The sequence below is a fragment of the Novosphingobium jiangmenense genome (assembly GCF_015694345.1).
Classification (GTDB): Bacteria; Pseudomonadota; Alphaproteobacteria; order Sphingomonadales; family Sphingomonadaceae; genus Novosphingobium; species Novosphingobium jiangmenense.
The window spans coordinates 1-53734 of sequence record NZ_JADQDC010000005.1; the positions used below are offsets into that span (position 1 = coordinate 1).

Sequence of the window (53734 nt, forward strand, 5' to 3'; positions counted from 1 at the left end):
ATGCCATCCTCGCCAACTACAACAACACGCCCAGAAAATGCCTCGGCTTCAAAACTCCAGCCGAAACATTCAACCCGTTGCACTTCGGATGTGAATCCACACCCGGGTCAAGCCCGGGGTGACGGTGGATTATGAGATGTTGCAGGGAGAACGACCAATGCGGTTCGACAACAAGTGCGTGGCGATCCTCGGCGGCAACGCCGGGATCGGCCTCGCCGCCGCGCGGATGTTTGCTGCCGAGGGCGCGAAGCTCGCCATCACCGGGCGCAACGCCGAAACCTTGCGCGCGGTAGCCGAAGAGCTTGATGCCCTGTGCATCCGCGCCGACATCGGCGATCTTGGCCAGACCGAAGCGGCACTGACCGAGATAGAGGAAGCGCTGGGCGGGATCGACGTGCTGTTCGTCAACGCCGGGGTCGGCGGCTTTGCCATGGTGCCCGATGTCACGCCCGAGTTCTGGGACCAGATCCACACCGTCAACCTGCGCGGCGCGTTCTTCGCCATCCAGAAAGCCCTGCCGCTCATGCGCGACGGTGGCTCCATCGTCATCACCGGCTCGATCGGATCGACCGCCGCGGTGCCCGGCAACGTCGCCTATGCCGCCGCCAAGGCGGGCCTGCGCGCGATGGCGCGGATCGTCGGCAAGGAACTGATTCCACGCCGCATCCGCGTGAACATGGTCAGCCCCGGCCCCACCGACACCGAAATCTTCAAGCGCGATGCCACGCCTGAGGAGATCCAGGGCATGCGCGAGATGCTCTCGGCGGTCGTTCCGATCGGCCGCATGGGCACGGCAGAGGAAGTTGCGCGCGCCGTGCTGTTCCTCGCCAGCGCGGAAGCCAGCTTCATCAACGGCGTGGATCTCAGCGTCGATGGCGGCTGCATCGAGCTTGGCTAAATTATGTGCTGATTATTGCGTCGGCCCCGCGTCAGCCGCCGCCTTCAGCGTGGTGCCTGTGCGATCAGGCAAGGTCCAGATGATCAGGTTCACCACCATGATCCCGGCGAGCGTCAGCATCAGCACCGGCCGCTTGCGCTCGCCCCGACGGAGCAGGAACACCGCACCGCCCACCAAGGCGATGGCGGCAAGCATCATCAGTGAAAGCGCAGCATCAAGCATGCGCGCCCGTTAGCGGCTGAACAGGCCCTTGGCCATACCGGCGAGGTCATCGAGCGGATTGCCATCGCCGTCCTTGTCGAGGAAGGCGGATACCTTGCTCAACGCGTCGGGGTTCTGGCCCAGCGCCGAGGCGAAGCTGGCCAGCGCACCCTCGCCGCCGAGATGACCGACGATCTCCTGCAGCTTCGACGCATCGAGCCCGGAATTGGCCGCCGCCGTCTCGATCGTATCGCCCTTCGACTGATGCCCCGCAGCCAGCGCCGCAATGGCGTTCTCGGCCATGTCGGGATCGATGCCGACTTTCGCCGCGAGGTTCTTCACATCGACGTTGCCGGCCACCTGGCCAAGGATCGAATCGAACAGGCTCATCACATTTCCCCTTCTCTGCCGAGCGCAGGGTATCAGTTGCCGGTCAGACTTCCAGAGCGTGAATTTCCGCCCGCCGCCTGTCGCCATCGCGCCGCACCAGCAGCGCCGAATACTCCGGCACCTCGATCCACGTCGCGAAATCGCGGGTCAGAGGCTCGGACGCAACGATCACGCTGTCGGCATCGATCGCGCCGCCGGTCAGCTTCCATTCGCCCTCGTGCAGGCCATAATCTCGCCCGCAGGTGTACCACATCGAGAGATACTCCGAGCTGCCCTGCAGGGCGCCAGCATCGAAGTGCCCGAAGTCGAAAGTGAAGCGCACCGCCGCAAGGTTGGTGCCATCGCAGAACATCAGGTTGGTAGAGCTAGACCGCGTAATCCCATGCCGCGCCCGCGCCTCGCGCAGCACGCCCAAGGCATGGCGGATCGCGGCAAGGATCGCGTCCGGCTCGTTGATCCCCGCAGGGTCGGGCAGTGCCGATACGACCAGCGCATAAATCCATTCGCTGTCGGTCGATCCTTGGATCTGCTTGGCGAACTCGGGCCGGATATGCGGCGCAAGATCGAAGCGCATGTCGCGAAAACCGGCCAGATCGCCGTTGTGCGCCATCGACAGCGGCACGCCATCGAAACGAAACGGATGGCAGTTCTGCTCGTTGATCTGCACCGTGGAGTTGTAGGGCACGCCGCGAATGTGGGCGAGCAGTGCGGATGAGCGCAGCTTTCCGGCAAGCGCCTTCAGGTTCCGGTCGAACAGCGCCACTTGCGTAGTGCGATAGCGGAAAGGCACGTTGGGCGCGTGGCTCGCTTCGTCCCACGCCGCCATGCCGAAGCCTGCCAGGTTCAGCATCTGCAGCATCTGCGCGCCGATGGTCTGGTTGAGCAGCGAGGAATCCGGCGCATAGAGCAGGTCGTCGAGCAGGACCGGCGTGCCGAGATAGCTCAGGATGCGGCACATCAGCCAAGCTCCCCTGCATGATTGAACCGCGCCAGCGACAGCGAGCGACCGAGGTGCCGATTGGCCTTGCGCTGATCCTGCACCAGTTGCCGCCCGAACGCTGCGTGGAGCGCGGGCAGCCACGGCGGCGCCTCGGTTTCCAGCGCTGAAAGCGTCCCCGCCGGAAGATGCACCATCCGCGCTTCCTCCGCCGCCGTCACCAGCAGCGGCTGCGGCCCGCCATCGCTGTGGCCGGTCAGACCGACGAAGCAGCCGGGTCCGAACACGAAGACCTGTTCGGCCATCGCCCCGCGCGGCACCGCCGCCCGCACCGCGCCGCGCAGGACGAGGTATAGGCCGTCCTGACTGTCGCCCGGGGCAGCCACGGTCGCCCCCCGCCGCGCTTCCAGCAGCACACCCGCTCCCACGACGTCCTCGATGCCCTTCAGCCGCGCCAACCCGCGCGCAAGCACGCCCGCCTCGGAACGCGAAGGAACCGGCGGTGGGCCGGCATGCAATTGGCGCAATGCGTGGGGATCGAAGTGTCCCTCCGCCACGATCCGCTCAAGCGTCTGCCGTGTCCGCGCGGCAACGAGACGGCGCAGCGCATGGCCAAGTCGTATTGCCCAGTCCGAACCATCGGCCAGCAGAGCGCGAAACCGCCGGCCGGAGATGACCAGACCGCGCGTATCCTCCACCGCTCTGACCCGCGCGGAACGCGGACCATCGTCGAGCAAGGCGAACTCGCCCACGACCTCGCCCGGCCGGATCGCCGAAATCACCGCATTGTCGTCCCCCGGAATGCGCGCGGCTATTTCCAGCAGGCCCGCTTCGACCAGATAGAGCGCATCGGCATGGTCGCCCTGCCGGAACAGCACCTCACCCGCGCCGACCGCGAACGGCGAGGCATTGCCGAGCAGCGCCGCCCAAGCCTCGCGATCGAACCCGGCAAGCTGCGCCGGTGCCTGCGCCATCTCTCCCATCCGCAGAGATTGCGCTTGGCTCGCCGCCTCGTCAATCGGCCTCGGCGAGCGCCTGCAACTGGTCCGCGCAGGCATTCCAGCCCGCTTCGAAGCCCATCTCGGCGTGTTGCTGCATCGCCTCCTCGGTCCAGTGTCGCGCACTGGCGGTGTAGCGCGTGCCATCGCCCTCCGGCGCCACTTTCCAGATGCCGATCATGAACGGACCAGAAGGCTCGAAGTCATGCGTCACCGCATCGGTGGTGATGAACCGCCGCCCTTCATCCCACGCGAGGAACACGCCCTCCTGCGGCATCTCTTCGCCATTCGGGCCGTGCATGACCATCGCCGCGCGGCCGCCGGGGCGGCGGTCCTGCTCGACAATGGTGACGTACCACGGCTTGGGGCACCACCATTCCTCCTGACGGTTGGCCAGGACGTCCCAGACTTTCGCGGGGCTGGCGGCGATGAAGCGGCTGATCGAAAGCTCGTGCATCACGCATCTCCCCGCGCAGCAGCTTCGATCGCGGCATGGTCGATCTTGTACATGGTCATCATCGCCGTGAACACGCGGGCGCGCACTTCGGGATCGGGGTGGGCCATTCCCTCGGTCAGAACACGCGGGGTGATCTGCCAGCTGAGGCCCCACTTGTCCTTGCACCAGCCACACGCGCTCTCTGCCCCGCCATTGCCGACGATGGCATTCCAATAACGGTCGGTCTCCTCTTGCGTGTCGGTCGCCACCTGGAACGAGAACGCCTCGCTGTGCGGGAACTGAGGCCCGCCGTTGAGGCCCATGCAGGGCGTGCCGAGAATCGTGAACTCGACCGTCAGCACGGTGCCGGCAGACCCGCCGGGGAAGTCGGTCGGCGCACGATGGACCGACCTGACCTCGCTGTCGGGGAAGGTCGCGGCGTAGAAGTTTGCCGCCTCCTCGGCATCGCCGTTGTACCACAGGCACAGCGTGAGCGGAGGGACGCTCACGACTGCATCTCCGCGATCAGCTTCATGTCGATGGCCTTCGCCTCGCCATAGGCCGGTCGTGCCCGCACCCGGTCGAGATAGGCGGTGAACTCAGGCCGCTCGGGCAGGGACTTGAAACCCACCCCCCAATCGACGTGGCTGCCGACATAGACGTCCGCCATGGTGAACCGGTCGCCACAGACATAGGCGTTCTGGGCCAAATGCCCGGCAAGCGCATCCACCGTGCGGTCATAGCTGCCGAATCCTGCCATGCCCTGCTGGCGCGGCTCCTTGGGATCGAAGCCGAGACTGCGCGCCGTTACCGCCTGCTCCACCGGCCCCGCCGCAAAGAACGTCCAGCGCAGATAGGCCGCCCGCTCATGGTCCTGCGGGCCAAGGCCGGCCTCCGGAAAGACCTCGGCCAGATAGAGGCAGATGGCGGCGCATTCGGTGACCACGTGATCGCCGTCATCGGCATGGTGGACGATAGTCGGCACCTTACCCATCGGATTGGCGGCAAGGAACGCTTCCGGCTTCGCCTGCCAATCGACCAGCACGGTATCGTAGCCCGCACCCACCTCGTGCAGGGCCCAGCGCGCGATCTGCCCGCGCGACATGGGGTTCGTGTAGAACGTGAATTTCGACATCGGCCGACTCTCCCCGCAAATCGTACCGCACCCGTTCGCGCGGCCGGTTTGATAGCGGGAAGGTCGGCCTCTCGTGGGGGCCGTGGCAAGCCCCATGCGGCGAAGCGAGTGCCGGAAGCCCAGAACCGCTCCCGGCGAGCCGTCACATCGCCATGATGCGCTGCGCTATCGGCTCTTCCTGCGCCGCAACTGCCGCCCATGCCTGACGCGCCGTCACGCGGGCGTACCATGCTGCCGTCTTGGGCCGCGCCGCTGCATCGACGCCGTGGCCGACATAGGCCAGCGTTCGGAAGGTCGAAGCGACGGCAATGTCGCCAAGGCTGAAGGTCTCGCCCAGCAGCCAGCCCTCGTCGGGCACGGCTGATTCGAGCCAGTCGATCCAGCGCGGCAGTTCGGCCTCGCCCTGCAGGGCAATCGCCTCGTCCCCGCCGGTCTTGAGCAGCTTCGGCCCGACCAGCCGGTTGAACAATATCTTCAGCCCCGAAGCGCCCAGCACCGTATCGGCGAACTCGTCCCAGAAAACCGCCTTGCCGCGCAGCTTGGCGTCGTCCGGGATCAGGCGCGGCTCGGGGTACTGGGCATCGAGGTACATTGCGATCGCCGTCGAATCGGCCAGTTGGAAGCCGTCGTCATCGATCGCCGGAATCTTGCCCAACGGGCTGCAGGCGAGGAATTCGGGATCGGTGCTGCCCGGCCCGCCGCGCGCCAGATCGAAGGAAATGCCCTTTTCCGTAAGGACAACCGCCACCTTGCGCACGAACGGCGAAAGCATCGCGCCGTAGAGCTTCATCGAAATTCTCCCATTCTAACGGACAGGTTCCGTGAAACCTTATTGCAGCGCCGCGCCCGCCCGTATAGGCGAGGCAGCGATGAGCGAACTTCCGAACAGCCATGCGACGACGCTGCTCGCCGCGCCCGACACCGAAATCGATGTCCGCGAGACCTTCGGCATCGACATCGACATGAAGGTCCCTGCGTTCAGCCGCGCCGACGAACGCGTGCCCGATCGCGACGATACCTACGTGTTCGATCCGGACACCACTCTCGCGATCCTTGCAGGCTTTGCCTACAACCGCCGCGTGATGGTCCAGGGCTATCACGGCACCGGCAAGTCGACCCACATCGAACAGGTTGCCGCACGCCTCAACTGGCCGTGCATCCGCATCAACCTCGATGCCCACATCAGCCGCATCGACCTCGTCGGCCGTGATGCCATCGTGCTGCGCGACGGGTTGCAGGTCACCGAGTTCCGCGAAGGCCTGCTGCCCTGGGCGCTGCAGACGCCGACCGCGCTGGTGTTCGACGAATACGACGCTGGCCGTCCCGACGTGATGTTCGTGATCCAGCGCGTGCTGGAAACCGAAGGCAAGCTCACGCTGCTAGACCAGAACCGCGTGATCCGCCCGAACAAGCACTTCCGCCTCTTCGCCACCGCCAACACGGTGGGCCTCGGCGACACTTCGGGCCTCTATCACGGCACGCAGGCGATCAACCAGGGCCAGATGGACCGCTGGAACCTCGTCGTCGCACTGAACTACCTGGCCGAATCGACCGAAGTCGAAATCGTCAGCAAGAAGGTGCCGACGCTGGACCCCAAGATCGTCACCGACATGGTCCGCGTTGCCAACCTGACGCGTCAGGGCTTCATCAATGGCGACATCTCCACCGTGATGAGCCCGCGCACCGTGATCAGCTGGGCGCAGAACAGCCAGATCTTCAACGACGTCGGCTTCGCGTTCCGCCTCTCGTTCCTCAACAAGTGCGACGAAACCGAACGCGTTCTGGTGGCCGAATACTATCAGCGCGTCTTCGGCAAGGACTTACCCGAGAGCGTGGCGCACCGGGGCTGATCCTGCTTCTCTCTCCCCTTCAGGGGAGAGATACGAAGGCTTGGCAGCTTGCCTGCCTAGCCGCAGTTAAGAGGGGCCGCCACGCGCTGCCCCCTCTCCCAACCCTCTCCCCTGAAGGGGAGAGGGCTTTGATCGTCACCCGTTCGGCGTGATCAGGTACTTCTCGCCCGTGCGCCGCGCGTTGTAGTCCAGCGCAGCCTCGCGGGTCAGCGCCTGATCAAGCGTCACCCGCGCCTTGTAGTTGCTGGCGAAAGTCGTGGTCAGTTCCGCCATCACGCGGCGGCGCATCTTGTCGACCACCTCGGCGCCCAGCTTGCCCATCCACGGCGTGAGCAGCCAGCCCGAAACGTCCCAGCTGAAGCCGAAATTGCGCGTCAGCACTGTGGGCGACAGATCCAGCGCGCCATAGATGAAGGCGTGCTTGGGGCTGTTCGACCCGTAGCGGCTGTAGGCCGCGCCCGAATTGGCCACCTGCTCCATCACGGTCAGGATCTGGCTGACCAGCTTGCCCCCGCCAATGGCATCGAACGCCATCGTCGCCTTGGTTGCACTCATGGCAGCAGCGAGATCGTCAAGGAACGAGTCCTTCGAACTGTCGACCACGTGTTCCGCGCCGATGCCCTTGAGGATCGCCACCTGTGCATTGTTGCGGACGATGTTGACCAGCGGAATGCCATCGGCCTGGCAGATCTTCACCAGCATCTGCCCGAGGTTCGATGCCGCCGCGGTGTGGACAAGCGCGTTGTGGCCAAGGTGACGCATGGTCTCGGTAAAGCTTAGCGCCGTCAGCGGATTGACGAAGGCCGATGCCCCCTGCTCCGCCGTCACGCCATCGGCGAGTTCGAGGCACATCGCCGCGTCGGCCACCGCCAGCGTCGAATACATGCCGCCGGGGAAGCACGTCACGCGCTTGCCCAGCAGCGCCTGCGCTTCCGGCGCATCGCCTGCCGCGACGACCGTGCCCGCCCCCTCGTTGCCCACAGGCATCGCCGCACCATGGCGCGCGGCCATCGCGCGCACCGCCGGATCGGGCATCCGCGCCACGATCTTGCCGGGCGAGAACTCGGCATTTGTGATGTCGGCAGGGCCGAACAGCAGGCCAAGGTCCGATGGGTTGATCGGCGTCGCCTCGACCTTGATCACCACCTGCCGCCCCTCGGGCGCGGGCAGGGTGAAGTCTTCAAGGCTGACGGTCAGGGTGCCGTCGGGATCGAGCTGCGAGACGATGCGCTGGCCTTGAAGATCGGTCATTTTTCACTCTCCGGGATATGTTGCGGAGACGAAGTATAGACCTTCGGCGGGCGCGTTAAGTCCTAATTTGCTACGGTCTTTTGCTGCGAGCGCCTCGGCCACCTGTCCCACCTGCCACTGCCCTTGCCCCACCAGCGCAAGGCATCCGACCATCGAGCGCACCTGATGGTGCAGGAAGCTGCGCGCCGCCGCCTCTATGATCACCCGGTCGCCCTCGCGCCGCACGTCGAGCCGGTCGAGCGTCTTGAGCGGACTGGCCGACTGGCAGTGCACCGAACGGAACGTCGTGAAATCGTGGTGGCCAACCAGCGCCTGCGCCGCCTCGTGCATCGCATCGGTATCAAGCGGCTTGGCAATGCGCCACGCCTGCCCCAGTTCCAGCGTCAGTGGCGCGCGGCGGTTGATGATGCGGTATTCGTAGGATCGCCCTATGCACGAAAACCGCGCGTGCCAGTCGTCATCGACCTCGATGCAATCGAGCACCGCAACCGGATGCTCCGCCAGCCGCAACCGCGCGTTGAGGGCCTCCATCATGCGAAACGGATCGAACTCGCGAGAGAGGTCAAAGTGCGCCCGCATCCCCAGCGCATGTACGCCGGTATCGGTCCGCCCCGCGGCGTTGAGCACCACGGCCTCGCCCGTAACGGACTCGACCGCCTCCTCCACCGCCTGCTGCACGCTCGGCCCATGCGCCTGACGCTGGAAGCCCATGTAGGGCCCGCCGTTCCATTCGAGAGTGAGCGCAAACCGCATCAGCCCAGCCGCGTACCCGCCGCAATCGCCCGCCCGCGCAGGAGCGAGGCCGTATCCATCGCCGGACGGCCTGCGCGCTGTATCGACGTCGGCCTGATCGCTCCCATATCGCAGGCAATGGTGAGCGCATCATCGACGATCACGCCAGCATCGCCGGAAACGTCGACCACTTCCGCCGCCAGCACCCGATACCGCTCCCCCTCAAGCTCGAAGAACGCGCCCGGCGCAGGGGCAAACGCTCTCACCTGCCGCTCGACCTCCACAGCATCGCGCGCAAAGTCCAAGCGGCTCTCCGCCTTGTCGATCTTGTGGGCATACGTGACGCCCTCCTCCGGCTGCACCACCGGCGGATAGGCCGCAAGGTCCGCCAGCACCCGCACCATCAGGTCTGCGCCCTTCTCGGCAAGCTCGGCAGTCAACTCCCCCGCCGTCTTGCCATCGACCGGCGTTTCCACTTTCGCCAGCATCGGCCCGGTATCCAGCCCGCGCTCCATCTGCATGATGGTGACGCCGGTCGTCTCGTCCCCAGCGAGGATCGCCCGCTGCACCGGCGCCGCCCCCCGCCAGCGCGGCAGGATCGAACCGTGGACGTTGAGGCACCCGAGCCGCGGCGCATCGAGCACCGCCTGCGGCAGGATCAGCCCATAGGCCGCAACCACCGCCACATCGGCCTCCAGCGCGGCAAGAGCCGCCTGCTCCTCGGCACCCTTCAGCGAAACCGGCGTACGCACTTCAATGCCATGCGCCTCCGCCGCGAGGTGTACCGGCGAGGGCTGCAGCTTCTTGCCCCGCCCGGCCGGACGCGGCGGCTGGCTATAGGCGGCGACCACCTCGTGCCCCGCTGCCACGAGCGCTTCCAGCGTCGGCACCGCGAAATCGGGCGTCCCCATGAAGATGATGCGCATAAGCTGTCTGCAAGGCCTTCCGTTTGTCGCCCCCGGCCCTATCTGTGCTGCCATGGCATCGCAAGAGATCGAGGCACTTTCCGGCGCATTGGCGCGCCTTCCCGGGCTTGGCCCCCGCTCGGCCCGCCGCGCGGTGCTGTGGCTGATCAAGCGGCGCGAGACCGCGCTGCCCCAGCTGCTCAAGGCCCTGACCCAGGTTCAGGAACTGCTGGTCGAATGCGAAGTCTGCGGCAACGTGGATACCACCAACCCTTGCGGCATCTGCACCGACCCGCGCCGTGATGCCCGCTCGATCTGCGTGGTCGAGGAAGTGGCCGACCTCTGGGCGCTGGACCGCGCCCGCCTGTTCACCGGCAAGTACCACGTGCTCGGCGGCAGGCTCTCGGCTCTGGAAGGCGTCCGCCCCGAAGACCTGACCATCGGCCAGTTGCTCACCCGCGTCGGCCAGGGCGGCATCGACGAAGTCGTCCTCGCCATGAACGCCACCCTCGAAGGCCAGACAACAGCCCACTACATCGCCGAACGGCTGGAAGACGCCCCGGTCCGCGTAACGCAACTCGCACACGGCCTGCCCGTCGGCGGCGAACTCGACTATCTGGACGAGGGCACCTTGGCACAGGCGCTGCGGGCACGGCGACCGGTGGCCTGATCGCCGATCACACTGATCGCAACGCTGTTCTTGCGACTCCGGCCCACATTCCTTATCTGCGCCCCATGGCCATCCGCGAAATCATCGAAGTCCCCGACCCGCGCCTCAAGCAGGTCTCTGTCCCCGTCGAAAAGTTCGACGACGAGCTCAAGACGCTGGTCGAAGACATGTTCGAAACGATGTACGATGCCCCCGGCATTGGCCTCGCCGCGATTCAGGTGGGCGTGCCGCTGCGCGTGCTGGTGATCGACCTGCAGCCCGACGATCCGGATGCCGAACCCGTCGCCTGCGATCACGATGGTCACCACCATCACCACCAGCCGACGAAAAAGGAACCGCGGGTGTTCATCAACCCCGAGATCCTCGATCCTTCGGAAGAGCACAGCCTCTATCAGGAAGGCTGCCTCTCGGTGCCCGAGATCTATGCCGAGGTCGAACGCCCCGCCCGCATTCGCGCGCGCTGGCAGGACCTTGAGGGGAACACCCATGAAGAGGACATGGATGGCCTGATGGCCACCTGCCTCCAGCACGAGATGGACCACCTCGAAGGCGTGCTCTTCATCGACCACCTGTCGCGCCTCAAGCGCAACATGGCGCTCAAGAAGCTCGAAAAGCTGCGCAAGGTCGCCTGACACGATGAGGCCGCGCGCTCTGGGTTCACTCAGGCGGCCTCATGCACCTCACGATCCAGATCTTCCAGCGCCGTACGGCAATCGTCGGCGCACTCGCGGCACATCTGCGCGCAACGGCGGCAATGGGCGTGGTCATGCTTGGCGCATTCCGCCTCGCAGATCTCGCAAGCCTTGATGCACACCGCGAGCTGCGCCCGGATCAGTTCGCGGTTCGAACCCGTCCGCCGCATCGCGATCCGGCTCGTCGCCGCGCAGACGTCCGAGCAATCGAGGCAGGTGCGGATGCACTGGTCCATGTCCATCGCCTCGGCCAGGCAGGCATCGGCGCAAGAATTGCAGATCGCCGAGCAATAGACGGCATGCTTCACCGCCAGCCCCAGCGACGCGTTGTAGCTGTCACCCACCTGCGGGTGTTCCGAAATCATCTTCTCGATCGACATGAGCGCTCTCCTGCTGTCCTGCTTGTGACCCAGCGCACCGACAGCCTTGTCGTTCCGCGCTCTGCCTTGTCTGTGGACCAGCCGGTCCCGGCAGGTTGCGAAGCGTGAACTCTGGCGTTAAGTTCACATTTCGTTCCTTTTGGAGAAGTTCGTGGATTCTGCCCTGTTCGTCGTTGTTGCTCTGGTCGCCGGTCTGGTCATCGGCTGGTTCCTCGGTTCGCGCCCGGTGGCCGAATGGCGCGCGCGGCATGACAGCCGCGATGCCGAGGCCAAGGCTCACGAAGGAACGGTCAAGGCGATGACGGTCGACCTTGCCGCCACGGCAGAACGCGCCAAGGCGCTGGAATCCAGCCTCGTCGAACTGCAGGACGTCCGCCGCCAGCGCGATGAACTCGCCCCCGCCCTCGCCGCCGCGCAACAGCGCGCCGCCGATGCCGATCAGGTCCGCACCGAACTTGCGCAAGTCCGCGCCGAGCGCGAGGCCTTGCGCGCTGACCTCGAACGCATGAAGGCCGATGCCGAGAACTTCGCCGAACAGAAGCGCCTGCTGATCGAGGCGCAGGAAGCGCTGCGCAAGGAATTCGAGAACGCCGGCAACAAGGTGCTGGAAAAGGCGCAGGAAGCCTTCCTCAACCGCGCCCAGGCCCGCTTCGAGGAAAGCGAAAAGACCAGCGCCGAACGCCTGAAGTCCCTCCTCGCCCCGGTCGACCAGCGGCTGAAGAGCTACGAGGAGCAGGTGCAGAGCCTCGAAAAGCAGCGGGTGGATTCGTTCGGCCAGCTCACCGGCCTGATCCAGTCGATGCGCGATGGTCAGGAAGCCGTGCGCGCCGCCGCCGCGCAACTCGGCAACTCTTTGCGCAACGGGCCGAAGACCCGCGGTCGGTGGGGCGAACTGCAGTTGCGCAACGTGCTGGAACAGTGCGGCCTGTCCGAACACACCGATTTCATCACCGAGCATTCGGTCGATACCGACGAAGGCCGCCTGCGCCCCGATGCGATCGTGCGCGTGCCCGGCAACAAGTTGCTGGTGATCGACGCCAAGGTTTCGCTCAACGCCTATCAGGATGCGTTCGAGGCCGAGGACGATGACACCCGCAAGATCGCGCTGAACGCCCACGTCCAGTCGATGCGCAACCACATCCAGACGCTGGGCGCCAAGTCCTACCAGTCGCAGTTCGAGGAAGCGCCCGATTACGTGCTGATGTTCGTCCCCGGCGAACACTTCATCGCCGCAGCGCTCGAGCGTGACCCTTCGCTTTGGGACTTCGCCTTCGAACGCCGCGTGCTTCTCGCCAGCCCCACCAACCTCGTCGCCATCGCCCGCACCGTCGCGCAAGTCTGGCGTCAGGACGGCCTGGCCCGCGAAGCGCGCGAGATCGGCAAGATGGGCGGCGAACTTTACGACCGTCTCGCCGTCGCCGCCGAACACCTCAAGCGGGTCGGCAACGGGCTCGACAGTGCGGTGAGCAACTACAACAAGTTCGTCGGCAGCTTCGAACGCAACGTGCTGTCCGCAGGCCGCCGCCTGAAGGACAAGCACATCGAGATCGGCAAGCGTGAACTGGAGGAGGTCCCCCTCGTCGAATCCGCGCCGCGCTACGCCGATGCGGAAACTCCGGCGCTGGCAGCGATTGCCAGTGACGCAGGAGACGTCGCGGCAGAATGACAGGCAGGCTCAGCCCTCTCCTCATCGCCACAGCCGCACTTGCGGCTCTGACGGGGTGCGAGAGTGGGACTGAGCCGCATGCATCACCGAGCGCAAAGGCATCATCGGCAGTCGCGCCTTCGCCCGCGCCAAGTTCAGAAGCAGCCAGCGCACCTGAACCTGAGGCAAGCCAAGTCGCACCCCCTGCCCCTGCTGCATCGCCGGAAGCGCGCTACGCCCCACAGGACGACTGCTCAAAACAACCCGGCTGGCCTGCATTCCGCAAGGCTCTGGTCTCCTCGATCAAGGCTCGCGACGCGCAAGCTCTGTCCAAGCTCGCGGCCCCCGACATCGCGCTCGATTACGGCGGCGGCAATGGCCCCGCCGAACTGGTCAAGCGCCTCGACGATCCCGAAACGAAGCTGTGGCAGGAGCTCGACGCGATCCTGCCGCTCGGCTGCGCCGTGCAGGGTGGCCTTACCGCCATGCCCTGGGTGTTCTGGAACGTGCCCGAGAACATCGACAGCTACAGCGCGATGCTGGTGTTGGGTGACGATACCGCGATGCTCGACACGGTCGGCGGCAAGACGGTCGAAAACGCGGGCTGGACCATCGTTGGCATTGATCCGATGGACTTCGATACCGATGCCAAGGCCATCCGCGTCACTGCGCACGATGGAACCAAGGGCTGGATCGAGACCCGCAAGCTTCGCAGCCTGCTCGACTATCGCCTGATTGCCGAGCCCAAGGACGGCACCTGGCAGATCACCGCCTTCATCGCGGGCGACTGATCAACCCGCAGCCAGTTCCAGGTCGAGCGCATGGCCGCCCGACACCAGCCGCATCGTCCGCCCGCGCCGTTCGATCTCGGGTGCCGCCGAAAGCAGCGCGTTGACCGCCTCTTCCTGCTGCCACACCGGTCCATCGCAGAACATCCGCGTGGCCATCAACGGACCCGCAATCAGCCGCACGCCATCGACGCGATAATCACCACCGATGCCGTTGCAGCCGACGTTGGCGCTCAGCCGCTCGTCCTCGAACTTCAGCGAAGCCCTTTCCGGCACGACCGGCGCGGCACCGTCCACGCGCAGGATCGTCCAGTTCGTTCCGGCGAGCCCGGCACTGCCCGAAGGCGCGGTGGCACAACCCGCCAAGAGCGAGGCAGAAACCGCAATCAGGGCAAGAGTCGAGCGCATGACGCCACCCTGCGCCCGCGCGACTGAGCGTGCGATTAACCGGTTGGTACGTGGTTATTGAGGCAGGCTGGCAAGCACTTCGTAAGCCAGCACCGCGCCGGCCACAGCCGCGTTGAGGCTGTCAGCGCGCCCCTTCATCGGCATGGTCACGCGCAAGTCGCAGGCCATCTCGTAGTCCTCCGGCAGCCCGCGCGATTCGTTGCCGACCATCACGAAGCACGGGCTGGCGTAGGGCGCCCCGCGATAGGGCACCGCCTCGCGCAAGCTGGCTGCCACCAACTGCCCCTCGCCCTCGCGAAGCCATGCGATAAACTCATCCCACCGCGCCTGCGCCAACCGCTCGGTAAAGATCGCGCCCATGCTCGCCCGCACCGCCTCGACCGAGAACGGATCGACGCAATCGTCGATCAGGATCAGCCCGCCCGCGCCCACCGCATCGGCCGTTCGCAGCATCGTGCCAAGATTCCCGGGATCGCGCATCGCATGCGCCACCAGCCAGATCGGCGCGGCATTGCGGTCAACCAGCCGGATCGACGTATCCCACTCGGCAAACACCCCGGCCACGGCCTGCGGGTTCTCCTTGCCGGTCACCTTGGCGAGAATATCGAGCGGCAGTTCGATCACCTCACCCCCGGCGCGGGCGACTTCCGCCTCAAGCTCGTCGAGCAACGGATGCCCCTCGCGGCCTTGCGCCATCAGCAGGATTTCCGGCAGTCGCCCGCCCTCGCGCGCGTCGGTCAGCAGGCGCAGCCCCTCGGCGAGGAACTTGCGCTCGCGCCGCCGGTGCTTCTTCTCGCGCAGGGAGCGGACGAACTTTACCGTCGGGTTGGAATAGCCGGTGATGATCTTGCGGGTCATGCCGCTCCCTTGCGGCAGTGCGGCCATCGCGGCAAGCGAATCAATCCTCGCCGAAGCCGTCCTTGATCAGGCCGGTCAGCTTCATCAGGATCGCGTCGGCCTCACCCTCGGGTCCGGCTACGGTGACATCCACGGTATCGCCCTTGGCCGCGCCCAGCATCATCAGGCCGAGGATCGAAGCCCCGGCCGCATCGGTGCCATCCTTGGAAACCGTCACGTCAAACCCCGTCGGCAGCTTGGCAACCGCGTTGACGAACTTGGCGCTGGCCCGCGCATGGAGGCCGCGCTGGTTGACGATCGTCACCGTCTCGCGGGTGACGTAACCCTGTTCTGCCATCTCATGCATCCTGTCCCAGGAACTCCGAAGCGATCGTTATGTAGTTCCGTCCCGCATCGCGCGCGGCGGCTGTCGCTTCCTTCACGCCCATGCAATTGCGAGCCTTGGCCAGACGGATCAGCATGGGCAGGTTGATCCCGGCAATCACTTCGATGCGGCCCGCCTGCATCAGCGAGATCGCGAGGTTCGAGGGCGTACCGCCGAACAGGTCGGTCAGGATGATCACGCCTGCGCCGCTGTCGACGCGCTTGATCGCGTCGGCGATTTCCTTGCGGCGCTTCTCCATGTCATCGTTGGGGCCGATGCAGACACCGATTACGTCGCTTTGCCGTCCGACGACATGCTCCATGGCATGGATGAACTCGTCGGCGAGAGCGCCGTGGGTAACCAGAATGAGACCGATCATGAAAAGGGCAGGCTCCGAAGTGCGGCCGGGCAATCTGCATCGCTGGCGATGAACGCGAGCTTGGCAGGATTGCAGGGCGCGCAAGACGACTGGGAATCAAAACGCATGGCTTCCAGTGCTGCCCCACCCATCCTTGTTTTCCCCCGCTGTCTCAAGCTTTCCGACCTTCAAGCAGATCGGCCGCGCGCGACGCGAGGTTGCGATGCAGCAATGTGGGTGAAAAACCTGCCGCGCGCAAGGCAGAAGCGATCTGTTCGGCCATGAACACCGAGCGATGCTTGCCCCCGGTGCAGCCGAACGCCACATGGACATAGGCCTTGCCCTGCTGCCCATACCGCGGAAGCAGCAGCAGCAGCAGATCGCGAATCCGCTCGAAAGCCTCGGCAAAGGCGGGATCCTGCCGGATGTAGTCCCCCACCGCCGCGTCCTGCCCGGTCTGCGGTCGCAGCTCGTCCACCCAGTGCGGATTGGCCAGGAAGCGCATGTCGAACACCAGATCCGCGAGCGGCGGCGTCCCGCGCGAAAAGCCGAAGCTGCTGATCGTCAGCGTCGGCGCCGCTGCGGTTACCTCGCCGAACTGGTCGCGAATCGCCTGCTGCAGGTCGTTCGAGGTGAAGCTCGTGGTCGAGATCACCACGTCGGCCCAGCGCCGCAGCGGCTCGAGCAGTTCGCGCTCGGCCGAGATCCCGGTCGAGGCCGGCTTGTCCTCGCTCATCGGGTGGCGGCGGCGCGTCTCGTTGTAGCGCCGCTCCAGTTCGGCCCCACCGCAATCGAGGAACAAGGTCGTGACCTCGACATCCTTGCGCTGGCCCAGTTTCTTGACCAGCTGGATCGTCTTGCCCGGATCGAACCCGCGCGTGCGCGTGTCAAAGCCGATCGCCATCGGCGCGCCCGATTCCATCCGGGCCGAGCCTGGCTCGGTCTCCAGCAACCGGTCAAGCAGGCGGATCGGGAAGTTGTCGATCGCCTCCCAGCCGAGGTCCTCCAGCGTGCGCAGCGCGGTCGTCTTGCCCGCGCCGAGCAGGCCGGTGACAAGGAGAATGCGCTGCGGTTGCGAGTCTTGCGCCATCGGACGCCTGCTTTGCGCCTTTGCCGCCCGCTTGGAAAGTCCGCAAAAGGGACCTGTCCCCAATCAGGAAAACGTCAATCCATAGCGGGAAAGCGCAAGTTCTGCGCGCAAAGCCAGCACCGGTGACTCCGGCCAGAGCGCCACCGAGGGCAGCATCACCCCTTCGACTTCATGATCCTGCGCCTGCTCGATGAAGCGCGGCGCTCCTGCATCCAGCCGCACGAGCAAGGCAACCGGAACCGGCGGCGAAACCGGAAAGTCCAGAATGCCAAGGTTGCGCACTTCCAGCTTGCCGGACGTATTGGGATGCGCCGCTGCGACAAGGCGCCCCCCCTGAGCCTCCACCATGACCCCGTCATCGCCCACCAGCACTGCGCCACGATCGATCAGCGCGAGTGCAAGGCTTGACTTGCCGCTGCCCGGCGCCCCGTCGATCAGCACTCCCCGCCCGCCGATCGCCACGCAGGTCAGCTGCACCGCCCGGCTCACTCCGCCTCCTCCTCTACCGCCAGCGGAATGCTCAGCAGAAACCACGCCCCGGCCTGCCCGTCGGGCCGGTCATGGATCGTCAGCGTCCCGTCATGCGCCTCGGCAATCGTCCGGGCGATGGCGAGTCCCAGCCCGCTGTGCGCGCCAAAGGCCTCCTCGGCAGGCCGCACCGAATGGAAGCGTTCGAACACCTTCTCGCGCTCGGCCACCGGCACGCCCGGCCCCTGATCGCTCACCGCGATATGCGCAGCATCGCCATCACCCCAGACCTTCACGTCCACGCTGCCCCCCGCGGGCGAGAACGACACCGCATTGTCGAGCAGGTTCTCGAGCACCCGCTCCAGTCGGGCGCCGTCACCCGGCACGACGGTATCCCCGCCCATGCGCTCGATCCGGATCGGCACAGTCGCGCTCGCCCGAACATCGCGCGCGCCCACCACCTGCGAGGCGAGCGAGGCGAGATCCACTTCCACGAACGTCGCACGGCTCAGCTCCGCATCAATTCGGCTGGCATCGGCAATCTCGGTAATCAGCCGGTCGATCCGCTGCACGTCATGCGCGGCGATGTCCGAGAGCTGGCGGCGCAGCGCCGGAACATCAACCCGCTCCATCGTCTCCAGCGCGCTCGAAAGCGACGCGAGCGGGTTCTTGAGCTCGTGCGCCACATCCGCTGCAAAGCTTTCCACTGCGTCGATCCGCTGGCGCAGCGCCGTGGTCATGTCCGAAACCGCGCGGGCCAGCAGGCCGATCTCGTCGCCGCGATCAGGCAGGCGCGGCACCACCACCTCGCGCTCGCGTCCCAGCCGCACCCGCACCGCCGCCCGCACCAGCGCCCGCAGAGGCTGGACGATGGTCCGCGCCAGAAAGAGCGAAAGCTGCACCGACAGCAGCAGCGCGATGCCGATGATGATCACCAGCGTCTGCCGTGCATCGCGCACCGATTGCGTCACGTCCAGCGCATTGCGCAAGGTCAGCAGCACTTCGCCCTTGTCGCCGACCGGGGTCGCGGCCGTAATCACCGGCGTGCGATCCGGGGCATAGCGCAGGAACACCTCTGTCCGCCCGGACTGCCGCGCCGCCTTGATCTCAGGCCAGCTCCCCGCAGGTCGTTCGGAGGTATCGCTGTATGGCTCCACCGTCGGGGCATTGACGATGAAGTCCACCCCCCGGTCGAGCAGGCGCGCCGCCTTCTGGTACCACGGCTCCGTCTCGGGATTGATCAGCGCGAACGAAGGCGGCGCCAGCGCAAAGCTGTCGGCCAGCAACTGGCTGTCGCGATCATAGAGCCGCAACCGCAGCACCTGGTCCGTACCGATCCGCGCCAGCAGTTCCTTGCGCTGCGCCATCCGGGCATCAGCAAGAGCATCCGCCGCGATCTCTGCTTCAGCCCGCGCCAGCTTGAAGCGCTCCTCGATCAGCTGGGTGCGATAGCTGTCGAGGTAGAAGAAGCCGCCCGCCAGCAAGGCCAGCGCGATCACGTTGACGAACAGGATGCGCGTAGTCAGCGAAACGCCGCGAATGCGCCACAAGGCGCGCAAACGGCGACGTCGCGCGCCCGGCAGGGCAGAATCGTCAGTCCTCGGCAAAACTGTAGCCTGCGCCGTAAAGCGTCTCGATCGCCCCGAACTCGCCATCAACCGCGCGGAACTTGCGGCGCAGGCGCTTGATATGACTGTCGATGGTGCGATCATCCACGAACACGTCGTCGTGATAGGCCGCATCCATCAGCTGGTTGCGCGTCTTCACCACGCCCGGCCGTATCGCCAGTGCCTCGAGGATCAGGAATTCGGTCACCGTCAGCGAAACCGGCTCGCCATCCCAGGTCACCGCATGGCGCGCAGGATCCATGACCAGCCTTCCGCGCCGGATCGGCTCAGGCAAAGGTTCGCTGTCCGCCTCCTGCTCGGCCGCCTCACGCCGCACGATTTCGCTGCGCCGCAAAATGGCCTTTATCCGCGCAACGAGCAGTCGCTGGCTGAACGGTTTGGCGATGTAGTCGTCCGCCCCCATCGACAGGCCAAGCGCCTCGTCGGCCTCGTCGTCCTTGCTGGTCAGGAAGATCACCGGCAGATCGCTTTTCTCGCGAATGCGGCGCAGCAGTTCCAGCCCGTCCATGCGCGGCATCTTGATGTCGCACACCGCCAGATCGGGCGGATTGTCGAGCAATGCCTTCAGCGCGGCATCGCCATCGTTGTAGAGCCGCGTGGCAAAGCCTTCTGTCTGCAGCGCGATCGAAACAGTTGTTAGGATGTTCCGGTCGTCGTCGACCAGCGCGATCGTGCGCGGGGCATCATCGACGTCGGCGCGTGGCGATTGCGGCGTGAGCATGGTTTCCAGCGATACCGATGCCGCGCAAACCTTGCAACTTGAAGCGAAAATCGCGCTGCATCGCAGCATTTCCCAGTTGCACACCATGCAACTTACCGCGCAAAAAACTTCATTGTCGCGTGTCATTTGACGCAGCAAAGGCAGGTGACTATGCGCAGGTCGAGAATCAGCGCATTCGTATTCGCAATCCGTGCGTCAGCGGGCAAATGTCTGCCCGAAGCGCCACCAACGGGAGGCCAGAAGTGTCCGATACCAGCCTGAACGTGTCCCTCGCCAGCCAGGGTTATCCCGAACCGGCAGAGCTGTTCGCCAACCTCGGCACCGCGCCTCTGGTCGAGCATGCCGTGCGCAACGGCGAAGGCCTGCTCTGCGTCGATGGTCCGCTGGTGGTCGAAACCGGCAAGCACACCGGTCGCTCGGCCAAGGACAAGTTCATCGTCCGCGATGCCGAGACCGAGAACACCGTGTGGTGGGGCAAGACCAACGTCGCGATGACGCCCGAGCACTTCGCCGCGCTCAAGGCCGATTTCATCAAGGCGCTGGGCGAGAAGGACCGCCTCTACGTGGCTGACCTGTTCGGCGGCTCGCAGCCCGAACACCGCGTCAACGTTCGCGTGATCAACGAATTCGCCTGGCACAACCTGTTCATCCGCACCCTGCTGGTCCGCCCGACCAGCGATGAACTTGCCTCGTTCGTGCCTGAATACACCATCATCGACCTGCCCAGCTTCCGCGCCGATCCGGAGCGCCACGGCAGCCGCAGCGAAACCGTGATCGCGGTCAACTTCACCGAGAAGCTGATCCTGATCGGCGGCACCGCCTATGCCGGCGAAATGAAGAAGTCGGTCTTCGGCATTCTCAACTACCTGCTGCCGGTCAAGGGCGTCATGCCGATGCACTGCTCGGCCAACGTCGGCCCCGATGGCAAGACCGCCGTGTTCTTCGGCCTGTCGGGCACCGGCAAGACCACGCTCTCGGCCGATGCTTCGCGCACCCTGATCGGCGATGACGAGCATGGCTGGTCGGACACTGCCGTGTTCAACTTCGAAGGTGGCTGCTACGCCAAGATGATCCGCCTTTCGGCCGAAGCCGAACCGGAAATCTTCGCCACTACCAAGCGCTTCGGCACCGTGCTCGAAAACGTGGTGATCGATCCCGAAACCCGGACGATCGACCTCGACGACAACCGCCTCGCCGAGAACAGCCGCGGTTCCTACCCGATCGACTTCATTCCGAACTGCTCGGAGAAGAACCTCGGTCCGGTTCCGGCAAACCTGATCTTCCTCACCGCCGATGCCTATGGCGTCCTGCCTCCGATCGCGCGTCTCACGCCCGATCAGGCGATGTACCACTTCCTGTCGGGCTACACCGCCCGCGTCGCCGGTACCGAAATCGGCGTGACCGAGCCGGAAGCCACGTTCAGCACCTGCTTCGGCGCGCCGTTCATGCCGCGTCACCCGTCGGTCTATGGCAACCTGCTCAAGGAGCGCATTGCCAAGGGCGGCGTGAAGTGCTGGCTGGTCAACACCGGCTGGTCGGGCGGCAAGGCCACGCAGGAAGGCATCAAGCGCATGCCGATCAAGGCGACCCGCGCCCTGCTCAACGCCGCGCTCGATGGCAGCCTCAACAACGCCACCTTCAAGAAGGACGCGAACTTCGGTTTCGAAGTTCCGGTCGAAGTGCCCGGCGTCGACACCAAGCTGCTCGATCCGCGCGGTGCCTGGGCCGATGGCGAGGAATACGACAAGACCGCGCAGGAACTGGTGCGCAAGTTCGTCGACAACTTCCAGCAGTTTGCCGACCACGTCGACCAGTCGGTCCGCGACGCGGCCCCTGTCGCCGCCTGATCGCGGCCACATAGCTGAAAACGCTGCGGGGCTCCTTCGGGAGCCCCGTTTCGTTTCGGGTGTCAGTCCAGATCGACGTAGTGGCCGTGGACCCAGCCGGTCTTGCTCGGCTTGCCCGCGGCATCAAGCGCCGTCACCTCGATCCACGATCCGTTTGCCCCGATCGGCATGACCTTGCTTCCGTCCGCCAGCAGCTGGACCACCGCAAAGTTGGTGCCGGGGCCGCTGCGCAGGTTCAGCCCACCCGGCGAGCGCACCACGCCCACGTTCGGTCCGTTGTCGTCCCGCCCGCCAAGCGCACGCTGGCGGAAGCGCACCATATCGAACGCCGGACCGGGGTCGGACTTGCGCACCGGGGCAATGTCGTCATGGCCGACGATCTCGGCAATCGGGTAGACCTCGCGCAGCGCCCGTACCAAGGCGACCACGGCATCGAACTGTGCCTCCGGATAGGCCTCCCAGCCGATCGGCGTACGCGAGCCATCGGGATTGCCATTGCGATGCACGGCCATGACGACGTTGTCGATCTTCTGCCCTGCCGCATTGGTCCAGCCGCTGGTGCCCCCACGCAGCGCGCCCCAGTTGGCGATCTCGATGCCGATCGAATGCTTGTTCAGCCCCTCGATACCACGCCAACTGGACTTGCCCGCGTGCCAAGCGACCTCGTTGAAGTTCACGCACTGGATGATCGATCCGTCGCGATCGACCACGACGTGCGCCGAGGAATTGGTGTTGTCCTTGCTCGCGAACCAGTTCGCCGACGAAGCCGCCGATCCGCCAGCCGTGAAATGGATCACCACGATCTTCGGCGGCGCCGGGAAGGCACCTCCCGTGTTGCGCGATTTGATCTGCCTTACCGGATTCGAATTGTCGTTAAGGATTCCGTTCCTGATGACGTAAGCCATGTCCCGCCCTCCATGAGCCTGTTGACCCGAGCAGGATACGTGGAATTACGTGGAAGTCTGTGTGAGACATCACCAGAATGGGGTCATGCAAACAGCGCGCTGCCCTTGAGCAGGTTGTAGGCCTCGACCACTTCCTGCAGCCGCCCCTCGAAAGTGCGATCCCCGCCATTGCGATCCGGGTGGTACTTGCGGACCAGTTCGGAATAGCTCTGCCGCAATTGCCGCCGGTCGGCATCATAGGCCAGATGCAGGGCGTCATAAGCCTTGCGCTCGTCCGGACTGATCCCGCGCCGCGCCGCGTCAGCCGCCTTCTGGTGATCCGCCCGCCGCGCCTTGGCCCGCTGCGCAATCGCCTCCAATGGATCGGCAAAGTCCGCCCAGCGCGGCGCCTGATCGATCCCCGCATCGGGCCGGAACGCCCGCGTCTCGCGCTCCCACCCGGCAATCGGCGATTGCGCCTTGAGAATTTCCTCGGGCGTCATTCCCGCGAAAAAGTCATAGCCGGAATTGAACTGCCGCACGTGTTCAAGACAGAACCAGCGATAATCCCCCGGCCCGTCAAACCCCGAAGAGCGCACGCCCGGCGCACGAAATTCGCCCGGCTCGTCGCAACCGGGGGCATTGCACACGCGCCCTGTGCCCTGGACGCGGCCGTGGAACTTGTCATTACGCATTTGCGCCCCACATGGCGATGCAGCCACAGGAAGGGAAGACATGACGGGACCAGTTGCACAGGAAATCGAACGACTCCTGACCGAAGCCCTTAGTCCCACGCACCTCGCGGTGATCAACGACAGCGCCTCGCACTCGGGCCACATGGGCGACGATGGCACCGGCGAATCCCACTTCACGGTAGAGATCGAGAGCGCCGCCTTTACCGGCCAGTCCCGCCTAAATCGCCAGCGCATGGTCAACAAGGCGCTGGGCGACCTCCCCGGCCAGCGCGTCCACGCCCTCGCCATCAAGGCAAAAGCCCCTGGTGAGTAACCGCCGGACAAGGCGCGCCGCCCGCATCCTCCTGCTCGACGAGCACGACCGCCTCCTCCTCATCCGCTTCGCCCCCAAGGACCGCCGCCCGTTCTGGTGCGGCGTCGGCGGCGAATGCGATCCGGGCGAGGACTTCGCGCTCGCCGCTGTCCGCGAACTCTACGAGGAAACCGGCCTTGTCGTGGAGCACTGCGGCCCCGAAGTCGCGCGCCGCGCCGACGATTACCTCACCCTTGAAGGCGAACCGATCACCTCGGACGAACGCTTCTTCCGCGTCCGCACGACGAGCTTCACGCCGGACACCTCCGGCCACACCGCGATCGAGCGCGAACTTATCAAGGAATTTCGCTGGTTTACCCGCGCAGAACTGGCAAACTGGCATGAGCCGCTGTTCCCGGTGAACCTGCTCGAACTGCTCGATCTTGAGGCGCCAGCATGACCGATCCCGTCATTCAGACGATCACCCCCGTCGCCCACGATCTCGGCGCGTTCGAGGTCCGCCGCGCCATCCCCTCGCGGCAACGCACCATGGTCGGCCCGTTCATCTTCGTCGACCAGTTCGGCCCCGCGCACTTGCCCGCCGGCACCGCGATGGACGTGCGCCCCCACCCGCACATCAACCTCGCCACCGTCACCTGGCTTTTCGAAGGCGCGATCGACCACCGCGACAGCCTCGGCTCCTTCGCCACGATCCGCCCGGGACAGGTCAACCTGATGACCGCAGGCAGCGGCATCGTCCATTCCGAACGCTCGCCCGAGACCGAGCGCCCCGGCGGCCCTCACCTCTACGGCATGCAGACCTGGCTCGCCCTGCCCGACGGCAAGGAAGAGATCGCCCCCGCCTTCGAACAGGTCACCGCCCTGCCGCTGGTCGAGGACGTCTGCGTCAGCGCCCGCGTCATCATGGGCACCCTCTGGGGCCAGAGCGCGCCGACCACCCAGCACGCCGCCACGATCTACGCAGAGATCCTGCTGGCGCCGGGCGGCACCCTGCCCATCGACGCCGAGGCCGACGAACGCGCCGTCATGCTCGTCGGCGGCGAGGCACAGATCGACGGCCACCCGCTCGCCCTCTACGACCTCGTCGTCCTCGCCCCCGGCGCGGTCCTCAAACTGCAATCGGAAACCGGCGGCCGCGTCATGCTCATGGGCGGCGAGGCCTTCGCCACCAAGCGCCATGTCTGGTGGAACTTCGTCAGCTCCAGCCGCGACCGCATCAATCAGGCCAAGGCCGACTGGGAACAAGGCCGCTTCCCCAAGGTGCCGGGCGACGAGGAAGAATTCATCCCCCTGCCGAAGGTTGCGACGACCGTCAGCTATCCCTGATGCCCTGCTTCAAGCAGCCAACCACTCAGCCTTGAGCGTGCCGCTATGCCCCTCCGGCGCCAGTGCCTCGCGCAGCGCCTCGAGCATCGGCGGCAGCGCCTGCGTGAAGGCATACGGCGGGTTCACGATGAACAGCCCGGCGCCGTTGTAGATGCCCGGCTGGTCGGCATCGTAGAGCCAGTGCTCAACGTTCAGCAGCTTGGGAATGCCCAGCCGGCGCAGCTTTTCCTTCCAGTGGACATGCGCAGAGCGGTCCTTCAGCGGATACCAGATCACCGTCACGCCATGCGCCCATTTGCGGTGAGCAGCGGCGAGCGTCTTCGTGATCCGCGCCCGCTCGTCGGTCTGCTCATAGGGCGGATCGACCACCACCAGCCCGCGCGGCGTGCGCGGCGGCACCATCGCCAGCCACAGCTCATAGGCGTCGCGCTCATGCACGGCAGCAGGCGTTCCCCGCATCGCGCCGCGCAGGGCATAGGCGTCCTCGGGGTGCTTCTCGTTGAGGATCAGCAGGTCCTGCGGGCGCAGCAGCTGCGCCAGAAACCGGGGTGAGCCGGGATAGAGCAACGGCTCCTCTGCTTCATTCAACGCCCGCACCGCCGCGCGGTACTCGTCCAGCAAAGGGTTCGCGTCAGCAAAGGCCCGCACCACGCCCTGCATCGCCTCGCCCGTGCGCTGTGCCTGATCGCCGCGCAGGTCGTAGAGCCCGCACCCGGCATGGGTATCGATCAGCGTCAGCGCGCTGTCCTTGAGCTGCAAGGCTCGCACCAGCGCGATCAGCAGCGCGTGCTTCACCACATCGGCGCTGTTGCCCGCATGGAACGAATGGCGATAATTCATGGCGATCAAAAAATCCGCGGCAACCGATCCCGCGCCCCTACAGAGTCGGGCGCAAACCTTCAAAGCACTTCTGCGCCAAGCCCCCTTCCCTCTCCCGCAAAAGCCTGACACGATGCCTTTAATGGGTCGGTTAAGACTCACCTGAAGGAGAGCAGGATGGCATTTGCAGGGCAGGTTGTGTGGATTACCGGTGCGTCTTCGGGGATCGGTGCGGCACTGGCGCGGGCACTGGCGGCGCAAGGCGCAAAGCTGGTGCTTTCCGGGCGCAACGAAGCGGCTCTGGCAGAAGTGGCACAGGCCTGCGGCGATGCCCTCGTTCTGCCCTTCGAGGCGACCGACTACGGCGCTGCCGCCACTGCCGCCGACAAGGCCTGGAACTGGCAGGGCCACATCGACATGCTGGTCAACAATGCCGGCATCTCGCAGCGCTCTCTCGCGGTGGACACCGCGTTCCCGGTGTACGAACGCATCGTCGCTGTCGATCTGCTCGCCCCCATCGCGCTGACGCAAGCGCTGCTGCCGCGCATGGCGGAGCGCAAGTCCGGGCGGATCGTCATGGTCTCGAGCATTGCCGGCAAGGTCGGCTCGCCCATGCGCACCGGCTACAGCGCCGCCAAGTTCGGGCTGTTCGGCTATTCCGACGCCTTGCGCGCCGAAGTCGCCGGGCTCGGCATCAAGGTCCACGTCATCGCCCCCGGCTCGATTCGCACCGATGTCTCGCGCAATTCGATCACCGCCGACGGATCGCGCCGCGGCGTCAGCGATGCCGTGATCGAGCGCGGGCTCGACCCTGATGTCGCCGCGCGCCAGATGCTTGATGCCATTGCGGCAGACGAGCGCGAGATCATCATGGGCGAAGGCATGGAGAAGGAAATCGGCGAATTGCGCCGCACCCCCGATGCCCTGCACGATCGCATGGCCGAGGTGGTCGCCGCAGGCTATGCCCAAAAGATGAACGAGGGAGCACCGGAATGACCGACCTTCAGCGCATAAAGCTCGCCAGCGGCATCGAACTCGATGTCCTCGACGTCGGCCCCAGGGACGCGCCGACGCTCATCTTCCTCCACGGCTTCCCCGAAAGCCACCGCACCTGGCGCCACCAGATCGTGCACCTCTCCTCGCGCTTCCGCTGCATCGCGCCCGATCAGCGCGGCTATCGCGGTTCGTCCAAGCCGGAAGGCGTGGAGAACTACACGCCCGACAAGCTGATCGGCGACGTGTTCCAGCTGGCCGATGCGCTGGGCGTCCAGCAGTTCACGATCCTCGGCCACGACTGGGGCGGCGCGATTGCCTGGGGCGTTGCGCTGCTTGGCCAGGGCACGCGCGTGACGCGCGCCGTCATCGCCAATGCCCCGCACCCGGTGATCTTCCCCCGCCTGCTCTGGACCGACCGCCAGCAGCGCGAGGCGAGCCAGTACATGCGCGCCTTCCGCGATACTGCCAACGACGCGATGGTGCGCGAACACGGCCTCGGCGCGCTGCTGATGAAGGCGCTCAACTGGGAACGCTCGCCGGTGATGGAAGAGGAAGAGCGCGCCGCACTGTTCAAGGACTGGTCGAACCCCGATGCCGCCATCGCCATGCTCAACTGGTATCGCGCCAGCCCGATGGCCGTCCCGCCGATGGACGCCCCCTTCGAACTGCCCGCAGGCTATCAGGACGCCCCGGTCCCGCCGCTCCAGATCCCCACGCTGGTAATCTGGGCGATGGACGACATGGCGCTGCCGCCCTGCAACCTCGATGGCATGGACAGGCTTGTCACCAACCTCACCGTGGAGCCGGTCCACGATTGCGGGCATTTCGTGCCATGGGAAGCACCCGACGCGGTCAACGCCGCGCTGGACAAATTCATCCGCTGACGGCTCGTCATTGCGAGGAGGCGAAGCTGACGAAGCAATCCAGAGCGTCGCGCAATCCGCTCTGGATTGCTTCGCTCCGCTCACAATGACGAAGAACACTTAACCTAACTGGGTTGGAACCACTCGACCCACGCACCATGGGCATGGGCGGTGCCAAGCACCTGCGGCTCAGCCGCGCCCGGCCAGTAACGCACACTCAACTCGTGGCGAAAGGTCTGGCGGTTGGTCTCGAGCATGACCCATGCCAGCCGCCGCGTTGCATCTGCCTTCGCCCCCGCCTCAGCCATCAGCGCCTCGATCCGCATACGAGTTTCGGGCGGCAGGTATTGCCAGACGATGGAATGGAACACGACCCGCGTGGTGTCATCGTCCTGAGGCGCGGCCAGCCGCTCGGCCACGAAGTCGCCCGCATCCATCTGCGCCACATCGGGAGCCCGCTGCGCCGCCAGCGCAATCGCCGCATCGATCCGCCCGATCCGCTCGGTCACCTCGGCCCAGACATAGGACTTCAGCCGCAGCGCCGCTTCCGGATCGGCAAGGTTCACCGGCGCACGGTCGCAGCCTCTGATCCCGACGATCTCGACATCGGCCTGAGGCGGCGGAGGCCCGCGCCACTTGGGCACGATCCGCATCGGCGATTCCTCCGGCCCGGCGGTCGTCCCGCCAAGGTCGAAGAAGAACCGCTCCATCATCGTGTTGACGCCCGCGCTCGCCCCAAGCTCGTTCAGCTCGAAGCGCGGCCCCAGCCGCTGCGACAGCCACAGCAGTGCCGCCATGATCGAGGCCGACCGACCAGCCTCGTTGGTCTGCGGCGGCCCCTCGAGCCACGGCAGCAATTCGGCATCATGCTCCCGCGTCACCGCCACCACCAGCGCATCGACCTCGGCCTGAACGGTCACCTCGCCGCGATAGACCGGGGCCAGACGCGCATCTTTCCCCGTCAGCACAAGGTTGTGATGCCCGCCCGCGAGCCGGAGTGGCAGCGCGTCCTCCAGCGGCTTGCCCGGCCAGACAGCGATTCGCCTGCCAACCTCGGTAGCGCCATCCAGCAACCGCAATTGCGCCCGCACCACCCGTCCGGTGCAGGGTGCGCCGTTGTTCGTGGCGTGGTCTGCCTGCCATTCTATGGCCTTTGCGACCTCTTCGATCTCCATGATCGGGTTCATTCGGTTGCCCTTTGCGCCGTGCTGCCATAAGGGCGGCGGGTTATGTCCACCGCCGCACCGCTCGTTTTCGCCCTGCCCAAGGGCCGCATCCTCGACGAGGCCCTGCCTCTGCTCGAGAAGGCCGGGATCGTGCCCGAGGCCGATTTCTTTAACAAGGCCTCGCGCGCCCTCTCCTTCGCCACGAACCGCGACGACGTGAAGATCATCCGCGTCCGCGCTTTCGACGTGGCGACCTTCGTGGCGCATGGGGCGGCGCATGCGGGCATCGTCGGCTCGGACGTGATCGACGAATTCGACTACGCGGACCTCTACGCACCGGTCGATCTCGACATCGGCCACTGCCGCCTGTCCGTCGCCGAACCGGTAGAGTTGGTGGAGAGTCATGCCTCTGCCCGCGAGAGTCATGCCAGAGTTGCCACCAAGTACCCCAACCTGACGCGCCGCCACTTCGAGAAGCTCGGCGTGCAGGCCGAGGTGGTAAAACTCAATGGCGCCATGGAGTTGGCCCCCTCGCTGGGCCTTGCCAGCCGCATTGTCGACCTCGTTTCGACCGGCCGCACGCTCAAGGAGAACGGTCTGGTCGAAACCAGCCAGATCCTGCCAGTCTCGGCCCGCCTGATCGTCAACCGCGCTGCGCTGAAGACCGACAGCGCCCGCCTCGGCGCGCTGGTCGACGCCTTCCGCGAAATGGTTGCCGCAAGGAAGGCCGCCTGATGCTGCGCCTGAAATCCAGCGATCCGGGCTTTGCCAAGGCCTTCGCCCGCCTCGTCAAGGACCGCCGCGAGAGCGACGAGAACGTTGCGCGCGACGTGCAGACGATCATCGACGACGTGCGCCTGCGCGGTGACGAAGCGCTCGCCGAATACACCGCCAAGTTCGACGGCCACACCCCCGCCGACGAAGATTGGCGAGTGTCGCCAGAGGCTTGCCGCGAAGCTTTCGACGCACTCAAGCCCGATCTGCGCGCCGCGCTCGAACTCGCCGCACAGCGCATCCGCGATTACCACCGCGCCCAGCTGCCGGAAAACCGCGACTATACCGACGCCAGCGGCATGCGCCTCGGTGCGCGGTGGAGCGCCGTCAATGGTGCCGGACTCTACGTCCCCGGCGGCCGCGCGGCCTATCCATCCTCGCTGCTGATGAATGCGATCCCCGCCAAGGTCGCAGGCGTTCAGCGCCTCGTCGTCGTCACCCCGACGCCCAAGGGCGAAGCCAATCCGCTGGTCCTCGCCGCCGCCCACCTTGCCGGCGCTGACGAGGTCTGGCGCGTTGGCGGAGCGCAGGCGGTGGCCGCGCTTGCCTATGGCACCGCCCGCATCAAGCCGGTCGACGTCATCACCGGCCCCGGCAATGCCTGGGTGGCCGAAGCAAAGCGCCAGCTGTTCGGCGTGGTCGGCATCGACATGGTCGCCGGCCCCTCGGAAATCCTCGTGATTGCCGATGCAAAGAACGACCCGCAGTGGATCGCGGCCGACCTGCTCAGCCAGGCCGAACACGATCCGGTGGCGCAATCAATCCTGATCACCGATGATGCCGCCTTTGCCGATCAGGTGGCGGACATGGTCGGCGTCGAGATTGCCATGTTGCCCACCGCCAAGGTCGCCAAGGCCAGCTGGGACGATTACGGCGTGATCATCGTCGTGGACTCGCTCAACGAAGCGCCCGCGCTGGCCAATGCGCTGGCCGCCGAACACGTCGAGATCGCCACCGACGATCCCCAAACCCTGTTCGACCAGATCCGCCATGCCGGCTCGGTCTTCCTTGGCCGCATGACCCCCGAAGCCGTCGGTGACTATGTCGCCGGGCCGAACCACGTCCTGCCCACCGGGCGCCGCGCGCGCTTTTCCTCGGGCCTTTCCGTTCTGGATTTCATGAAACGCACCAGCTTTATCGAGGCGACTGACGCCGCGCTAGCCGCCGTCGGTCCTGCCGCCATCGCCCTTGCCGAGGCCGAGGGCCTTGCTGCCCATGCCCGCTCCATTGAAGTGAGGCTCGGCCTGTGAACGCGATCTCGGGCAAGGCCCGCGCCGCCTCGCGCCTCGCCGCCGTGCAGGCGCTTTACCAGGTGGACATGGAGAAGACCGCGCTGCACCTGCTGCTGGACGAGTTCCACCAGCACCGGCTGGGCGCGGAAATCGAGGACGTCGAATACCTCAAGGCCGACGTTGCCTTCTTCGACGATGTGGTGAAGGGCGTCGATGCCCGCCGCAACGAGATCGACCTGCTGCTCTCGGCCAAGCTCGCCAAGGGCTGGTCGCTTGCCCGCCTCGACAAGACCATGCTGCAGATCCTGCGCGCCGGTTCCTACGAACTCTTGGCGCGCAAGGACGTGCCGGTAGCGACGGTCATTACCGAGTATGTCGATGTAGCCCACGCCTTCTTCGAAGAGCGCGAGGCCAAGTTTGTCAACGGCGTGCTCGATGCGGTGGCCAAGGACGTACGGTAAGACAGCCAAACTTCGTCATCCCCGCGCAGGCGGGGATCCAGAGAGAAAAGCGCCAGAGTGGATTCCCGCCTGCGCGGGAATGACGAAGGTGTTGAGCCTACAACCGCTCCGCATGCCAGCGGATGTGGTCTTCCATGAAGGTCGAGATGAAGTTGTAGCTGTGGTCGTAACCCGGCTGCAGCCGCAGCGTCAGGTCCACGCCCGCCGCCTTGCAGGCAGCATCCAGCAGTTCGGGGCGCAGTTGCTCGGCAAGGAAGCCGTCGGCATCGCCCTGATCGACCAGCACCGCGCCCGCCGGACGCTTGCCATCCTCGATCAACGCCACCGCATCGTGCCTGCGCCAAGCCGCGCGATCATCGCCGAGATAGCCGCCCAAGGCCTTGTGTCCCCAGGGCACCTGGCCCGGCGCGACGATCGGCGCGAAGGCCGATAGCGACTTGAACTTCTCCGGATAGGTCAGCCCCAGCGTCAGCGCGCCATGGCCGCCCATCGAATGGCCGGTGATGCCCATACGATCCAGATCGACAGGGAAGTGCGCGCCCAGCAGGGCAGGCAGTTCCTCGGCGATGTAGTCCCACATGCGGTAGTGCTGGGCAAAGGGCTCCTGCGTGGCGTTCACATAGAAGCCTGCGCCAAGGCCGAAATCGTAGGCCCCTTCCGCGTCGTCAGCCACGCCCTCGCCACGCGGCGAGCTGTCGGGCGCAACGAAGACGATGCCGAGTTCGGCACAAGCCTTGCGGTACTCGCCCTTGTCGGTGACGTTGGCGTGGGTGCAGGTCAGCCCGGAAAGGTAGACCAGCACCGGCAACTTTGCGCCTTCCGCCGCCTGAGGGGGCAGGAAGACCGAAAAGGTCATTCCCGTCCCCGTCGCGGCGGACTCATGCTTGTAGACGCCAAGCGTTCCGCCATGCGCCTTCGAAGTCGAGACCGTTTCGAGTGACATCAGGCAATGATGTCCAGCGCGCAGAGCTTGTTGCCGGCGGGATCGCGCAGATAGGCGAGATAGTAGGGCGAGCCTTCACGCGGCCCCGGGGGGTCTTCGCAAGCCGTGCCGCCCGCAGCGACGCCAGCGGCGTGCCAGGCGTTGGCCTGTTCCGGATTCATGCGGAAACCGATGGTGCCGCCATTCGCGCCGCAGGCCGGTTCGCCATTGATCGGCTTGGTCACGATGAACAGCCCGCCATTGTGCTGGTAGATCAGGCGCCCCTTGGGGTCGGTGATCGCTTCCGGGCCGCCGAACGCGGCGAAGGTGGCATCGTAGAACTTCTTGGCGGCGTCGATATCGTCGGCGCCAACCATGACATGGCTGAACATAGCTCTCTCCCGTTGACAGGTTGCAGCGGGAAGAGAGCTAAGCCAATGGCTTGCGCGGTCAAGCGTCCGGACGGGAATTCTTTGTTGCCAATTGGCCTCAGGCCACAGGGTCGAGCAGGCCAAGCAGCGCCACCGCACCGACCACGCCCAGGCCGACCGCAAGCTCGAGCAGCAGCGACACGCGCAAGCGCGCCACCGCGCCGGGCTCACCGCGTTCCAGCGACGGCACGAGCCGCCAGCGATTGCCTGCCGCAAGGCCCAGCATCAGCGCGAACAGCGCCAGCTTGACGGCCAGCACGGTAAACCAGCGCGCCTCGAGCAGCATCGGCCATCCCGCGATCGACAGCGTATTGAGCAGGCCAGTCAGCACGAGAACTGCGACAACGACGCTGCCGGTTCGGGCAAAGCGGGAAAGCGCGGCGATGTCAGGGCCGGTGCGTGACAGCGACGACGCGCCGAACATGGCCAGCGCGCCAAGCCAGACGGCGGCGGCGATCAGGTGGAACACATCGGCAGCGCGATGGATCGGCATCTCGCTCGCCCCGGCGTGCCCGGTCCATGCCATGGAACAGAGCGCCACGGCTCCGCCCAGGGCCAGCACCGGCAGGCGCAGACGGCGCAGGGGCAGGAGGCTGGCAAGGATGACAGCGAACAGAGCGGTGAGGCGCCATTCCATCACGCGCCCCAGCGGGGTCTGGGCAAGAACCACTTCGGCCGTGGCCTGATCGAGCTGATCGAGCCCGATCCCGGCCATGGTGGCAATGCTCTCCAACGCCCACCACGCCGAGGCGGCCGCTGCTGCGATTGCCAGCAGGACAAGGCCGAGGCGAGCGCGCAGCGTCAGGACCTGCCCCGCCGCCAGAGCGTGCAGCGGCAATCCCGCAACGAGCAACAGCGCAATATAGGCCGCCGCCCGGGCCGCGATCAGGCCAGTCGTTTCCATGCCCCTCAGGCCGGGTCAGCGCACGGTAAAGGCGTATTGCCCTTCGATGCGGTGCTGGTCGGCGGCAACGGCGTGCCACTTGAGGTTGTAGCTGCCCGCCGGAAGGGCGCGGGGCAGGGTCACGGTCAGGACCTTGCCGGCAGCGGCGGTCTTGAAGCCCTTGATCGGCATCGGCGCGTGGTTGGCCATGCCGGGCATGCCGGTCATCACCAGTTCGATGCCCGAGAGCGGGCCGACGAGCTCTTCCGAGAAGGTCAGGGTCAGAGTGGTCGGCTTGGCCACCGCGGTGTTGGGCGCCGGGTTCGACGAAAGGAGCTTGGGATGGGCAAAGGCTGCGCCGGGCAGGGCCAGCATGGCAAGGGCGGGGGCAGCAAGGAGCGCAAGACGGCGCATGGGAAGTCCTTTCGGGTTGGGATCTGCCTGACATTACGCAGGTCTCCCGACAATCCCTCGCCCATAGCGCAAAATTTGTGTTGAGGGATTCGGCTTGAGCGCGCGTAATGGAAATTGCGTGGAAAAAGGAACCCAGCCAGCGATGGCCGATATCGACGAAGTCTTGGGCGCTCTTGCAGCGAAGGAGGTGCCCGCCTCGCTCACCACCATCGATGATGGCGTGATGCGTGGCCTTGCCGAGCGGCGCGAGAGCGTGACGGCACGGCGCGGCATGGTCATGGCCGTGGCGATTGCTGCGGTCGTCGGGATCGTCGGGTCGATCGCGCCGTCTGCCCCGGCGCAGGCAGAGCCGCTGTTCGGTGTGCCCTCGGGCGCACCCTCGCACTTGCTGGCAGACTGATGGGCGCGGCCTTGCGCTATGTCGTGGTGGCCGTGGTCTCTGCCGCCGTCGCCCTTGCCGCCAGCCACTTTGCGCGCGGCTTCATGCCGATGCAGCACGGCAGCGAGCTCCACCAGTTGATGCACGAGCGGCTCGATCTGTCGGCGGAGCAGAAGCAAGAGATCGACCGGCTCGAGGCGGATTTTGCGGGCAAGCGCCGCAATCTGGACGAACGGCTGCGCGCTTCGAACGCAGACCTTGCCCGCGCGATCGAGAGCGAGCACCAGATCGGCCCCAAGGTGACCGGCGCGGTCGATGCTTCGCACATGGCGATGGGTGAGCTGCAGAAGGCGACGCTGGCCCATGTCTTTGCGATGCGGGCGGTGCTGACGCCCGAGCAGCAGGTGATCTTCGACCGCGAGATCGCCCGCGCCCTGACCGCGCCCGACCACCGCTGAACCGGTGGCGGGGGGCGAAGCTCCGGAGGACAGCGATCCCCATCTGGTCGCGCGCGCGCTGGCCGGGCAGCAGACCGCCTACGCTGCGCTGATGGCGCGCCATCGCGAGGTGGTGTTCCGGCTCGCCCGTCACCACACCGGCGACGAAGGCGAAGCGCTCGACGTGACGCAGGAAGCGTTCATCGCAGCCTTCGCCTCGCTGGCCAGGTTCGACTCCGCCCGCCCGTTTCGCGCCTGGCTGATGCGCATTGCCGTCAACAAGTGCCGCGACTGGGCGCGGCGGCGCGCGGTGCGGCGGCTGTTCCGCATGGCGCGGCCCCTTGAGGACGCCTTCGACGTTGCCGATCAGGGCCTCGACCCTGAAGCCGAAGCGATCTCGCGACGCGAACTGGCCCGCGTCTCGGCCGCCATTGCCGCGCTTCCGGCCAATCTCAAGGACCCGCTGATCCTGTGCCGCCTTGAAGGGATGAGCATGGCCGAGGCCGCCGACGTGCTCGGCCTTACCGAAAAGGCGGTGGAGACTCGAATCTATCGCGCACGGCAAAAATTGTCGGAAATGCTTGAGGGATAACCCGTCTTCCTGCGTAATTGCGGGTAATGACCGACATGCTCCATCTCAACCGCCGCAACCTGCTTCTCGGAGCCGGTGCTCTTGCCGCAATGCCGCTTGTCCCTGCCTGGGCGCAATCGGGACACGGCGGACACACGATGAAGGCCGGGGCCATGGCCGGGCGCAACAGCGGCGGCGTGCTTTCGGGCGAGAGCATCGCCCTGTCGATAGGCGCGGCGAAGTTTGCGGTGGGCGATCGATCGGCCCCAGCCGTCGCGGTCAACGGCTCGATCCCGGCCCCGCTCATCCGCCTGCGCGAAGGGCAGAAGGTGCGCATTGCCGTTACCAACACGCTGGCCGAACAGAGTTCGATCCACTGGCACGGGGTGCTCGTGCCGTTCCAGATGGATGGCGTGCCCGGCCTGTCCTTCCCCGGCATCGATCCGGGCGAGACCTTCACCTACGAGTTCCCGGTCGTGCACTCGGGCACCTTCTGGTACCATTCGCACTCCGGCATGCAGGAGGCGGTCGGCCTCTACGGCCCGATCGTGATCGACCCCGCCGAGCCTGATACCGCCGCCCCGTTCGACCGCGAATACGTGCTGATGCTGTCGGACTGGAGCCCGATCAACCCGCACGAGCAGTTGCGCAAGCTCAAGGCCATGGGCGGCTACTTCAACTGGCAGCGCCAGACCGTCGGCGGGTTGCTCAAGGGCCGTGACCAGAGCCTCAAGGACCGGCTCGAATGGGCCAAGATGCGCATGGACGCGACCGACATCTCCGACGTCACCGGCGCAACCTATTCCTTCGTCATCAACGGGCACGACACCGCCGCCAACTGGACCGCGCTGTTCCGCCCCGGTGAGCGGGTCAAGCTGCGGATCATCAACGCCTCGGCAATGACAAACTTCAACTTCCGCATCCCTGGCCTACCGATGACTATCGTAGCTGCCGATGGCTGCAACGTGCAGCCGGTCGAGACCGACGAGTTCCAGATCGCGATTGCCGAGGCCTACGACGTGATCGTGCAGCCGACCGAGGCCGCGCCCTTTGGCATCATCGCCGAGGCGATCGACCGCTCTGGCCTGGTCCGCGCCACGCTCGCCCCGCAGATCGGCATGGCCGGTGCCATTCCTGCCCGCCGTGCCCGCCCGGTCCTCACCATGCGTGACATGGGCATGGACATGAGCGGCATGGACATGGGCGACGGTGGTGAGATCGACCTGTCCAAGCCGGCCAACGAGAGCATGGCCGGTCATTCGATGAAGATGCGCGATCTCTCTCTCGCTCCCGGCGTGAAGCCGGGGCCGGGGGTCGCCACGATCTCGCCGATGCCGGCAGATCGCCTCGGGGACAAGCCAACAGGGCTCGAGGACGTCGATCACCGCGTGCTGACTTACGCCGATCTGCGCTCACGCGATGCGAACCCAGACCCTCGCACGCCCTCGCGCCAGATCGATGTGAACCTCACCGCCAACATGGAGCGCTACATGTGGTCCATCGATGGCGAGACCATCTCCGACGGCGCCAAGCCGATCCCGTTCCGCAAGGGCGAGCGGGTGCGGGTGAACCTGATCAACCACACGATGATGCCCCACCCGATCCACCTGCACGGCCATTTCTTCGAACTGGTCACGGGCGAGCCGGGAAATCGACCGCGCAAGCACACCGTCAACGTCCTGCCCGGCGGCAAGGCCAGCTTCGACCTCACCGCCGATGCCGAGGGCGACTGGGCGTTCCATTGCCACATGCTGCTGCACATGCATGCGGGGATGATGCGCGTTGTCACGGTGCGAGCCACGGGAGACGCGGCATGAAGCGCCTGCTGCTCGCAGGGGCCGCGCTGATCGCCACGCCCGCTCTCGCGCAGGAAGCGCAGGATCCGCACGCTGGCCATGACATGAGCCAGATGCAGGGCCAAATGGACCATTCCGGCCATGACATGGGGGCGATGGAAGGCATGGACCACTCCATGCACCAGCAGTCCGCACCCGATGCGCCTGCCGAAGCCGCGCCGATGGACCACTCCGCCCACGCAGGCCACACCATGCCGGCCGTGTCCGACAGTGAAGTCGGCAACGCCGCCCCTCCGCCTGTCCCGACCGACCATCCGGCCGATGCCTACTGGGACAAGCAGCGCATGGCGCAGGCCCGCGCCGATCTGTCCAAGGAAGGGCGCTTCTTCGGCAATGCCCTGATCCTTGACCGCCTCGAATATCGCCCCCGCAATGGCAAGGACGGCTACGCCTGGCAGGCCATGGGCTGGATCGGCGGCGACATCGATCGCCTCGCCGTGGAAACCGAAGGCGATGGCGCATTCGGCGAACCGCTCGAAACCGGCGAGGTGCGCGCGGCATGGCGCCACGCGCTCGATCCGTGGTGGAACTTCGAACTCGGCGTGCGGCAGGACTTCGGCAGCGGCCCCGACCGCACTTATGGCGTGATCGGCATCGAAGGCCTTGCCCCCTACTGGTTCGAAGTCGGCGCGCATGCCTTCGTATCGAACAAGGGTGACGTGCATTTCCGGCTCGAGGCCGAACACGACATGCGCCTGACCCAGCGCCTGATCCTGCAACCGTCCGTCGAGATCGACGCCTCGGCGCAGGATGTGCCCGAACTCGGCATCGGCGCGGGCTTCGAGAAGATCGAGCTGGGCGCGCGCCTCCGCTACGAATTCGCCCGCGAGTTCGCGCCCTATGTCGGCGTGCACTGGGAGCGCAAGCTGGGCGAAACCGCCCGTCTGGCGCGGCTCGACGGCGAAAACCCGTCGCAGGTCAGCGCGGTTGTCGGCCTGCGGATGTGGTTTTGAGGATCACCTGATCCTCAGACCAGCCAATGCTTTGCCAAAGCGACGTGCAGCCGCACCCCGGTTTCCATCACGGCGTCATTGAAATCGTAATGCGGATTGTGGAGCGGGGCCGCGTGATCCTGCGTGCCTTGGCCAAGCCAGATATAGGCGCCGGGACGCTGCTGGAGCATGTAGGAGAAGTCTTCTGACGTCGGCGCCGGATCGGGGGCGAGTTCGGCCCGCGCCACGCTCGCGGCAACTTCCAGAGCGTCTGCAGCGGCAAACGGGTCGTTGATCGTGGCAGGGTAGTAACGGTCGTAATCGAGCGCTGCCTGCACCCCGAAGCTGGCCTCGGTCCCCTTCAGCATCGCCCGCATCCGCTCCTCGATGCGGTCCTGCACGACTGGATCGAAGGTGCGCACCGTACCGCCGATCATGACTTCGGCCGGAATCACGTTGTGCGCATGGCCGCCATGAATCTCGGTGATCGACAGGACGGCATTGGCCGATGACGGCACCGCCCGCGCCACGATGGTGTTGAGCTGCTGCACCAGACTGGCGGCGGCAAGGATCGCATCCGGGCTGTCCTGCGGGATCGCGGCGTGGCCGCCCTTGCCGGTCAGCGTGATGCGGAACTTGTCGGCCGCGCCCATGATCGGGCCGGGGCGCGTGCTGATCGTTCCGGCCGGCAGGCCCGGCCAGTTGTGCAGGGCATAGACGCGGTCGCAGGGGAAGCGTTCGAACAGTCCTTCTTCGATCATCACCCGCGCGCCGCCCTGCCCTTCCTCGGCAGGCTGGAAGATCAGGTGAAGCGTTCCGGCGAAATCAGGGTCCGCAGCCAAGACGCGCGCGGCGCCGAGCAGCATGGCAACATGGCCATCGTGGCCGCAGCCGTGGAAGGTGCCGGGCGTCGTGCTGGCCCAGGGCAGGTTGGTCTGCTCGTCGATCGGCAGCGCGTCCATGTCGGCGCGCAGGCCCAAGGTACGGATGCCTTCGCGCTTGCCCTTGAGCACGCCGACGAGGCCGGTCGTACCGATTTGCTCATGCACTTCGATGCCAAGGGCGCGCAGTTCGGCGGCGATGCGCGCGGCGGTGCGGTGTTCGCAGAAACCGAGTTCGGGGTGGGCATGGATGTCGCGGCGAAGGGCAACGAGATCGGGCAGAAGGTCGGCCAGATCAGGCCTCAAGGAATCAGGCATGCGTTTGTCCGAACAGGTTCTGGATCGGGAAGTGGTGCTTGATGAAGGGCGATTTGATCACGACGTAGCTGAAGTACTTCTCGATGCCGTAGTCGCTTTCCAGCATGCCTTCGATGATCGACTGGTAATGCGAAACCCCGCGCGCCACGAACTTCAGCAGATAGTCATATCCGCCCGAAACGAGATGGCATTCGACGATCTCGTCGATCTTGACGATGCGGCTTTCGAAGCGGCTGAAATCGCCCCGGCGATGCTCGCTGAGCGTGACCTCAGTGAATACGGTGAGGAATTCGCCGAGCTTGTTGAGGTTCACGTGGGCGCCGTAGCCGGTGATGTACCCAGCCTTCTCCAGCCGCTTCACGCGGGTCAGGCATGGGCTCGGCGAGAGGCCGACCGCATCGGCCAGTTCCACGTTGGTGATCCGCCCCTCCTGCTGGAGCTTGGCGAGGATCTTGAGGTCAATCCTGTCGAGCTTGGGTCCGGGCAGCATGGCGGTTCCCCCTCAGGCCGTCTGCAGCGCGACGGTCGCGCGGATGTCGGGCTGGTCGAGCAGCTGGTCGAGCGAGCGTTCGACCCGCTCGAAGATCATGTCCATTTCCTCGAGCGTGCAGCACAGCGCCGGTGCAAAGCCGAGCACGGCATTGGCAAAGCAGCGCACGATCACGCCGTTGCCATAGGTCAGCTTCGAAAGCCGTCCGCCAATGTCCAGCGAGGCATCGAACACCGCCTTGGTTGCCTTGTTCGGCGTCAGTTCAATCGCGCCGAGCAACCCGCGCCAACGCACGTCGCCCACCAGCGGGTGCGCCTTGATACGCTCCATGTGTTCCGCAAAACGCTCGCCGGTCTTGCGACCATTTTCCAGCAATCCGCCTTCGCGATAAAGGCGCAGCACTTCAAGTGCCACGGCAGCGGCGACGGGGTGGCCGGAATAGGTCTGGCCGTGGCCGATCGGCAAGGCAGCCGGAGCGGCATCGGCGATGGTCTGGTAGACATGATCGGCCATGAACATCGCGCCCATCGGCACGTAGCCTGCGGTCAACCCCTTGGCCGTCGTCATGAAATCGGGCGAGACGCCTTCATCGAGGCAGGCGAATAGCGGGCCGGTGCGGCCGAACCCGGTGATCACCTCGTCAACCAGCATCAGGATGCCGAGCCGCGTGCAGGCCTCGCGCAGCGCTTTCAGCCAGCCGCGCGGCGGGACGATCACGCCGCCCGAGCCCTGAATCGGCTCGCAGCAGAACGCCGCGACGTTGTCTGCGCCGAGTTCGGCAACCTTGGCTTCGAGCGCAGCGACGGTAGAGGCGATCACGGCCGCATCGTCGTCCCCTTGCGGGTGGCGGTACTGGTAGGGCGAGGCGATGTGGTGCTGCCATGGGCGCGGCAGATCGAAGTTGCGGTGGAAATTGCCCAGCGCGGTCAGCCCGGCACCAAGGCTGCTCGAACCGTGGTAACCCCATTCCAGCGCAATGAAGTGCTTCTTGGAAGGCTTCCCCGCCGCGTTCCAGTAATGCACGATGTAGCGGATCGCGCTGTCGACCGCGTCCGACCCGCCTTGCGTGAAGAACACGTGGTCCAGCCCTTCGGGCGCCGCCGCAGTCAGTTCGCCAGCAAGCCGGATCACCGGTTCGCTGGCGAAGTGGAAGTAGCCGGTGGCGTAAGGCAGCTTGCGCATCTGCTCGGCCGCCGCTTCGACGATCGAGTCCTGCCCGTATCCGACGTTGACGCACCACAGCCCGGCGAAGGCATCGAGCAGACGGTTGCCGTCGGCGTCGGTCAGCCACATGCCCTTGCCGGATTCGAGCACGATTGCGCCATGCTGCTCATGCCCCCGGAACGACGTGACCGAATGGATCAGGTGATCGCGGTCGATATCGATCAGGGAACGGTTGGAAAGGGCAGATGCAGGGGAGGTCATCGCAGGCTCGTCCATTGGGGAACAATGGAGCGAGCCTATGCCGCTAGCAAGAGCGGGATAGTTCGAAAGCGGTGCGTGAGAGGCGCTTTGCAGGCCTTGATGGCGCAGGGCGCAGCATTTTATGCCGCACCCCGTCCGGACCTCAGCCGAGCGCTTCGGCGATGGCCTTCCCGCAGTCCTCGGTGCCTGCCGCGCCCTTGAGATCGCGGGTGCGGGCAGACGGTGTGGCGAGGACCTGCTCCACCGCGCGCATGATCGCTGCCGCAGCTTCCGCTTCGCCGAGATGTTCGAGCATCATCGCCGCCGACCAGATCTGACCGACCGGATTGGCGATGCCTTGCCCGGCGATGTCCGGCGCCGAGCCATGCACCGGCTCGAACAGCGAGGGATGCGTGCCTTCCGGGTTGATGTTGCCCGATGGTGCCACGCCGATCGTGCCGGTGCAGGCAGGGCCAAGGTCGGACAGGATATCGCCGAACAGGTTCGAGCCGACCACCACGTCGAAGCGATCCGGGTTGAGCACGAACTGCGCGGTCAGGATGTCGATGTGGTACTTGTCGTGGGTGACGTCGGGATACTCCGCGCCGATCGCCTCCACGCGCTGGTCCCAGTAGGGCATGGTGATGGCAATGCCATTCGACTTGGTGGCGCTGGTCAGGTGCTTGCGCTCGCGCTTCTGCGCCAGATCGAAAGCATAGCGCAGCACACGGTCGACGCCGATGCGGGTCATCACCGTCTCCTGGATCACCACCTCGCGCTCGGTGTTCGGGAACATGATGCCGCCGACCGAAGAGTATTCGCCCTCGGTGTTCTCGCGCACCACCCAGAAGTCGATGTCGCCCGGTTCGCGGCCCGCCAGCGGGCAGGGCACGCCCGGCATCAGCCGCACTGGACGCAAGTTGACGTACTGGTCGTATTCGCGCCGGAACTGCAGGAGCGAGCCCCACAGCGAGACGTGATCGGGCACGGTATCCGGCCAGCCCACCGCGCCGAAGAAGATCGCATCGGGGCGGCCGATCTCTTCCTTCCAGTTCTCGGGCATCATCCTGCCGTGGCGCGCATAGTAGTCGCAGCAGGCGAAATCGTGCCACTTCTGCTCGATCTCGAAGCCGAACAGCGCAGCGGCCCTTTCCAGCACGCGCATGCCTTCGGGCATGACTTCCTTGCCGATGCCGTCGCCGGGAATGACCGCGATGGTGTGCTTGCGGGTGTTACTTGTCATGGTTGCCCCCGACGTGTTCAGATCTTCAGGCCGCCGATGTGGAAGGCCTTGGTTTCCAGATATTCCTCGATGCCTTGCGTGCCGCCTTCGCGGCCCAGGCCCGATTGCTTCATCCCGCCGAACGGTGCCATTTCCATCGCGATGGAGCCGGTGTTGAGCGCGACCATGCCCGCCTCCAGCGCCTCAGCCACGCGGAATGCGCGGTCCAGCCCTGACGTGTAGAAATAGCTGGCGAGGCCGTAGTCGGTGTCATTGGCCAGCGCGATGGCCTCGTCCTCGGTCTCGAAGCGGAACAGCGGAGCGACCGGGCCGAAGGTCTCCTCGGAAGCAAGGCGCATGTCCGGAGTGGCCTCTGCGATCACCACCGGCCGCGCAAAGTTGCCGCCTTGCGCGCCCTTGCCCGAGAACAGCACCTTGCCGCCCTTGGCCAGCGCATCCTCGATGTGGGCCGAAACCTTGTCCACCGCCGCACGATTGATCAGCGGCCCGGTCGTGGCACCGGTGTCCATCCCGTTGCCGACATTGAGCGCCTCGACCGCCGCGCCGAGGCGGGCAGCGAACGCATCGTAAATCGGCGCGTGAACGAGAATGCGGTTGGCGCAGACGCAGGTCTGCCCGGCATTGCGGAACTTGCTCGCCATCGTCGCCTTGACCGCCAGATCGAGGTCGGCATCGTCGAACACGATCAGCGGCGCATTGCCGCCGAGTTCCAGGCTCAATCGCTTGATCGTGTCCGCGCTCTGCCGCATCAGCAGCGAGCCGACGCGGGTGGAACCGGTGAACGAAAGCTTGCGCACCACCGGACTGGCCGTGATCGCTGCGCCGATCGCCTGCGGCATGCCGGTCAGGAGGTTGATCGTGCCTTTCGGAAAGCCTGCGCGGATCGCCAGCTCGATCAGGGCGAGCGCGGTGAACGGCGTCATTTCCGAGGGCTTGATCACCACCGGGCACCCCGCCGCAAGAGCTGGCGCGCACTTGCGGGTGATCATCGCCGCGGGGAAGTTCCACGGCGTGATCGCCGCCGATACGCCGACCGGCTCGGTCAGCACGATGATCCGCCGGTCCCGCTCGGGCGAGGCGACGTTGCGTGCGCCGACCCGGCGGCCCTCCTCGGCAAACCACTTGATGAAGGTCGCGGCGTAGCGGATCTCGCCCTGCGCCTCGGCCAGAGGCTTGCCCTGTTCGGCGGTCATGATCCGGGCAAGGTCATCGAGATTGGCCAGCACCAAGGCGTGCCACGCCTCGAGCAGCACTGCGCGCTCGCCCGCCGTGCGCCGCCGCCAGTCCGCCCATGATGCCTGCGCCGCCGCAATCGCCGCCTCGGCTTCGGCCGCTCCGCAATCGGGCACAGTGCCGATCACCTCGCCCGTCGCAGGATTGGTTACCTCAAGGGCAGGAAGGCCAGCGGAAATCCACTGGCCATCGATCAGCGCGGCCTGCCGCAGCAGGGTGGGATCATTGAGGTTCAGCATGTTCAACCCAGCGCCTGTGCGGCAATTGCAAAAGTCCTGATGTCGTCATCGACGACGGGCGCGGGCCCCAGCGCCATCACGGTCACCCGCCCTACTTCGGGCAGCCCAAGCTCCTCGAGCCAAGGCCCCAGCCCGCAGCTTTCGGAAATGTCGAGCCGGCAGAAGCTGCCCGATTGCGTGCCCAGCCAGTGGGCAATGAGCGCCTTGGCCCCGGTGAGGTCCGGCGCGATCACCGGCGCAATCGCCCAGCCGCGCCCGAAGCGGCGCAGCACGGCAAAGCCGGTCTGCTCATGCTCGCGGCACAGCACGACCGTGCTGCCCTCGGCCTGGAAGGCATCGAGCACGGCTTTGCGATCCATGCCCGAGGCCTTGGCATAGAGCGCCTCCAGCGCCTCGCCATCGGCCGCACCCATCGGCCGCACACGCTCGCCGGAACGCAGTTCGACGAGCGGCTGCGCCGGAGCGACGGCCTGGTGCTGACACACCACGCCCAGTTCCTCGAAACCCAGTTTGCGATAGAGCGGCAGGCCTTCCGCCGTGGCGTTGAGGATGACCGTCCGCCCCGTCAGGCGCTCAAGCATCGCATCCATCAGCTTGCGCCCCAGCCCCTTGCCCTGCATCGCGTTGGTCACGATCACGAGACCGAGGGTCGCAAAGCTTTCGCCGAACTTCCAGCCCATGATCGTGCCGACGACCTTGCCGTCAACTTCGGCAACCACGCCCTCGCCGATGGACAGGAACAGCGCGATATCCTCCTCGCGATGCGGCCACTGCTGCTCGATGCACAGTTCGGCGGCGGCGTGGACATCCTCGCCGGTCATTGCGCGCATGACGATCTGCGTCGCGTCCTGAACTGCCATAGGATGCTCCCGGAACAAGCGTGTGAGAGGGCGCGCAAGACGCCGCGGTGATGCTTCGGGTCTAACCAGCGGCGATCAACATGAGGTGCCGGTTTTCCATTTTATTCGGAACATTATCGCGCCGCCTGCCACGCCTTTGCCGCGCCGATTGCGGAAGCGACGGCATAGACTGCCGCATCCCCGCCACTGCCGGAAATCCGCAATGTCCCTGTTCGACCCCGAAGCCATCCGCCCTGCCCTTGCCGCCAATTTCATCGGTGGCCAGGCAGTGGTCGGACGCGGCCAGAGCTTCATGGTGCTGCGCCCTTCGGACGGGGGAGTGCTCGGCGAACTGCGCTCGGCCGACGCGGATCAACTGGCCGAGGCGGTGGAAAATGCCGCGCTTGCCCAGAAGGCCAGCGGCTGGGCCACGATGGAACCGCGCGGGCGCATGCGCCTGCTGCGCCGCTGGGCTGACCTGATCGAGGGAGACTCCGCAACGCTCGCTCCGCTGGAAGCCGCAGGATCGAGCCGCACCCTGCCCGAAGTCCTCGCCTGGGACCTGCCCTACACCGCCGAATGCATCCGCTTCTTCGCCGAGTTTGCCGACAAGCACGGCGGCGAGATCGCCGCGACCACGCCCGACAAGCTCGGCTTCACCCTCACCGAACCCTATGGCGTGGTCGGCGCCATCGCCCCGTGGAACCTGCCGCTGGTCATGGCCGCGTGGAAGCTTGGCCCGGCGCTCGCCGCAGGCAATGCGGTGGTGCTCAAGCCATCGGAACTGACGCCGTTCTCGGTCGTGCGCCTTGCCGAACTGGCCGTCGCTGCTGGTATCCCGGCCGGTATCCTCAACGTCGTGCAGGGCGGCGGTGCCGACATCGGCGATGCGCTGGTGCGCCACGAACGCGTCGGCAAGGTCAGCTTCACCGGCTCGACGCGCACTGGCCGCGCCATCATGACCGCCTGCGCGCAGACGGGTCCGAAGCCTTCGACGCTGGAGCTTGGCGGCAAGAGCCCGCAGCTGGTCTTTGCCGACGCCGATCTTGGCAAGGCCTCGGCGCTGGTCGCCCGCGCGATCACGCTCAATGCCGGGCAGGTCTGCGTCGCTGGATCGCGCCTGCTGGTGCAGGACAAGGTGCGCGACGAAGTGGTCGAGCGCCTCACCGCCGCATTCGAAGCCCATCGTCTCGGCGCGACCTGGGCCGAGGGCACCACGATGGGGCCGATCATTTCCGAAGGCCAGCTCGCCCAGATCGATGGCGTGGTCCAGCGCGCTCGCGCCGCAGGAGCCGAAGCTGTGACCGGAGGCGCCCGCGCCACGGCCCCACAATCGGGCAGCTACTACCAGCCAACCCTTCTCGCCAACGTCGCGGAAAACAGCGAAGCCGTGCAAGGCGAGATTTTCGGCCCGGTCCTCACCGTGCAGTCCTTCGCCGACGAGGACGAGGCGATCGCCTTGGCCAACGGCACCCGCTACGGCTTGGCCGCTGGCGTCCACACCAATGACCTGTCGCGCGCGATGCGGGCCGTCCGCGCCCTCGAAGCCGGAACGGTCTGGGTCAACCGCTATGGCCGGTCTGACGACTTCATCCTGCCCACCGGCGGCTTCAGGCAGTCCGGCGTCGGCAAGGACCTCGGCCGCGAAGCCTATCTCGCCTCGTGCAAGGTCAAGACGGCGCTCATCCAGATCTGATCACTTGCATTTGTACATAAATTTGTACATTAAGAGTGCAAGGAGATTTGCCGTGGATGTCATCAGCTATTCCGACACGCGCGCCCATCTGAAGGAAGTCATGGATCGCGTCGTCGAGGATCGCGCTCCAGTGATAATCTCGCGCCAGAAGGCTGAATCCGTGGTGATGGTTTCCCTCGCAGACTGGAATGCGATGGAAGAGACGATACACCTCCTTTCCTCCGCCAACAACGCTGCACGGCTCAAATCCGCCATTGATCAGCTCGATGCCGGAAAGGGGCAGCCGCGCGAACTGATTGAACCGTGAGGCTGGTCTTTGCCGATGCTGCCTGGGAAGATTACCTCCACTGGCAGGCGACCGCGCCGAACGTGCTGCAGCGGATCAACGACCTCATCAAGGAATGCCAGCGCACGCCATTCAAGGGCACCGGCAAGCCCGAGCCATTGAAGGGCGATCTCAAGGGCTGGTGGTCCCGCCGGATCACGCTGGAGGACCGGCTGGTCTACCGCGTCTCAGGCAATCCGCCGGACCAGCAACTCGAAATCGCGCAGTGCAGGTTCCACTACTGACTCAACCAAAGCGCCCGATCGAGTATTGCCCGATCGGAATGTCCGTGTGGCCCGTGGCGATCAGTTCGGCCATCGTCTCGCCCACACCGGGGCCGATCTGGAAGCCGGAGCCGGAGAAGCCGAACGCGTAGAACAGCCCCGGCACCGTACCGCTCGGCCCCATCACCGGCAGCGCGTCATCGGTATAGCCTTCGATCCCTGACCAGACGCGGATCACCTGCAATTTGGCCAGCGCGGGCGCGAGGCGGCGCAGGTGCTGGAACTGTGTCATGGTGTTCTGCGGCATGACGTAGGACCGGTACTCGTCCGGATAGGACGGGGCGCGGGTCGAACCGCCGAGCACGATGTTGCCGCGGGCGACCTGGCGGAAATAGACCGTCTCGACCTCGTCCGGCGTCATCACCCCCACCGCCGGCAGGATCGAATATGGCACCGGTTCAGTGACGCTCATCGTCGGCGCGCGCGGAGTTAGCTTCACGGTCTCGCCGAACTGGCTGACGATCTTGCCGGCCCAGGCCCCTGCCGTAACCAGCAGCGTTGGCGCGCGGAAGCGGCGGCCGTCTTCTGCCTCGAGCACGAAATCCTCGCCGATCTTGGCGGCATGGACAATCTTCGTGTCCTCGATCACTCGCGCGCCCAGCTTCATCGCCGCGCGGGCGAAGGCAGGCGCGGCAAGGCGCGGGTTGGCGTGGCCGTCCATCGCGGAATGCGAACCTGCCAGCACGTCTGTCCCAAGCCACGGAAACCGCTCGCGCAGCATGTTGCCCGAAAGCAGTTCGAGATCGAGCCCCTCCTCGCGCGCCTGTACGGCGTACTCTTCCATCTTGCCGACGTTCTCGGGCCGGTCGCGGAAGCAGACGCGGATGTGGCCGTTCTGCAGGTACTCGACATCGGACCCGAGCAGTTCGTTCGCCTGCCGCCAGATCCGGCTGGCGCGGTTGGCCAGCGGCAACTGCGTGATCGGTCGCCCCTGGCGGCGCACGTTGCCGAAGTTGGTGCCGCTCGCCTGCCGCCCGACCTTGTCGGTCTCGAGCAGGATCACCGAAAGGCCACGCTGCGCCAGAAAGAACGCGGCGGAGCAGCCCATCAGCCCGCCGCCGATGATCGCGACATCGGCTGTCAGTTCAGGCGTGCTCATGCGTCTGTCCTCGCGGTGCCGACGGGTATGGGCTTGACCGGCGCCTGCCCGCGCAAGCGCCCGGCGCGCTCTACCGCCTCCCCGCGCAGGGCCGAGACAATCTCTGCCGAGGCATTGCCGCAATAGCGCCCCTGGCAGCGCCCCATGCCAACGCGGCTGAAGGCCTTGGCGCGATTGGTTTCGGTGGCGAAAGCCTCGCTCACGCTGGCGCGCAGCGTTCCGGCCGTCACGCCCTCGCATCGGCAGACGATCGTGCTGTCGGCGGTATCGGCAACGAACTGGTGCGGCCACGGGAAGGCTTCCGCCAACCCTTCAGCAAAACGGACGTACCGCGCCCGTTGGGCCATCAGGTAGCATCGCCGATCCTTGTCCACGGCATGCCCCATGTCGCCAAGCGCTGCGAGTGCCGCCAGTTCGCCCGTAACCTCGGCGGAGCGTGCGCCGAGGATCTTGGCGCCGTCCCCTGCGAGGTAGAGCCCCGGGGCCGAGGAGCGACCGTCCCCGTCAATCTCGGGCAGCCATTGCCGCGTGCGCGGATCGAAAGCGAAGCTGGCGCGGGCAAGGTCGGCAATCTGTGTTTCGGGCCGCAAGTGCCAGCCCATGGCCACGGCATCGCAGTCGAACTGCCGCACATCGCCGGAAGCGGTGCGGACGGTGACCCCCGAAATGCCGCTCTGCGGATCGCCACTGATCTCCACCGGCGTAATGCCCGAAAGCACCGTTACGCCCGCGCGTATCAGCCCGAACGTCAGCGTCACCCCCTGCCACAGCAGGTCGGGCTGTTCGGCCAGCTTGGGCAGTGCCCTGACCCGCCCCGCAAACGGCGAGGTATCGAGCACCGCCACAACGTTCGCACCCGCCTTCACGTATTGCGAGGCGACGTAATAAAGCAGCGGTCCGGTGCCCATGAACACGACCGCGCCGCCGATGCTGCAGGCCTGTGCCTTCAACGCAACCTGCGATCCGCCGAGCGAATAGCACCCCGCCAGCTGCCAGCCGGGCACCGGCGCCAGCCGGTCGGTCGCGCCCGAGCAGACGATCAGGCGATCATAGGGGATTGCCTCGGTCTCGCCCGCGCGCGCCGCCCAGACCCGGCCCTCGGCCACGTTCCAAACAAGCGTTTCGGGGCGATAGTCGATCTGCGGCAGCAGCGCATCGAACGTCTCATGCACCGCCCGCGCCCGGTCGGCCTCGCTGCCATAAAGCGTCTCGTAGGAGCGCTTGAAGCCTTCGGGCTGGCGGCGATAGATCTGCCCGCCCGAGCGGGAGCCTTCGTCGATCACGACCGGGCGGATACCTGCCCGCACTACCGCCTCGGCCGCGCGCACCCCGGCGGGTCCGGCACCGATGATCACCACCCGCTCGCTCATGGCGCCACCGACCAGTCTGCCGTCAACGGCTGCGTGGTGATGGCAAGGCCGTTCTCGACCGGCGTCGAGCAGGCCCGCAGCGCGTTGCCGTCCGTGTCGCGCACCCAGCAGTCCTGGCACGCGCCCATCAGGCAGAAGCCCGCACGCCGCTCCGGCCCGAACTCGGCGTTGCGCAAGGCGAGGCCGCTGTTCAGCATCGCAACCATCAGCGTATCGCCTTCAAGTGCGGTGATTTCGCTGCCGTCGACGGTCAGCCGCACCAGCGCGCGGTCGGTCTCGTCAAGGCGGCGGAAGCGGCCGGTCATGCGGACATTCCCTCCAGGTCATGCAATTCGTGATGGCACAGCAGGGCAAGCCCGTCGCCTGACCGCAAGGGCGGCGGCGCGGCATTGCACGTGCCCGCGATAGCCACGGGACAGCGCGGCAGGAAGCGGCACAGATCGTCTCCGCTTTCGCCCGCCAGGACGGCCTTGCGCGTCCTCGCCTGCTCCAGCCAGCCGGCCCGCATTTCCGGAACGGAGTCCGTCAGCAGGTCGGTGTAGGGATGATGCACCCCGCGCCCGAACGCCGCCGCATCGGCCTGCTCCACCGCCGTGCCGCCATAGAGCACCAGCACCTGATCGCAGAAGGCGCGCACCGTGGAAATGTCGTGGCTGATGAACACCGTGGCGATGCCGAGTTCGCGCCGCAACTCGTCGATCAGCTCGAGGATCGCTGCGCCGACCACGGTATCGAGTGCCGAGGTCACCTCGTCGCACAGCAGCACCTCGGGCCGCGCTGCCAGCGCACGCGCGAGGTTCACCCGCTGCTTCTGCCCGCCAGAAAGCTGGCGCACGTTGCGCGTTGCCAAGTGTGCAGGAAGCCGGATCAGATCGAGCAGACGCGCCACTTCAGCCTCTGCCGCAGCCCCCTTCAGCCCGTGATAGAACGCCAGCGGCCGCGCCAGCGCCTGCCCCACGGTCTGCACCGGATTGAGCGCAGTATCGGCGTTCTGGAACACGAGTTGCACCCGCCGGAACTGCTCGCGGCTGCGCCCTTCCAGTCCCTTGGGCAATTCCTCGCCCGCAAGGCTGACCGAACCCGCGCTCCGTGGCAGCAGCCCGGCGATCACGCGTGCGAGGGTCGACTTGCCCGATCCGCTCTCGCCGATCACGCCCAGCGTCGCGCCCTTGGCCAGCGACAGCGAGATGTCGCGCAGCACCGGCACCTTGCCATAGGCAGCGTGTACGCCCTCGACCTTGAGCAGTGCCTCCTTGCCGACCACCGCCGGTGCAGACCGCGCATGAGGCCGCGCTGCCCCCATCAGCGTGCGAGTGTAGTCGTCAGCGGGCGCGTGCAGAACCTGCTCCGCCGCCCCCTGCTCGCGCGTCCGCCCCTGGTTGAGCACGAGGATGCTGTCCGCCATCTGCGCCACGACCGCCAGATCATGGCTGACATAGATCGCCGTCGCCCCCACCGAAGCAATCGCCACCTTGAAGGCCTTCAGCACCTCGACCTGCGTGGTCACGTCGAGCGCCGTGGTCGGCTCGTCGAGGATCACCAATTCGGGCCGCGTGATCAGCGCCATCGCCGCCATCAGCCGCTGCAACTGCCCGCCCGAAAGCTGGTGCGGATAACGCGCACCGATGGTTTCTGGCGAAGGCAGCGCCAGCGCCCGGAACAGGTCGACCGCCCGCGCCTCGGCCTCTTCCTTTCCAGCCAGCCGATGCACCAGCAAAGGTTCGGTCACTTGCGCCATGATCGTGCGCGAGGGATTGAACGCCGAAGCCGCACTTTGCGCCACATAGGCCACACGCCGCCCGCGCAGGGCCTGCAGCCCCGCATCGTCAAGCCGGTCGACCCGCGTCTCGCCCAGCCGCACTTCGCCGGAGATCGTCGCGCCGAAACGGGAATGCCCCATCAGCGCCAGCGCAATCGTCGTCTTGCCCGAGCCGGATTCTCCGATCAGCGCCAGCACCTGCCCGCGCTCGATCTCGAACGAGACGCCATCGACAATCGCCTTGCCGCCTGCCGTGATGCGCAGGTCCTTCACTGCAACGTGCGCGCTCATCCCTGCTTCTCCACGGGCTTGAGCGCATCAATCAGCAGGTTCGCCCCCACCGTCAGCGTAGCGATGGCCAAGGCCGGCATCACGATCGCAGGCGCGCCGTCGACAAGGCCGGACATGTTCTCGCGCACCAGCGAGCCGAGGTCGGCATAGGGCGGCTGCACGCCAAGGCCGAGGAAGGACAGGCCCGACAGCAGCAGCACGATGAACACGAAGCGCAGGCCGAAATCGGCCAGCAGCGGATGGATCATGTTCGGCAGCACCTCGCGCAGGGCAACATGCAGTCCGCCCTCGCCGCGCGCCCGCGCCACGGTCACGAAATCGAGCGAAACGACATTGACTGCCAGAGCCCTCGCAATGCGGTAGTTGCCCGGAACGTAGGTGATCGCCGTGATCGTCAGCAGCAGCGCAAGCGAGGAACCGAACGCGGCCACCATGACCAGTGCGAAGATCTTCGACGGGATCGAGATCAGCGTGTCCATCGCACGCGAAAGCACTTCGTCCACCCATCCCCCGCGCACTGCGGCGGTCAGCGCCAGCGTGGTTCCGATCAGACAGGCCAGCAAGGCTGCACCCGCGCCAAGGAACACGGTATAGCGCGCGCCCCACAGCAGGCGGCTCAGCACGTCACGCCCAAGGTAGTCGCTACCGAGCGGGAACGCCGACGAGACCGGCGAGAACACGTCCTGATCGACGAACGCGCCCACGCCGTGCGGCGCGACAGCCGGTCCGACCAGCGCCACCGCCAGCCAGAACAGCACGAGGCTCAGACCGATACGGCCCGACAGCGGCAAGGACTTCGCGAAAGAGGCAAACCGGCTCATTGCGCGCGCAGCCTCGGATTGGCGAGGATCGCGACGACGTCGGCCACCAGCACCAGTGTCAGGTAGATCGCGCAGAAGATCATCGCGCAGGCCTGCAACAACGGCATGTCGCGGCTGGTCACGGCGTTCACCATCAGGCTGGCGAGACCGGGAAAGTTGAAGATCGTCTCGACGATGATCGCCCCGCCCAGCAGGTAGGACAAAGACAGCGCCACCGCGTTGACAATGGGGCCCACGGCGTTGGGCATGACGTGGAACAGCACGACGCGACGGAACGGCACGCCCTTGAGCCGCGCCATCTCGACATAGGGTCGGTCAAGCTGATCGGCCACTGCCGCCCGCGTCATCCGCGCCATCTGCGCAATCACCACCACCGACAGCGACAGCACCGGCAGCGCGCAGGAGCGCAGCGTATCCCAAAGGCTCGCATCCTCGCTGACCAGCGCGATCGAAGGCAGCCACAGCAGCTTGACCGAGAACACCAGCACGCCCAGCGTAGCCACCAGAAACTCAGGCACAGCCACGGCGGACAGTGTCAGCACGTTGAGGGTCCGGTCCAGCCGTCCGCCGCGATTGATCGCCGAAGCTATGCCGATCGCCAGCGCCAGCGGCACCGAGACGAGCGCGGTGAATCCGGCCAGCATCAGCGAATTGGGCAGGCGCGCCGAGATGACCTCGCGCACCGGCATGTTCGCCACCAGCGAGCGGCCCGGATCGCCCTGCGCCATGCCGCCCAGCCAATCGACGTATCGCGTCAGCGCAGGCCGATCGAGCCCCATCTCGTGCCGCAGCGCGGCCACCTGTTCAGGCGTCGCGCTTTGCCCCAGCGTCTCCTGCGCGGCATCGCCCGGCAGCAGGCCGGAGATGGTGAATACCACTGCGGAAACCAGCAGCAGCGTGACCAGTGCCGAGCCGATCCGCTTGGCGATCAGCGGCAGCACGCCCGAGATCGCGGAGCGAGGGGCCGCGCCGCCGCTCACGCGTCCCACCATGCATATTCGGCAAAGCGATAGCCCATCAGCCCGCCCAGCGGGATCGCGGTCATCCCCTTCAGTCGCCGGTCGTGCCCGTCGAGCATGTTGATGAACACCGGGATAGCCACGCCGCACTGGTCATGCACCAGGCGCTGCATTTCGCCGTAAAGCTCCTTGCGCCGCGCCTCGTCGGCCTCGGCGCGCGCTTCGGTCAGCAACATGTCGAAGCGCGGGTTCTTCCACCCGCTCTCGTTCCACTCGGCGTCAGAGCGGAAGAACTGGCTGAACACGAGGTCGGCGGTCGGCCGCGGATTGGTGTTCCCGAAGCTCATCGGGTGCTTCATCCAGTGGGTCGACCAGTAGCCATCTGCCGGCATCCGGTTCACCGCGAACTCGAGCCCTGCCTGCGCACCATATTCCTGCAGCACCGAGGCCATGTCGACCGAGCCTGCCGCGGCGGGCGA

Annotated in this window: 65 protein-coding genes and 1 pseudogene (1 of these 66 cut by a window edge); 25 read left to right on the forward strand and 41 right to left on the reverse strand. The window is 66.1% G+C overall.

What is annotated here, in order from left to right:
- Both I2488_RS19875 and I2488_RS08590 read left to right on the forward strand, forming a co-directional pair.
- Window positions 1-122 (forward strand): annotated as a pseudogene (locus I2488_RS19875) (IS30 family transposase); the annotation flags it as partial.
- 35 nt (window positions 123-157) lie between these two features.
- Window positions 158-898, forward strand: a complete 741-nt coding sequence (locus I2488_RS08590) for an SDR family oxidoreductase (RefSeq protein WP_196275405.1) — start codon at window positions 158-160, stop codon at window positions 896-898.
- 12 nt (window positions 899-910) lie between these two features.
- Here I2488_RS08590 and I2488_RS08595 read toward each other — a convergent pair whose 3' ends face one another.
- The 8 genes from I2488_RS08595 to I2488_RS08630 all read right to left on the reverse strand — a co-directional run bounded on the left by I2488_RS08595 (window position 911) and on the right by I2488_RS08630 (window position 5785).
- On the reverse strand, window positions 911-1120 hold the full coding sequence (locus tag I2488_RS08595) for a hypothetical protein (RefSeq protein WP_196275406.1): 210 nt from the start codon (window positions 1118-1120) through the stop codon (window positions 911-913).
- A 9-nt stretch (window positions 1121-1129) separates the two neighbouring features.
- Window positions 1130-1489, reverse strand: a complete 360-nt coding sequence (locus I2488_RS08600) for a hypothetical protein (RefSeq protein WP_196275407.1) — start codon at window positions 1487-1489, stop codon at window positions 1130-1132.
- Between the two features lie 43 nt (window positions 1490-1532).
- Window positions 1533-2447, reverse strand: a complete 915-nt coding sequence (locus I2488_RS08605) for a class II glutamine amidotransferase (protein WP_196275408.1) — start codon at window positions 2445-2447, stop codon at window positions 1533-1535.
- Window positions 2447-3409, reverse strand: a complete 963-nt coding sequence (locus I2488_RS08610; RefSeq protein WP_196275409.1) for a cyclic nucleotide-binding domain-containing protein — start codon at window positions 3407-3409, stop codon at window positions 2447-2449. Before I2488_RS08610 ends, I2488_RS08605 begins: the two co-directional genes overlap by 1 nt.
- A gap of 31 nt (window positions 3410-3440) precedes the next feature.
- Window positions 3441-3881: an SRPBCC family protein gene (locus I2488_RS08615; RefSeq protein ID WP_196275410.1), complete on the reverse strand. Its 441-nt coding sequence runs from the start codon at window positions 3879-3881 to the stop codon at window positions 3441-3443.
- Window positions 3881-4369 (reverse strand): VOC family protein, encoded by a 489-nt coding sequence (locus tag I2488_RS08620; protein ID WP_196275411.1) that lies wholly within the window; start codon window positions 4367-4369, stop codon window positions 3881-3883. Before I2488_RS08620 ends, I2488_RS08615 begins: the two co-directional genes overlap by 1 nt.
- Complete coding sequence (locus tag I2488_RS08625; protein ID WP_196275412.1) at window positions 4366-4995, reverse strand: glutathione S-transferase family protein; 630 nt, start codon at window positions 4993-4995, stop codon at window positions 4366-4368. The genes I2488_RS08620 and I2488_RS08625 overlap by 4 nt, the downstream gene beginning before the upstream one ends.
- 142 nt (window positions 4996-5137) lie before the next feature.
- The gene (locus I2488_RS08630) at window positions 5138-5785 is read right to left on the reverse strand and encodes a glutathione S-transferase family protein (protein WP_196275413.1); all 648 of its coding nucleotides are present in this window, start codon (window positions 5783-5785) and stop codon (window positions 5138-5140) included.
- A gap of 79 nt (window positions 5786-5864) precedes the next feature.
- Here I2488_RS08630 and cobS point away from each other — a divergent pair, with 79 nt between their 5' ends.
- Window positions 5865-6845, forward strand: a complete 981-nt coding sequence (gene cobS / locus I2488_RS08635) for a cobaltochelatase subunit CobS (protein ID WP_196275414.1) — start codon at window positions 5865-5867, stop codon at window positions 6843-6845.
- A 135-nt stretch (window positions 6846-6980) separates the two neighbouring features.
- On the opposite strand, the gene I2488_RS08640 is transcribed toward cobS, so the two are convergent.
- From I2488_RS08640 to fmt, 3 genes are read right to left on the reverse strand one after another with little or no spacing between them, the layout of a single operon-like run.
- Window positions 6981-8096, reverse strand: coding sequence for a zinc-binding dehydrogenase (locus tag I2488_RS08640; RefSeq protein WP_196275415.1), 1116 nt, complete (start codon window positions 8094-8096; stop codon window positions 6981-6983).
- Window positions 8097-8099: 3 nt separating this feature from the next.
- Window positions 8100-8852: a tRNA pseudouridine(38-40) synthase TruA gene (truA, locus tag I2488_RS08645; RefSeq protein WP_196275657.1), complete on the reverse strand. Its 753-nt coding sequence runs from the start codon at window positions 8850-8852 to the stop codon at window positions 8100-8102.
- Window positions 8849-9754 carry a methionyl-tRNA formyltransferase gene (gene fmt, locus I2488_RS08650; protein ID WP_196275416.1) on the reverse strand — a complete coding sequence of 302 codons (906 nt, stop codon included), beginning with the start codon at window positions 9752-9754 and terminating at the stop codon, window positions 8849-8851. Before fmt ends, truA begins: the two co-directional genes overlap by 4 nt.
- A gap of 52 nt (window positions 9755-9806) precedes the next feature.
- Between fmt and recR the strand changes: the two genes are divergently transcribed.
- Window positions 9807-10403, forward strand: coding sequence for a recombination mediator RecR (gene recR / locus I2488_RS08655; protein ID WP_196275417.1), 597 nt, complete (start codon window positions 9807-9809; stop codon window positions 10401-10403).
- Window positions 10404-10468: 65 nt separating this feature from the next.
- On the forward strand, window positions 10469-11035 hold the full coding sequence (gene def, locus I2488_RS08660) for a peptide deformylase (protein WP_196275418.1): 567 nt from the start codon (window positions 10469-10471) through the stop codon (window positions 11033-11035).
- 29 nt (window positions 11036-11064) lie between these two features.
- Here def and I2488_RS08665 read toward each other — a convergent pair whose 3' ends face one another.
- Complete coding sequence (locus I2488_RS08665) at window positions 11065-11475, reverse strand: four-helix bundle copper-binding protein (protein WP_196275419.1); 411 nt, start codon at window positions 11473-11475, stop codon at window positions 11065-11067.
- A 151-nt stretch (window positions 11476-11626) separates the two neighbouring features.
- Here I2488_RS08665 and I2488_RS08670 point away from each other — a divergent pair, with 151 nt between their 5' ends.
- Window positions 11627-13141, forward strand: coding sequence for a DNA recombination protein RmuC (locus I2488_RS08670; protein WP_196275420.1), 1515 nt, complete (start codon window positions 11627-11629; stop codon window positions 13139-13141).
- Entirely contained in the window at window positions 13138-13911 is a 774-nt protein-coding gene (locus tag I2488_RS08675; protein ID WP_196275421.1) for a hypothetical protein, read from the forward strand. The genes I2488_RS08670 and I2488_RS08675 overlap by 4 nt, the downstream gene beginning before the upstream one ends.
- Here I2488_RS08675 and I2488_RS08680 read toward each other — a convergent pair whose 3' ends face one another.
- The 8 genes from I2488_RS08680 to I2488_RS08715 form a co-directional block, all read right to left on the reverse strand.
- Window positions 13912-14316: an META domain-containing protein gene (locus tag I2488_RS08680; protein WP_196275422.1), complete on the reverse strand. Its 405-nt coding sequence runs from the start codon at window positions 14314-14316 to the stop codon at window positions 13912-13914.
- Window positions 14317-14370: 54 nt separating this feature from the next.
- Window positions 14371-15174, reverse strand: coding sequence for a TrmH family RNA methyltransferase (locus I2488_RS08685; protein WP_196275423.1), 804 nt, complete (start codon window positions 15172-15174; stop codon window positions 14371-14373).
- 40 nt (window positions 15175-15214) lie between these two features.
- A complete protein-coding gene (locus I2488_RS08690; RefSeq protein ID WP_196275424.1) occupies window positions 15215-15511 on the reverse strand; it encodes an HPr family phosphocarrier protein in 297 nt (98 codons plus the stop codon).
- 1 nt (window position 15512) lies between these two features.
- Window positions 15513-15917, reverse strand: coding sequence for a PTS sugar transporter subunit IIA (locus I2488_RS08695; RefSeq protein WP_196275425.1), 405 nt, complete (start codon window positions 15915-15917; stop codon window positions 15513-15515).
- Window positions 15918-16068: 151 nt separating this feature from the next.
- Window positions 16069-16986 carry an RNase adapter RapZ gene (rapZ, locus tag I2488_RS08700; RefSeq protein ID WP_196275426.1) on the reverse strand — a complete coding sequence of 306 codons (918 nt, stop codon included), beginning with the start codon at window positions 16984-16986 and terminating at the stop codon, window positions 16069-16071.
- A 63-nt stretch (window positions 16987-17049) separates the two neighbouring features.
- Window positions 17050-17475, reverse strand: coding sequence for an HPr kinase/phosphatase C-terminal domain-containing protein (locus I2488_RS08705; RefSeq protein WP_196275427.1), 426 nt, complete (start codon window positions 17473-17475; stop codon window positions 17050-17052).
- On the reverse strand, window positions 17472-19061 hold the full coding sequence (locus I2488_RS08710) for a sensor histidine kinase (RefSeq protein ID WP_425492384.1): 1590 nt from the start codon (window positions 19059-19061) through the stop codon (window positions 17472-17474). The genes I2488_RS08705 and I2488_RS08710 overlap by 4 nt, the downstream gene beginning before the upstream one ends.
- Window positions 19048-19803, reverse strand: coding sequence for a response regulator transcription factor (locus tag I2488_RS08715; protein WP_196275429.1), 756 nt, complete (start codon window positions 19801-19803; stop codon window positions 19048-19050). The genes I2488_RS08710 and I2488_RS08715 overlap by 14 nt, the downstream gene beginning before the upstream one ends.
- Here I2488_RS08715 and I2488_RS19410 point away from each other — a divergent pair.
- On the forward strand, window positions 19796-19933 hold the full coding sequence (locus tag I2488_RS19410; protein WP_214652301.1) for a hypothetical protein: 138 nt from the start codon (window positions 19796-19798) through the stop codon (window positions 19931-19933). The genes I2488_RS08715 and I2488_RS19410 overlap by 8 nt on opposite strands.
- A 76-nt stretch (window positions 19934-20009) precedes the next feature.
- Complete coding sequence (locus I2488_RS08720) at window positions 20010-21650, forward strand: phosphoenolpyruvate carboxykinase (RefSeq protein ID WP_246465576.1); 1641 nt, start codon at window positions 20010-20012, stop codon at window positions 21648-21650.
- Between the two features lie 62 nt (window positions 21651-21712).
- Here I2488_RS08720 and I2488_RS08725 read toward each other — a convergent pair whose 3' ends face one another.
- Window positions 21713-22555, reverse strand: coding sequence for an N-acetylmuramoyl-L-alanine amidase (locus I2488_RS08725; RefSeq protein ID WP_196275431.1), 843 nt, complete (start codon window positions 22553-22555; stop codon window positions 21713-21715).
- An 83-nt stretch (window positions 22556-22638) separates the two neighbouring features.
- Complete coding sequence (locus I2488_RS08730; RefSeq protein WP_196275432.1) at window positions 22639-23229, reverse strand: J domain-containing protein; 591 nt, start codon at window positions 23227-23229, stop codon at window positions 22639-22641.
- Between the two features lie 40 nt (window positions 23230-23269).
- On the opposite strand from I2488_RS08730, the gene I2488_RS08735 reads away from it, so the two are divergent.
- From I2488_RS08735 to I2488_RS08745, 3 genes are read left to right on the forward strand one after another with little or no spacing between them, the layout of a single operon-like run.
- The gene (locus I2488_RS08735) at window positions 23270-23542 is read left to right on the forward strand and encodes a BolA family protein (protein WP_196275433.1); all 273 of its coding nucleotides are present in this window, start codon (window positions 23270-23272) and stop codon (window positions 23540-23542) included.
- On the forward strand, window positions 23535-23981 hold the full coding sequence (locus I2488_RS08740; protein ID WP_425492387.1) for an NUDIX hydrolase: 447 nt from the start codon (window positions 23535-23537) through the stop codon (window positions 23979-23981). Before I2488_RS08735 ends, I2488_RS08740 begins: the two co-directional genes overlap by 8 nt.
- Entirely contained in the window at window positions 23978-24868 is an 891-nt protein-coding gene (locus I2488_RS08745; RefSeq protein ID WP_196275434.1) for a pirin family protein, read from the forward strand. The genes I2488_RS08740 and I2488_RS08745 overlap by 4 nt, the downstream gene beginning before the upstream one ends.
- 9 nt (window positions 24869-24877) lie before the next feature.
- Here I2488_RS08745 and I2488_RS08750 read toward each other — a convergent pair whose 3' ends face one another.
- Window positions 24878-25708, reverse strand: a complete 831-nt coding sequence (locus tag I2488_RS08750) for a 23S rRNA (adenine(2030)-N(6))-methyltransferase RlmJ (RefSeq protein WP_196275435.1) — start codon at window positions 25706-25708, stop codon at window positions 24878-24880.
- Window positions 25709-25864: 156 nt separating this feature from the next.
- Here I2488_RS08750 and I2488_RS08755 point away from each other — a divergent pair, with 156 nt between their 5' ends.
- Together I2488_RS08755 and I2488_RS08760 are read left to right on the forward strand one after the other, a co-directional pair.
- Window positions 25865-26683 (forward strand): SDR family NAD(P)-dependent oxidoreductase, encoded by an 819-nt coding sequence (locus tag I2488_RS08755; RefSeq protein WP_196275436.1) that lies wholly within the window; start codon window positions 25865-25867, stop codon window positions 26681-26683.
- On the forward strand, window positions 26680-27567 hold the full coding sequence (locus I2488_RS08760; RefSeq protein WP_196275437.1) for an alpha/beta fold hydrolase: 888 nt from the start codon (window positions 26680-26682) through the stop codon (window positions 27565-27567). Before I2488_RS08755 ends, I2488_RS08760 begins: the two co-directional genes overlap by 4 nt.
- Before the next feature lie 104 nt (window positions 27568-27671).
- Here I2488_RS08760 and I2488_RS08765 read toward each other — a convergent pair whose 3' ends face one another.
- A complete protein-coding gene (locus I2488_RS08765; protein WP_196275438.1) occupies window positions 27672-28733 on the reverse strand; it encodes a DUF2332 domain-containing protein in 1062 nt (353 codons plus the stop codon).
- 42 nt (window positions 28734-28775) lie between these two features.
- Between I2488_RS08765 and hisG the strand changes: the two genes are divergently transcribed.
- The 3 genes from hisG to nusB are packed head-to-tail and all read left to right on the forward strand — an operon-like array spanning window position 28776 to window position 31179.
- Window positions 28776-29447 carry an ATP phosphoribosyltransferase gene (gene hisG / locus I2488_RS08770; protein ID WP_196275439.1) on the forward strand — a complete coding sequence of 224 codons (672 nt, stop codon included), beginning with the start codon at window positions 28776-28778 and terminating at the stop codon, window positions 29445-29447.
- Window positions 29447-30736, forward strand: coding sequence for a histidinol dehydrogenase (hisD, locus tag I2488_RS08775; RefSeq protein ID WP_196275440.1), 1290 nt, complete (start codon window positions 29447-29449; stop codon window positions 30734-30736). The genes hisG and hisD overlap by 1 nt, the downstream gene beginning before the upstream one ends.
- A complete protein-coding gene (gene nusB, locus I2488_RS08780; RefSeq protein ID WP_196275441.1) occupies window positions 30733-31179 on the forward strand; it encodes a transcription antitermination factor NusB in 447 nt (148 codons plus the stop codon). The genes hisD and nusB overlap by 4 nt, the downstream gene beginning before the upstream one ends.
- 97 nt (window positions 31180-31276) lie before the next feature.
- Here the strand turns inward: nusB and fghA are convergent, their stop codons facing one another.
- From fghA to copC, 4 genes are all read right to left on the reverse strand, one after another.
- Window positions 31277-32122 carry an S-formylglutathione hydrolase gene (gene fghA, locus I2488_RS08785; protein ID WP_196275442.1) on the reverse strand — a complete coding sequence of 282 codons (846 nt, stop codon included), beginning with the start codon at window positions 32120-32122 and terminating at the stop codon, window positions 31277-31279.
- Complete coding sequence (locus tag I2488_RS08790) at window positions 32122-32493, reverse strand: VOC family protein (protein WP_118073045.1); 372 nt, start codon at window positions 32491-32493, stop codon at window positions 32122-32124. The genes fghA and I2488_RS08790 overlap by 1 nt, the downstream gene beginning before the upstream one ends.
- Before the next feature lie 97 nt (window positions 32494-32590).
- The gene (copD, locus tag I2488_RS08795; RefSeq protein WP_196275443.1) at window positions 32591-33436 is read right to left on the reverse strand and encodes a copper homeostasis membrane protein CopD; all 846 of its coding nucleotides are present in this window, start codon (window positions 33434-33436) and stop codon (window positions 32591-32593) included.
- Between the two features lie 15 nt (window positions 33437-33451).
- Entirely contained in the window at window positions 33452-33829 is a 378-nt protein-coding gene (gene copC, locus I2488_RS08800) for a copper homeostasis periplasmic binding protein CopC (protein WP_196275444.1), read from the reverse strand.
- Between the two features lie 142 nt (window positions 33830-33971).
- Between copC and I2488_RS08805 the strand changes: the two genes are divergently transcribed.
- From I2488_RS08805 to I2488_RS08825, 5 genes are read left to right on the forward strand one after another with little or no spacing between them, the layout of a single operon-like run.
- Window positions 33972-34229 (forward strand): hypothetical protein, encoded by a 258-nt coding sequence (locus I2488_RS08805; RefSeq protein WP_196275445.1) that lies wholly within the window; start codon window positions 33972-33974, stop codon window positions 34227-34229.
- The gene (locus I2488_RS08810) at window positions 34229-34666 is read left to right on the forward strand and encodes a Spy/CpxP family protein refolding chaperone (protein ID WP_196275446.1); all 438 of its coding nucleotides are present in this window, start codon (window positions 34229-34231) and stop codon (window positions 34664-34666) included. The genes I2488_RS08805 and I2488_RS08810 overlap by 1 nt, the downstream gene beginning before the upstream one ends.
- A gap of 4 nt (window positions 34667-34670) precedes the next feature.
- On the forward strand, window positions 34671-35237 hold the full coding sequence (locus I2488_RS08815) for an RNA polymerase sigma factor (RefSeq protein ID WP_343071017.1): 567 nt from the start codon (window positions 34671-34673) through the stop codon (window positions 35235-35237).
- Between the two features lie 26 nt (window positions 35238-35263).
- On the forward strand, window positions 35264-37033 hold the full coding sequence (locus I2488_RS08820) for a copper resistance system multicopper oxidase (RefSeq protein ID WP_196275447.1): 1770 nt from the start codon (window positions 35264-35266) through the stop codon (window positions 37031-37033).
- Entirely contained in the window at window positions 37030-38025 is a 996-nt protein-coding gene (locus I2488_RS08825; RefSeq protein ID WP_246465577.1) for a copper resistance protein B, read from the forward strand. The genes I2488_RS08820 and I2488_RS08825 overlap by 4 nt, the downstream gene beginning before the upstream one ends.
- Window positions 38026-38039: 14 nt before the next feature.
- On the opposite strand, the gene I2488_RS08830 is transcribed toward I2488_RS08825, so the two are convergent.
- The 6 genes from I2488_RS08830 to I2488_RS08855 all read right to left on the reverse strand — a co-directional run bounded on the left by I2488_RS08830 (window position 38040) and on the right by I2488_RS08855 (window position 44672).
- Entirely contained in the window at window positions 38040-39203 is a 1164-nt protein-coding gene (locus tag I2488_RS08830) for a M20 aminoacylase family protein (protein ID WP_196275448.1), read from the reverse strand.
- On the reverse strand, window positions 39196-39693 hold the full coding sequence (locus I2488_RS08835) for an Lrp/AsnC family transcriptional regulator (RefSeq protein ID WP_196275449.1): 498 nt from the start codon (window positions 39691-39693) through the stop codon (window positions 39196-39198). The genes I2488_RS08830 and I2488_RS08835 overlap by 8 nt, the downstream gene beginning before the upstream one ends.
- Before the next feature lie 12 nt (window positions 39694-39705).
- The gene (locus I2488_RS08840) at window positions 39706-41133 is read right to left on the reverse strand and encodes an aspartate aminotransferase family protein (RefSeq protein ID WP_246465578.1); all 1428 of its coding nucleotides are present in this window, start codon (window positions 41131-41133) and stop codon (window positions 39706-39708) included.
- Between the two features lie 127 nt (window positions 41134-41260).
- A complete protein-coding gene (locus tag I2488_RS08845) occupies window positions 41261-42340 on the reverse strand; it encodes a tartrate dehydrogenase (RefSeq protein WP_196275450.1) in 1080 nt (359 codons plus the stop codon).
- A gap of 17 nt (window positions 42341-42357) precedes the next feature.
- Window positions 42358-43812, reverse strand: coding sequence for an NAD-dependent succinate-semialdehyde dehydrogenase (locus tag I2488_RS08850; protein ID WP_196275451.1), 1455 nt, complete (start codon window positions 43810-43812; stop codon window positions 42358-42360).
- Window positions 43813-43814: 2 nt separating this feature from the next.
- Window positions 43815-44672 carry a GNAT family N-acetyltransferase gene (locus I2488_RS08855; RefSeq protein ID WP_196275452.1) on the reverse strand — a complete coding sequence of 286 codons (858 nt, stop codon included), beginning with the start codon at window positions 44670-44672 and terminating at the stop codon, window positions 43815-43817.
- A 202-nt stretch (window positions 44673-44874) separates the two neighbouring features.
- On the opposite strand from I2488_RS08855, the gene I2488_RS08860 reads away from it, so the two are divergent.
- The 3 genes from I2488_RS08860 to I2488_RS08870 are packed head-to-tail and all read left to right on the forward strand — an operon-like array spanning window position 44875 to window position 46917.
- Window positions 44875-46347, forward strand: coding sequence for an aldehyde dehydrogenase family protein (locus I2488_RS08860; RefSeq protein ID WP_196275453.1), 1473 nt, complete (start codon window positions 44875-44877; stop codon window positions 46345-46347).
- A gap of 52 nt (window positions 46348-46399) precedes the next feature.
- Complete coding sequence (locus I2488_RS08865; protein WP_196275454.1) at window positions 46400-46654, forward strand: type II toxin-antitoxin system prevent-host-death family antitoxin; 255 nt, start codon at window positions 46400-46402, stop codon at window positions 46652-46654.
- The gene (locus I2488_RS08870; RefSeq protein ID WP_196275455.1) at window positions 46651-46917 is read left to right on the forward strand and encodes a Txe/YoeB family addiction module toxin; all 267 of its coding nucleotides are present in this window, start codon (window positions 46651-46653) and stop codon (window positions 46915-46917) included. Before I2488_RS08865 ends, I2488_RS08870 begins: the two co-directional genes overlap by 4 nt.
- A 1-nt stretch (window position 46918) precedes the next feature.
- Here I2488_RS08870 and I2488_RS08875 read toward each other — a convergent pair whose 3' ends face one another.
- The 7 genes in view from I2488_RS08875 to I2488_RS08905 are tightly spaced (each overlapping or abutting the next) and all read right to left on the reverse strand, a layout consistent with a single transcriptional unit that may run on beyond the window.
- Window positions 46919-48055 (reverse strand): NAD(P)/FAD-dependent oxidoreductase, encoded by a 1137-nt coding sequence (locus I2488_RS08875; RefSeq protein ID WP_196275456.1) that lies wholly within the window; start codon window positions 48053-48055, stop codon window positions 46919-46921.
- On the reverse strand, window positions 48052-49425 hold the full coding sequence (locus I2488_RS08880) for an FAD/NAD(P)-dependent oxidoreductase (protein WP_196275457.1): 1374 nt from the start codon (window positions 49423-49425) through the stop codon (window positions 48052-48054). Before I2488_RS08880 ends, I2488_RS08875 begins: the two co-directional genes overlap by 4 nt.
- Window positions 49422-49730, reverse strand: coding sequence for a (2Fe-2S)-binding protein (locus tag I2488_RS08885; RefSeq protein ID WP_196275458.1), 309 nt, complete (start codon window positions 49728-49730; stop codon window positions 49422-49424). The genes I2488_RS08880 and I2488_RS08885 overlap by 4 nt, the downstream gene beginning before the upstream one ends.
- Entirely contained in the window at window positions 49727-51475 is a 1749-nt protein-coding gene (locus tag I2488_RS08890; protein WP_196275459.1) for an ABC transporter ATP-binding protein, read from the reverse strand. The genes I2488_RS08885 and I2488_RS08890 overlap by 4 nt, the downstream gene beginning before the upstream one ends.
- Complete coding sequence (locus I2488_RS08895) at window positions 51472-52296, reverse strand: ABC transporter permease (RefSeq protein ID WP_196275460.1); 825 nt, start codon at window positions 52294-52296, stop codon at window positions 51472-51474. Before I2488_RS08895 ends, I2488_RS08890 begins: the two co-directional genes overlap by 4 nt.
- Entirely contained in the window at window positions 52293-53288 is a 996-nt protein-coding gene (locus I2488_RS08900) for an ABC transporter permease (protein WP_196275461.1), read from the reverse strand. Before I2488_RS08900 ends, I2488_RS08895 begins: the two co-directional genes overlap by 4 nt.
- Window positions 53273-53734, reverse strand: partial view of an ABC transporter substrate-binding protein gene (locus tag I2488_RS08905; RefSeq protein ID WP_246465579.1) — the 3' end only. Its footprint extends 1098 nt past the window's final position; only the last 462 of its 1560 coding nucleotides appear in the window; its start codon lies off the right edge, out of view — the gene reads right to left on this strand; the stop codon is at window positions 53273-53275. The genes I2488_RS08900 and I2488_RS08905 overlap by 16 nt, the downstream gene beginning before the upstream one ends.

Coding starts and splice junctions, on each gene's coding strand:
- I2488_RS08885 (WP_196275458.1), bottom strand. CDS start 49,730: ATGACCGGCCGCTTCCGCCGCCTTGACGAGACCGACCGCGCGCTGGTG.
- I2488_RS08875 (WP_196275456.1), bottom strand. CDS start 48,055: ATGAGCACGCCTGAACTGACAGCCGATGTCGCGATCATCGGCGGCGGG.
- I2488_RS08735 (WP_196275433.1), top strand. CDS start 23,270: ATGACGGGACCAGTTGCACAGGAAATCGAACGACTCCTGACCGAAGCC.
- I2488_RS08610 (WP_196275409.1), bottom strand. CDS start 3,409: ATGGGAGAGATGGCGCAGGCACCGGCGCAGCTTGCCGGGTTCGATCGC.
- I2488_RS08820 (WP_196275447.1), top strand. CDS start 35,264: ATGACCGACATGCTCCATCTCAACCGCCGCAACCTGCTTCTCGGAGCC.
- I2488_RS08760 (WP_196275437.1), top strand. CDS start 26,680: ATGACCGACCTTCAGCGCATAAAGCTCGCCAGCGGCATCGAACTCGAT.
- I2488_RS08805 (WP_196275445.1), top strand. CDS start 33,972: ATGGCCGATATCGACGAAGTCTTGGGCGCTCTTGCAGCGAAGGAGGTG.
- I2488_RS08675 (WP_196275421.1), top strand. CDS start 13,138: ATGACAGGCAGGCTCAGCCCTCTCCTCATCGCCACAGCCGCACTTGCG.
- I2488_RS08835 (WP_196275449.1), bottom strand. CDS start 39,693: ATGCTGCCCGGACCCAAGCTCGACAGGATTGACCTCAAGATCCTCGCC.
- I2488_RS08850 (WP_196275451.1), bottom strand. CDS start 43,812: ATGCTGAACCTCAATGATCCCACCCTGCTGCGGCAGGCCGCGCTGATC.
- I2488_RS08900 (WP_196275461.1), bottom strand. CDS start 53,288: ATGGTGGGACGCGTGAGCGGCGGCGCGGCCCCTCGCTCCGCGATCTCG.
- hisD (WP_196275440.1), top strand. CDS start 29,447: ATGCTGCGCCTGAAATCCAGCGATCCGGGCTTTGCCAAGGCCTTCGCC.
- def (WP_196275418.1), top strand. CDS start 10,469: ATGGCCATCCGCGAAATCATCGAAGTCCCCGACCCGCGCCTCAAGCAG.
- I2488_RS08690 (WP_196275424.1), bottom strand. CDS start 15,511: ATGGCAGAACAGGGTTACGTCACCCGCGAGACGGTGACGATCGTCAAC.
- I2488_RS08895 (WP_196275460.1), bottom strand. CDS start 52,296: ATGAGCCGGTTTGCCTCTTTCGCGAAGTCCTTGCCGCTGTCGGGCCGT.
- I2488_RS08630 (WP_196275413.1), bottom strand. CDS start 5,785: ATGAAGCTCTACGGCGCGATGCTTTCGCCGTTCGTGCGCAAGGTGGCG.
- I2488_RS08720 (WP_246465576.1), top strand. CDS start 20,010: ATGTCTGCCCGAAGCGCCACCAACGGGAGGCCAGAAGTGTCCGATACC.
- fmt (WP_196275416.1), bottom strand. CDS start 9,754: ATGCGCATCATCTTCATGGGGACGCCCGATTTCGCGGTGCCGACGCTG.
- I2488_RS08680 (WP_196275422.1), bottom strand. CDS start 14,316: ATGCGCTCGACTCTTGCCCTGATTGCGGTTTCTGCCTCGCTCTTGGCG.
- I2488_RS08855 (WP_196275452.1), bottom strand. CDS start 44,672: ATGGCAGTTCAGGACGCGACGCAGATCGTCATGCGCGCAATGACCGGC.
- I2488_RS08790 (WP_118073045.1), bottom strand. CDS start 32,493: ATGTTCAGCCATGTCATGGTTGGCGCCGACGATATCGACGCCGCCAAG.
- I2488_RS08890 (WP_196275459.1), bottom strand. CDS start 51,475: ATGAGCGCGCACGTTGCAGTGAAGGACCTGCGCATCACGGCAGGCGGC.
- I2488_RS08765 (WP_196275438.1), bottom strand. CDS start 28,733: ATGAACCCGATCATGGAGATCGAAGAGGTCGCAAAGGCCATAGAATGG.
- I2488_RS08725 (WP_196275431.1), bottom strand. CDS start 22,555: ATGGCTTACGTCATCAGGAACGGAATCCTTAACGACAATTCGAATCCG.
- I2488_RS08590 (WP_196275405.1), top strand. CDS start 158: ATGCGGTTCGACAACAAGTGCGTGGCGATCCTCGGCGGCAACGCCGGG.
- I2488_RS08845 (WP_196275450.1), bottom strand. CDS start 42,340: ATGACAAGTAACACCCGCAAGCACACCATCGCGGTCATTCCCGGCGAC.
- I2488_RS08730 (WP_196275432.1), bottom strand. CDS start 23,229: ATGCGTAATGACAAGTTCCACGGCCGCGTCCAGGGCACAGGGCGCGTG.
- I2488_RS08665 (WP_196275419.1), bottom strand. CDS start 11,475: ATGTCGATCGAGAAGATGATTTCGGAACACCCGCAGGTGGGTGACAGC.
- recR (WP_196275417.1), top strand. CDS start 9,807: ATGGCATCGCAAGAGATCGAGGCACTTTCCGGCGCATTGGCGCGCCTT.
- I2488_RS08685 (WP_196275423.1), bottom strand. CDS start 15,174: ATGACCCGCAAGATCATCACCGGCTATTCCAACCCGACGGTAAAGTTC.
- I2488_RS08810 (WP_196275446.1), top strand. CDS start 34,229: ATGGGCGCGGCCTTGCGCTATGTCGTGGTGGCCGTGGTCTCTGCCGCC.
- I2488_RS08595 (WP_196275406.1), bottom strand. CDS start 1,120: ATGCTTGATGCTGCGCTTTCACTGATGATGCTTGCCGCCATCGCCTTG.
- I2488_RS08860 (WP_196275453.1), top strand. CDS start 44,875: ATGTCCCTGTTCGACCCCGAAGCCATCCGCCCTGCCCTTGCCGCCAAT.
- I2488_RS08715 (WP_196275429.1), bottom strand. CDS start 19,803: ATGCTCACGCCGCAATCGCCACGCGCCGACGTCGATGATGCCCCGCGC.
- I2488_RS08600 (WP_196275407.1), bottom strand. CDS start 1,489: ATGAGCCTGTTCGATTCGATCCTTGGCCAGGTGGCCGGCAACGTCGAT.
- hisG (WP_196275439.1), top strand. CDS start 28,776: ATGTCCACCGCCGCACCGCTCGTTTTCGCCCTGCCCAAGGGCCGCATC.
- fghA (WP_196275442.1), bottom strand. CDS start 32,122: ATGTCACTCGAAACGGTCTCGACTTCGAAGGCGCATGGCGGAACGCTT.
- I2488_RS08755 (WP_196275436.1), top strand. CDS start 25,865: ATGGCATTTGCAGGGCAGGTTGTGTGGATTACCGGTGCGTCTTCGGGG.
- rapZ (WP_196275426.1), bottom strand. CDS start 16,986: ATGGCGCAAGACTCGCAACCGCAGCGCATTCTCCTTGTCACCGGCCTG.
- copD (WP_196275443.1), bottom strand. CDS start 33,436: ATGGAAACGACTGGCCTGATCGCGGCCCGGGCGGCGGCCTATATTGCG.
- cobS (WP_196275414.1), top strand. CDS start 5,865: ATGAGCGAACTTCCGAACAGCCATGCGACGACGCTGCTCGCCGCGCCC.
- I2488_RS08880 (WP_196275457.1), bottom strand. CDS start 49,425: ATGAGCGAGCGGGTGGTGATCATCGGTGCCGGACCCGCCGGGGTGCGC.
- I2488_RS08615 (WP_196275410.1), bottom strand. CDS start 3,881: ATGCACGAGCTTTCGATCAGCCGCTTCATCGCCGCCAGCCCCGCGAAA.
- I2488_RS08640 (WP_196275415.1), bottom strand. CDS start 8,096: ATGACCGATCTTCAAGGCCAGCGCATCGTCTCGCAGCTCGATCCCGAC.
- I2488_RS08750 (WP_196275435.1), bottom strand. CDS start 25,708: ATGAATTATCGCCATTCGTTCCATGCGGGCAACAGCGCCGATGTGGTG.
- I2488_RS08695 (WP_196275425.1), bottom strand. CDS start 15,917: ATGATCGGTCTCATTCTGGTTACCCACGGCGCTCTCGCCGACGAGTTC.
- I2488_RS08840 (WP_246465578.1), bottom strand. CDS start 41,133: ATGGACGAGCCTGCGATGACCTCCCCTGCATCTGCCCTTTCCAACCGT.
- I2488_RS08605 (WP_196275408.1), bottom strand. CDS start 2,447: ATGTGCCGCATCCTGAGCTATCTCGGCACGCCGGTCCTGCTCGACGAC.
- I2488_RS08625 (WP_196275412.1), bottom strand. CDS start 4,995: ATGTCGAAATTCACGTTCTACACGAACCCCATGTCGCGCGGGCAGATC.
- I2488_RS08825 (WP_246465577.1), top strand. CDS start 37,030: ATGAAGCGCCTGCTGCTCGCAGGGGCCGCGCTGATCGCCACGCCCGCT.
- copC (WP_196275444.1), bottom strand. CDS start 33,829: ATGCGCCGTCTTGCGCTCCTTGCTGCCCCCGCCCTTGCCATGCTGGCC.
- I2488_RS08745 (WP_196275434.1), top strand. CDS start 23,978: ATGACCGATCCCGTCATTCAGACGATCACCCCCGTCGCCCACGATCTC.
- I2488_RS08830 (WP_196275448.1), bottom strand. CDS start 39,203: ATGCCTGATTCCTTGAGGCCTGATCTGGCCGACCTTCTGCCCGATCTC.